The 57,671-nt window shown below is 41.8% G+C and carries 54 protein-coding genes (1 of these 54 only partly in view); 20 read left to right on the forward strand and 34 right to left on the reverse strand.

What is annotated here, in order from left to right; all coding sequences use genetic code 11:
* Positions 1 to 2,149: the 5' portion of an NACHT domain-containing protein gene (locus V7K98_RS03225; protein ID WP_335019386.1), read on the reverse strand. The gene continues 275 nt to the left of window position 1, outside the view; 2,149 of the gene's 2,424 nt are visible here — the first part of the coding sequence; the start codon lies at positions 2,147 to 2,149; its stop codon lies off the left edge, out of view.
* Between the two features lie 545 nt (positions 2,150 to 2,694).
* Between V7K98_RS03225 and V7K98_RS03230 the strand changes: the two genes are divergently transcribed.
* From V7K98_RS03230 to V7K98_RS03255, 6 genes are all read left to right on the forward strand, one after another.
* Positions 2,695 to 5,691, forward strand: a complete 2,997-nt coding sequence (locus V7K98_RS03230) for a TIR domain-containing protein (protein WP_335019387.1) — start codon at positions 2,695 to 2,697, stop codon at positions 5,689 to 5,691.
* 22 nt (positions 5,692 to 5,713) lie between these two features.
* On the forward strand, positions 5,714 to 6,223 hold the full coding sequence (locus V7K98_RS03235; protein ID WP_335019388.1) for a hypothetical protein: 510 nt from the start codon (positions 5,714 to 5,716) through the stop codon (positions 6,221 to 6,223).
* A gap of 2 nt (positions 6,224 to 6,225) precedes the next feature.
* Positions 6,226 to 6,678, forward strand: a complete 453-nt coding sequence (locus V7K98_RS03240) for a nucleoside 2-deoxyribosyltransferase domain-containing protein (RefSeq protein ID WP_335019389.1) — start codon at positions 6,226 to 6,228, stop codon at positions 6,676 to 6,678.
* Between the two features lie 109 nt (positions 6,679 to 6,787).
* Complete coding sequence (locus tag V7K98_RS03245; RefSeq protein WP_335019390.1) at positions 6,788 to 7,138, forward strand: DUF952 domain-containing protein; 351 nt, start codon at positions 6,788 to 6,790, stop codon at positions 7,136 to 7,138.
* 285 nt (positions 7,139 to 7,423) lie between these two features.
* The gene (locus tag V7K98_RS03250; RefSeq protein ID WP_335019391.1) at positions 7,424 to 8,083 is read left to right on the forward strand and encodes a Uma2 family endonuclease; all 660 of its coding nucleotides are present in this window, start codon (positions 7,424 to 7,426) and stop codon (positions 8,081 to 8,083) included.
* A gap of 198 nt (positions 8,084 to 8,281) precedes the next feature.
* The gene (locus tag V7K98_RS03255) at positions 8,282 to 9,199 is read left to right on the forward strand and encodes an RluA family pseudouridine synthase (RefSeq protein ID WP_335019470.1); all 918 of its coding nucleotides are present in this window, start codon (positions 8,282 to 8,284) and stop codon (positions 9,197 to 9,199) included.
* A 226-nt stretch (positions 9,200 to 9,425) separates the two neighbouring features.
* Here V7K98_RS03255 and V7K98_RS03260 read toward each other — a convergent pair whose 3' ends face one another.
* The 3 genes from V7K98_RS03260 to V7K98_RS03270 all read right to left on the reverse strand — a co-directional run bounded on the left by V7K98_RS03260 (position 9,426) and on the right by V7K98_RS03270 (position 11,798).
* Positions 9,426 to 10,193 (reverse strand): phycobilisome rod-core linker polypeptide, encoded by a 768-nt coding sequence (locus tag V7K98_RS03260; RefSeq protein WP_335019392.1) that lies wholly within the window; start codon positions 10,191 to 10,193, stop codon positions 9,426 to 9,428.
* Positions 10,194 to 10,659: 466 nt separating this feature from the next.
* A complete protein-coding gene (locus tag V7K98_RS03265) occupies positions 10,660 to 11,205 on the reverse strand; it encodes a hypothetical protein (RefSeq protein ID WP_335019393.1) in 546 nt (181 codons plus the stop codon).
* Entirely contained in the window at positions 11,202 to 11,798 is a 597-nt protein-coding gene (locus V7K98_RS03270; RefSeq protein WP_335019471.1) for a phycobiliprotein lyase, read from the reverse strand. The genes V7K98_RS03265 and V7K98_RS03270 overlap by 4 nt, the downstream gene beginning before the upstream one ends.
* Positions 11,799 to 12,098: 300 nt before the next feature.
* Between V7K98_RS03270 and V7K98_RS03275 the strand changes: the two genes are divergently transcribed.
* The 4 genes from V7K98_RS03275 to V7K98_RS03290 all read left to right on the forward strand — a co-directional run bounded on the left by V7K98_RS03275 (position 12,099) and on the right by V7K98_RS03290 (position 14,542).
* Positions 12,099 to 12,269 carry an NblA/ycf18 family protein gene (locus V7K98_RS03275; protein ID WP_012410163.1) on the forward strand — a complete coding sequence of 57 codons (171 nt, stop codon included), beginning with the start codon at positions 12,099 to 12,101 and terminating at the stop codon, positions 12,267 to 12,269.
* A gap of 364 nt (positions 12,270 to 12,633) precedes the next feature.
* A complete protein-coding gene (locus V7K98_RS03280) occupies positions 12,634 to 13,191 on the forward strand; it encodes a bleomycin hydrolase (RefSeq protein ID WP_335019394.1) in 558 nt (185 codons plus the stop codon).
* Positions 13,192 to 13,276: 85 nt separating this feature from the next.
* Positions 13,277 to 13,771, forward strand: coding sequence for a bleomycin hydrolase (locus V7K98_RS03285; RefSeq protein WP_094328270.1), 495 nt, complete (start codon positions 13,277 to 13,279; stop codon positions 13,769 to 13,771).
* Positions 13,772 to 13,936: 165 nt separating this feature from the next.
* A complete protein-coding gene (locus V7K98_RS03290; protein ID WP_335019395.1) occupies positions 13,937 to 14,542 on the forward strand; it encodes a HEAT repeat domain-containing protein in 606 nt (201 codons plus the stop codon).
* Positions 14,543 to 14,597: 55 nt separating this feature from the next.
* Here V7K98_RS03290 and V7K98_RS03295 read toward each other — a convergent pair whose 3' ends face one another.
* From V7K98_RS03295 to V7K98_RS03305, 3 genes are all read right to left on the reverse strand, one after another.
* Positions 14,598 to 14,996, reverse strand: a complete 399-nt coding sequence (locus tag V7K98_RS03295) for a helix-turn-helix domain-containing protein (RefSeq protein ID WP_335019396.1) — start codon at positions 14,994 to 14,996, stop codon at positions 14,598 to 14,600.
* Complete coding sequence (locus V7K98_RS03300; RefSeq protein ID WP_335019397.1) at positions 14,996 to 15,901, reverse strand: HEAT repeat domain-containing protein; 906 nt, start codon at positions 15,899 to 15,901, stop codon at positions 14,996 to 14,998. Before V7K98_RS03300 ends, V7K98_RS03295 begins: the two co-directional genes overlap by 1 nt.
* Positions 15,902 to 16,028: 127 nt before the next feature.
* Positions 16,029 to 16,268 (reverse strand): hypothetical protein, encoded by a 240-nt coding sequence (locus V7K98_RS03305; protein WP_335019398.1) that lies wholly within the window; start codon positions 16,266 to 16,268, stop codon positions 16,029 to 16,031.
* 348 nt (positions 16,269 to 16,616) lie between these two features.
* Here V7K98_RS03305 and V7K98_RS03310 point away from each other — a divergent pair, with 348 nt between their 5' ends.
* Entirely contained in the window at positions 16,617 to 16,739 is a 123-nt protein-coding gene (locus V7K98_RS03310; RefSeq protein WP_335019399.1) for a hypothetical protein, read from the forward strand.
* On the opposite strand, the gene V7K98_RS03315 is transcribed toward V7K98_RS03310, so the two are convergent.
* A complete protein-coding gene (locus V7K98_RS03315; protein WP_335019400.1) occupies positions 16,722 to 17,522 on the reverse strand; it encodes a DUF1838 family protein in 801 nt (266 codons plus the stop codon). The genes V7K98_RS03310 and V7K98_RS03315 overlap by 18 nt on opposite strands.
* 187 nt (positions 17,523 to 17,709) lie before the next feature.
* Here V7K98_RS03315 and V7K98_RS03320 point away from each other — a divergent pair, with 187 nt between their 5' ends.
* Entirely contained in the window at positions 17,710 to 18,981 is a 1,272-nt protein-coding gene (locus V7K98_RS03320; protein WP_335019401.1) for a HEAT repeat domain-containing protein, read from the forward strand.
* Positions 18,982 to 19,142: 161 nt separating this feature from the next.
* On the forward strand, positions 19,143 to 19,451 hold the full coding sequence (locus V7K98_RS03325; protein WP_335019402.1) for a hypothetical protein: 309 nt from the start codon (positions 19,143 to 19,145) through the stop codon (positions 19,449 to 19,451).
* Positions 19,452 to 19,698: 247 nt separating this feature from the next.
* Here the strand turns inward: V7K98_RS03325 and glgA are convergent, their stop codons facing one another.
* The 4 genes from glgA to V7K98_RS03345 all read right to left on the reverse strand — a co-directional run bounded on the left by glgA (position 19,699) and on the right by V7K98_RS03345 (position 25,467).
* Positions 19,699 to 21,138, reverse strand: coding sequence for a glycogen synthase GlgA (glgA, locus tag V7K98_RS03330; protein WP_335019403.1), 1,440 nt, complete (start codon positions 21,136 to 21,138; stop codon positions 19,699 to 19,701).
* Between the two features lie 128 nt (positions 21,139 to 21,266).
* Positions 21,267 to 22,259, reverse strand: a complete 993-nt coding sequence (gene hemC / locus V7K98_RS03335; RefSeq protein ID WP_335019404.1) for a hydroxymethylbilane synthase — start codon at positions 22,257 to 22,259, stop codon at positions 21,267 to 21,269.
* A 167-nt stretch (positions 22,260 to 22,426) separates the two neighbouring features.
* Positions 22,427 to 22,693, reverse strand: coding sequence for a hypothetical protein (locus tag V7K98_RS03340; protein ID WP_335019405.1), 267 nt, complete (start codon positions 22,691 to 22,693; stop codon positions 22,427 to 22,429).
* 143 nt (positions 22,694 to 22,836) lie between these two features.
* Positions 22,837 to 25,467 carry a PAS domain S-box protein gene (locus V7K98_RS03345; RefSeq protein ID WP_442940389.1) on the reverse strand — a complete coding sequence of 877 codons (2,631 nt, stop codon included), beginning with the start codon at positions 25,465 to 25,467 and terminating at the stop codon, positions 22,837 to 22,839.
* Positions 25,468 to 25,579: 112 nt separating this feature from the next.
* Between V7K98_RS03345 and V7K98_RS03350 the strand changes: the two genes are divergently transcribed.
* Positions 25,580 to 26,143 carry a Uma2 family endonuclease gene (locus V7K98_RS03350; protein WP_335019407.1) on the forward strand — a complete coding sequence of 188 codons (564 nt, stop codon included), beginning with the start codon at positions 25,580 to 25,582 and terminating at the stop codon, positions 26,141 to 26,143.
* A gap of 63 nt (positions 26,144 to 26,206) precedes the next feature.
* Here the strand turns inward: V7K98_RS03350 and V7K98_RS03355 are convergent, their stop codons facing one another.
* From V7K98_RS03355 to V7K98_RS03365, 3 genes are all read right to left on the reverse strand, one after another.
* On the reverse strand, positions 26,207 to 26,758 hold the full coding sequence (locus tag V7K98_RS03355) for a Uma2 family endonuclease (protein WP_335019408.1): 552 nt from the start codon (positions 26,756 to 26,758) through the stop codon (positions 26,207 to 26,209).
* Positions 26,759 to 27,527: 769 nt separating this feature from the next.
* On the reverse strand, positions 27,528 to 28,265 hold the full coding sequence (locus V7K98_RS03360) for a phycobilisome rod-core linker polypeptide (protein WP_335019409.1): 738 nt from the start codon (positions 28,263 to 28,265) through the stop codon (positions 27,528 to 27,530).
* Positions 28,266 to 28,367: 102 nt separating this feature from the next.
* On the reverse strand, positions 28,368 to 29,231 hold the full coding sequence (locus V7K98_RS03365) for a phycobilisome linker polypeptide (protein WP_335019410.1): 864 nt from the start codon (positions 29,229 to 29,231) through the stop codon (positions 28,368 to 28,370).
* A 232-nt stretch (positions 29,232 to 29,463) separates the two neighbouring features.
* On the opposite strand from V7K98_RS03365, the gene V7K98_RS03370 reads away from it, so the two are divergent.
* Positions 29,464 to 30,141, forward strand: coding sequence for a response regulator transcription factor (locus tag V7K98_RS03370; RefSeq protein ID WP_335019411.1), 678 nt, complete (start codon positions 29,464 to 29,466; stop codon positions 30,139 to 30,141).
* Between the two features lie 290 nt (positions 30,142 to 30,431).
* On the opposite strand, the gene V7K98_RS03375 is transcribed toward V7K98_RS03370, so the two are convergent.
* The 9 genes from V7K98_RS03375 to mutS form a co-directional block, all read right to left on the reverse strand.
* A complete protein-coding gene (locus V7K98_RS03375) occupies positions 30,432 to 30,761 on the reverse strand; it encodes a M48 metallopeptidase family protein (RefSeq protein WP_335019412.1) in 330 nt (109 codons plus the stop codon).
* Positions 30,758 to 33,856, reverse strand: a complete 3,099-nt coding sequence (locus V7K98_RS03380) for a type I restriction endonuclease subunit R (RefSeq protein WP_335019413.1) — start codon at positions 33,854 to 33,856, stop codon at positions 30,758 to 30,760. The genes V7K98_RS03375 and V7K98_RS03380 overlap by 4 nt, the downstream gene beginning before the upstream one ends.
* Positions 33,853 to 35,034 (reverse strand): restriction endonuclease subunit S, encoded by a 1,182-nt coding sequence (locus tag V7K98_RS03385; RefSeq protein WP_335019414.1) that lies wholly within the window; start codon positions 35,032 to 35,034, stop codon positions 33,853 to 33,855. Before V7K98_RS03385 ends, V7K98_RS03380 begins: the two co-directional genes overlap by 4 nt.
* Before the next feature lie 11 nt (positions 35,035 to 35,045).
* Complete coding sequence (locus V7K98_RS03390) at positions 35,046 to 35,468, reverse strand: type II toxin-antitoxin system VapC family toxin (RefSeq protein ID WP_335019415.1); 423 nt, start codon at positions 35,466 to 35,468, stop codon at positions 35,046 to 35,048.
* The gene (locus V7K98_RS03395; protein WP_335019416.1) at positions 35,465 to 35,722 is read right to left on the reverse strand and encodes a DUF2281 domain-containing protein; all 258 of its coding nucleotides are present in this window, start codon (positions 35,720 to 35,722) and stop codon (positions 35,465 to 35,467) included. The genes V7K98_RS03390 and V7K98_RS03395 overlap by 4 nt, the downstream gene beginning before the upstream one ends.
* A gap of 234 nt (positions 35,723 to 35,956) precedes the next feature.
* Positions 35,957 to 36,373 carry a hypothetical protein gene (locus V7K98_RS03400; protein WP_335019417.1) on the reverse strand — a complete coding sequence of 139 codons (417 nt, stop codon included), beginning with the start codon at positions 36,371 to 36,373 and terminating at the stop codon, positions 35,957 to 35,959.
* Entirely contained in the window at positions 36,363 to 36,668 is a 306-nt protein-coding gene (locus tag V7K98_RS03405) for a hypothetical protein (RefSeq protein WP_335019418.1), read from the reverse strand. Before V7K98_RS03405 ends, V7K98_RS03400 begins: the two co-directional genes overlap by 11 nt.
* 55 nt (positions 36,669 to 36,723) lie before the next feature.
* On the reverse strand, positions 36,724 to 38,370 hold the full coding sequence (locus V7K98_RS03410) for a type I restriction-modification system subunit M (protein ID WP_335019419.1): 1,647 nt from the start codon (positions 38,368 to 38,370) through the stop codon (positions 36,724 to 36,726).
* Between the two features lie 209 nt (positions 38,371 to 38,579).
* Positions 38,580 to 41,195, reverse strand: coding sequence for a DNA mismatch repair protein MutS (gene mutS / locus V7K98_RS03415; protein ID WP_335019420.1), 2,616 nt, complete (start codon positions 41,193 to 41,195; stop codon positions 38,580 to 38,582).
* A 12-nt stretch (positions 41,196 to 41,207) separates the two neighbouring features.
* On the opposite strand from mutS, the gene V7K98_RS03420 reads away from it, so the two are divergent.
* The 3 genes from V7K98_RS03420 (at position 41,208) to V7K98_RS03430 (ending at position 42,852) form a co-directional block, all read left to right on the forward strand.
* Entirely contained in the window at positions 41,208 to 41,444 is a 237-nt protein-coding gene (locus V7K98_RS03420) for a hypothetical protein (RefSeq protein ID WP_335019421.1), read from the forward strand.
* A gap of 65 nt (positions 41,445 to 41,509) precedes the next feature.
* On the forward strand, positions 41,510 to 42,163 hold the full coding sequence (locus V7K98_RS03425; protein ID WP_335019422.1) for a DUF2301 domain-containing membrane protein: 654 nt from the start codon (positions 41,510 to 41,512) through the stop codon (positions 42,161 to 42,163).
* On the forward strand, positions 42,163 to 42,852 hold the full coding sequence (locus tag V7K98_RS03430) for a YdcF family protein (protein ID WP_335019423.1): 690 nt from the start codon (positions 42,163 to 42,165) through the stop codon (positions 42,850 to 42,852). The genes V7K98_RS03425 and V7K98_RS03430 overlap by 1 nt, the downstream gene beginning before the upstream one ends.
* A 232-nt stretch (positions 42,853 to 43,084) precedes the next feature.
* Here V7K98_RS03430 and V7K98_RS03435 read toward each other — a convergent pair whose 3' ends face one another.
* Entirely contained in the window at positions 43,085 to 44,164 is a 1,080-nt protein-coding gene (locus tag V7K98_RS03435; protein WP_335019424.1) for an alpha/beta hydrolase, read from the reverse strand.
* Between the two features lie 213 nt (positions 44,165 to 44,377).
* Between V7K98_RS03435 and dprA the strand changes: the two genes are divergently transcribed.
* On the forward strand, positions 44,378 to 45,496 hold the full coding sequence (gene dprA, locus V7K98_RS03440; RefSeq protein ID WP_335019425.1) for a DNA-processing protein DprA: 1,119 nt from the start codon (positions 44,378 to 44,380) through the stop codon (positions 45,494 to 45,496).
* Positions 45,497 to 45,558: 62 nt separating this feature from the next.
* Here the strand turns inward: dprA and V7K98_RS03445 are convergent, their stop codons facing one another.
* From V7K98_RS03445 to V7K98_RS03480, 8 genes are all read right to left on the reverse strand, one after another.
* Entirely contained in the window at positions 45,559 to 47,112 is a 1,554-nt protein-coding gene (locus tag V7K98_RS03445; RefSeq protein ID WP_335019426.1) for a serine hydrolase, read from the reverse strand.
* 175 nt (positions 47,113 to 47,287) lie between these two features.
* Positions 47,288 to 48,028: an RNA methyltransferase gene (locus V7K98_RS03450; RefSeq protein WP_335019427.1), complete on the reverse strand. Its 741-nt coding sequence runs from the start codon at positions 48,026 to 48,028 to the stop codon at positions 47,288 to 47,290.
* Between the two features lie 404 nt (positions 48,029 to 48,432).
* Positions 48,433 to 48,873, reverse strand: a complete 441-nt coding sequence (locus V7K98_RS03455; protein ID WP_335019428.1) for a hypothetical protein — start codon at positions 48,871 to 48,873, stop codon at positions 48,433 to 48,435.
* A gap of 1,003 nt (positions 48,874 to 49,876) precedes the next feature.
* Complete coding sequence (locus V7K98_RS03460; protein ID WP_334863340.1) at positions 49,877 to 50,554, reverse strand: response regulator transcription factor; 678 nt, start codon at positions 50,552 to 50,554, stop codon at positions 49,877 to 49,879.
* Positions 50,555 to 50,633: 79 nt separating this feature from the next.
* On the reverse strand, positions 50,634 to 51,608 hold the full coding sequence (gene era / locus V7K98_RS03465) for a GTPase Era (protein WP_335019429.1): 975 nt from the start codon (positions 51,606 to 51,608) through the stop codon (positions 50,634 to 50,636).
* A 564-nt stretch (positions 51,609 to 52,172) separates the two neighbouring features.
* Positions 52,173 to 52,475: an urease subunit gamma gene (gene ureA / locus V7K98_RS03470; protein WP_335019430.1), complete on the reverse strand. Its 303-nt coding sequence runs from the start codon at positions 52,473 to 52,475 to the stop codon at positions 52,173 to 52,175.
* A gap of 57 nt (positions 52,476 to 52,532) precedes the next feature.
* Positions 52,533 to 53,372: an urease accessory protein UreD gene (locus tag V7K98_RS03475; protein ID WP_335019431.1), complete on the reverse strand. Its 840-nt coding sequence runs from the start codon at positions 53,370 to 53,372 to the stop codon at positions 52,533 to 52,535.
* Positions 53,373 to 53,763: 391 nt separating this feature from the next.
* Positions 53,764 to 56,031, reverse strand: coding sequence for a RelA/SpoT family protein (locus V7K98_RS03480; protein WP_335019472.1), 2,268 nt, complete (start codon positions 56,029 to 56,031; stop codon positions 53,764 to 53,766).
* A 296-nt stretch (positions 56,032 to 56,327) separates the two neighbouring features.
* Between V7K98_RS03480 and patD the strand changes: the two genes are divergently transcribed.
* Positions 56,328 to 56,681 (forward strand): heterocyst frequency control protein PatD, encoded by a 354-nt coding sequence (patD, locus tag V7K98_RS03485; RefSeq protein ID WP_335019432.1) that lies wholly within the window; start codon positions 56,328 to 56,330, stop codon positions 56,679 to 56,681.
* 297 nt (positions 56,682 to 56,978) lie between these two features.
* Here patD and V7K98_RS03490 read toward each other — a convergent pair whose 3' ends face one another.
* On the reverse strand, positions 56,979 to 57,566 hold the full coding sequence (locus tag V7K98_RS03490; RefSeq protein ID WP_335019433.1) for a TetR/AcrR family transcriptional regulator: 588 nt from the start codon (positions 57,564 to 57,566) through the stop codon (positions 56,979 to 56,981).
* Between the last annotated feature and the right edge of the window lie 105 nt (positions 57,567 to 57,671).

A 57,671-nucleotide genomic window follows, 5' to 3' on the forward strand; every position in this document is an offset into this window, starting at 1 on the left:
TAGCAGCATGACTTAGTGGATGACGATTTTGCAAATCAATCAATTCTCTAGCTAAATCAGTTAGATTTGATTCTTGGGCTTTTTGAATTGCAAAATCTAGCTTTTGATTAATATCAACCTCTGTATCATTACCAACTTGTAGCCGTTCAATGGTAAATTCATTTGAAGTCTTCAGGCTTACATATTGATTTTCATTAGGCATATCTCCATGAGAACGATCCACAGCCAAAGCATGAATGGCTGCTAATCGAGAAATTAGTAAAGCTCTTGGTTTAGAAGCAAGTAATTGCCTATGATCGTCGTTATATTTTCTAATCTCTGTCGCAAATTTTGCAAAGGTCGTCCGGTCAATTTCAATGTCACGACTAATGTAAAGGTCAACATCTAAATCAATTGCTAAGTAATAAGCTCTCCAAGAGCTAGAGCTAATCTGAGCTTTAGTTGTCATTCTATGTAGCCAATTCAACATATCTTGCAACCCCTGACTGTCTTTTACGATGTCATGGGTACACTTAAACATTAATTTGATAAATTCATCAGCATTACTCAGTCGCTCAGTAATTAAAATAAATACCTCTCGCCATTGACGCACTATTAAGTTTTGTTCAACAAACTTTTTTAAGAATTCTGGTTCACGATTTTCTACTATGTATTCCGCAGCAAAAAATTCCTGGAAAGTCAGATGAGAAAAAGAGTATATTGCCTTAGATTGTTGAATTAGTAAACCATAGTTGGCTTCAATAATTCTTAGCGCTTCTCGTGAATCTATTTCCGCGATAATATTCTGCAAAAATTGCACAATTTGCTTTTCCAATTCCCACTGGTACCATAGAAATTTAGGAGGGTTATCAGTGAAGCCATGATAAGCTATTTCACTGAACATATTAATTTTTCGTTGTCGTGACAGATAAAGATCGGGTTTACGTTCTATCCGACGGCTAGTATCCCATCTTCTCAACAGAGAATCTACTGCGTCTGCGTATAGTGCATAGCGATTTATAGAGAAATCATAGGTATCTTCAAATGTTAAACATAAAATTGTCAGCAGCAAAGGACTTGTGGCTAATTCCTTGACTGCTTGATTTTCTTCTAATTTGTCTAAAAAGCGATCGCTAATTTCTTCTTCTCCACGGATTTTAAACCACTGGTGAACAAACATCTTAATTTCTTGCTTTTCAAAATCGGCAATTTCTACCTCTGTAAAATCATCAAAAACATAATCACAGGCTGCATTACGACAGGTAATTATAAAACGATTGTCTGGGAATGAATTCGTAAATTCATCAATTTCTCGATAAATATTATTATTTTCGACTTTTACTTCATCTAATCCATCCAACAAAATTAAAGCCCGGCCACTTTCTAGTAAGTTACGCGCTTTTTTTTCGGAATCCGGGATATGTTTGGTAAATTCATAGATTACGGTTTCCGTTAAACTTTTATTAGATTGATTTTCGGATATATCTCGGAAACGAATAAAAATAGGTACAACTTTTTCCAGCGATTCTTCTAGGGAGAAGTGCAGAGCTAGATACTTTAAAAATGTCGTCTTACCTGCTCCTGGTTTGCCTAATATCATCAGCTTTTTGTACCGAATTGCAGCTTCTAATGCTGGCATTGAAACTTCATTACTAGAGAAAAATAACCGCCTAAAGTTTTGCTCGGTTGCAGCTTCTAATTCTAAACTATTTAGTAAATATTCTAGTGTTTGCTGTCTGCGTCCCTGAATATTCCTCAATATTTTAAATGTATTTACATAAATACTATCTATAGGTATTGGCTCATTCATATCTAGGACTCGCATTGTGCTGCACTTTCTTTCTAGGTGCTTCCAATAAGGTTCTAGCCAATCTCCTTCAACATCAGAGTCTATGTTGCTGATTTTTCTTAAAGCTTCTTGATAGCTGTTCTGGTCTAGAAGTACTCTACATAGATAATTGAGATTTTTCTCCTGCATTTTCGGTGGTGTGGCAGCATTAAAAAAAGACCGGATAGTTCTATCAGCTATTAAATTGTCATTTTTATCTTCTGACTGATAATAAATAGAATTTAATCTATTAATTAAAGAACTAGGTGAACCACCAAACTTCTCTGAATAGGCTTGCTTTAAGGATTGAAAAACCTTTAATTCGACTTGAATTGATGCCATTTTCTTGTCTCTGTGATTGGTTGATATTAAGAATAATGAAAATGTACCATTAAGATACAATAGGTTTTAGATTGTCCAGCCCTTGTCTACCAAAACTTTATCCGAAACTTTTATTCAAATCTGTATTCTCATACATAATATCTTCAGTTGAGTATCCCACCTTTCCATAAAAAAACGTTTTAATCAGGATTTTATTTCGCTAGGTTATAGATGGTCTGACATCTTATTCTACTCAAATAAATACATTTTTACAAATTGCCGTAAATTGCCGTTGTATGCCTTAACTTTCCTAATTATATGCCAAACAAATTTGATATATTGTCTTAAGAAGATGTCTAAAAAGCCACTGGCTCCTAATCATCCGAAATACTCCTAAATCCCTACTAGAAAGGTGGGCTTTAACTAAAGTATTCCACCCTGAGAAAGGGAATAAGCAAGAATCTAATATTTATCAGACATTCTGCCAAGCTAGAGAATAATAATTCTTACAGCCAACCAATGCTTGAATTGAGTACGTATATATTATCTGAAAATAAAACCGCTCTATGAAAAATCCTGTCAATCCCAGTGAAATCCCATTTGGTTGGCAACTGAAACATACACTTCGGGGGCACAATGGGTTAATTAGTCGAGTGGAATGGTCTCTAGATGGTACGATGCTGGCCTCGCCATCATTTGATAGCACAATCAAACTTTGGTCTGTAGATAGTGGCGAATGCATACGTACCCTTGAGGGTCATAAAGGACGGGTTTGGACAGTTGCTTGGTCGCCAGATGGCAAATCAATTGCTTCTGGATCTGCTGATAACACTATCCGCTTTTGGAAAACAGAGACTGGCGAACTCCTAAAGACAATTGATATGCATACTGGTGTCTGTCTGAGCATGGCATGGTCTCCAGATAGTCAGATACTTGCTGTCGGTGGGATGGGCGATGATTGGTCGATTATATTGGGGTATGTGAACACAGAACAATATAAAACCATCGAAGGACATTCAGGACAAGTGAATAGTTTGGCATGGTCGCCAGATGGGAAAATGTTGGCATCTGCTTCTCACGACAGCACAATCAAAGTTTGGGATAAAGAAACAACTAAACTGGTAAAAACTTTGGTAGGACATTCGGCGGATGTTTATAGTGTCGCATGGTCTCCAGATGGGCAAATGGTAGCATCAGCTTCTCGTGACAATACAATCCGTTTGTGGAATCCTCAAACTGGGCAAACATTATTTGTTTTAGAAGGACATACAGCATCAGTAAATTGTTTGGAATTCTCTAATGATGCTAAATTGCTAGCTTCTAAATCTTCTGATGGTACTGTTCGTCTGTGGCGCTGCGATACTTGGGAAACTTTGACAATTTTAGAGGAAGCAACTTTTAAATCGTTGCCTTTTGGGTTAGCTTTTCACACCACAAAACCCATTTTGGCAACTTTGGGTGAAGCAGACATCGCCATTCGCATTTGGCAAATCGACCCAGAAATTTTGCTGAATGCACCTCCGGTGAATCCCTCTGACTTATATAGAAACGCTAAAGTGGTGCTAGTGGGTGAAAGTGGTGTAGGCAAATCTGGATTGAGTTTGGTATTAACTAATAGAGAGTTTCGCGCCACAGAATCAACTCACGGTCGTCGTGTTTGGACTTTTGACAAAGAGGAGTTCAAGTTAAGCGACGATCGCCAAGAATTGCGGGAAATCCTTTTGTGGGACTTAGCAGGACAGCCAGGTTATCGGCTGATTCACCAGTTGTATTTAAATGAATTGGCAGTGGCCTTGATTGTATTTGATGCCCGGAGTGAAACCGAACCCTTTGCGGGAGTATATTATTGGAACCGGGCTTTAAAACAAGCACAAAACTTACCAGGTAATTCGGCGATCGCTTTGAAGAAATTTTTAGTATCCGCCCGTGTCGATCGGGGTAGCATTGGTGTGACAAAAGCACGCATCAATGCTTTAGTTAGCGAACTTGGTTTTGATGGTTACTTTGAGACTAGCGCTAAGGAAGGATTGGGAATCAAGGAACTAACTACAGCCATTCGCAAAGCTATTGATTGGGAGAATTTGCCAAAGGTAAGTTCTACAGAATTATTTCAGAAAATCAAAGGTTTCTTAATTCAAGAAAAAAAATCACGAAGGCTGTTATCTCTAGCAGATGATCTCTACCGTGCCTTCTTGCAAAGCAATAATACTCTTGCTGATTCTAAAGAAGTGCGAGACAAGTTTGAAACTTGCATTCGGCTAGTAGAGTCACGAGATTTGATCCGTAGACTCAGCTTTGGGGATCTAATTCTTTTGCAACCAGAACTATTGGATGCTTACGCCTCAGCAATTGTCAACGCCGCTAAAGATGAACCAGAGGGTATGGGTTGCATTGTCGAAGAAGATGTACTCGCGGGGCGGTTTCAGATGTCAAAAGATGAACGCATCGCCGATAAAGAACAGGAGAAATTACTTTTAATTGCCACGGTAGAAGAATTATTGACTCGTGAAATTGCTTTGCGAGTACAGACTGAGGCTGCACCATTCTTAGTTTTCCCCTCCCAGTTTACGAGAGAATGGCCAGAAGCTCCTGATCCCGAAGGCAAAGCGGTGATTTTTGAGTTTGAGGGGGCTGTATTAAATGTATATACGACCTTGGCTGTACGCTTATCTCGGAGCGAAATTTTTAAACGCAAAGAAATGTGGAAAAATGCTGCTATGTTCACAGCCAATGTTGGTGAATGTGGTATCTGGCTACGCCATACTGAAGAAGGAAAAGCGGAGTTAACTCTGTTCTTTAAGCCAAAAGCGAGTGAGGAGACAAGGCTGCACTTTGAAGAGTACGTGCATACCCACCTGAAGCGACGAGCTTTACCAGAAAGTATCCGTCGCCGCCGCATTTTTGTTTGTTCGGATTGCGAGACACCAGTTACCGAATTACAGGTGACACGTAGGCGAGAGCGCGATTTTAACTGGATTGATTGTAGCGTCTGCGGTACTCATATTTCTCTACTAGATGGTGAGGAACGCCTGAGAGTAGATCGGACTGTGATTATTCCGCAGATGGATAAAGCCGCAGATAAGCAGCGCGAGATTGACACCGCTACTTCGATCATTCAAGGCAAGGTTGCCACCAACGATTTTGATGTCTTTTTATCTCACAATAGTAAAGATAAACCTTTAATAGAAGCGATCGCTAACAAACTGCGACAGCGAGGTTTGAATCCTTGGCTGGATAAAAAGGAGATTGGTGCCGGAAAGAGCTTTCAATATGCTATCCAAGAAGGAATCCAGCAAGTCAAATCAGGTGCCATCTTTATTAGTCCTAATGGTTTAGGAAAATGGCAACTACAGGAATTGCGATCGCTTAACAATCGATTCGTCAGCGAAGATATGCCTTTGATTCCAGTTTTATTACCGGGTGTCACAGAGATCCCAAACGATCCAAAGTTACTGTTTCTCAAGGAATTAAATTGGGTAAGTTTTGTTAATAATGTTGATGAAAAGCAACCTTTAGAACAGCTAATAGCAGGAATTATAGGCATCAACCCACTCAATTGCTAACAATCAACCCAGGAATCTATCTATGCCTAAAATAAATCCAGCAAAATTAAAGAAAGTATCTGTTAACCTCCCGTTTGGTATTGGCGGGACAGAATGGGAACCCGACTCCACAGAACGGAAGGCGGCTTGGTCGCTGTATGTAGAACTTGTTACCCGCATTGCCATCCAGCCTCTAGATTCCGAACAAGACCAAGGCTTGTTACGAGAAGCACTTTCATCCTTACACAGCTTGTTTGGTACTACCCGACAAATTCTCAAAGATGCGGGGCCTGATATCGGTGGATCTCGTGAGTCAGTGGGAGGAATTGCGATCGCTGTTCTCAACCGAGGATTGCGTCCGGTTTTATCTAAATGGCATCCTTTACTACAAGCCTGGGAAGCACAACGTTCCTTGGATGTCAGTCCCAAGAAGCACGAACAAGATTGGGAAAAAGAAGCTCAATTTAGAAGTGAGTTAGAATTGCTCAGAGAAGATTTAGAACAATATGCTGTGGCACTTGCAGTTATTGCTGGCGTAGATTATTACTTGTGAATATGAATAAATACATTGAGGCTCCAGAGGAGTTTGACGGCAATCAAGCAATATTTTGTGCTGGCGGTATCAGTGATTGCCCTGATTGGCAAGCAGAAATGTTGCAGCTATTAAAACCTTCATCTTGGACAATTTTAAATCCCCGTCGGACTAATTTTCCAATTAATGACTCCAGTGCATCCAGAAAACAAATTGAGTGGGAACATAAACATTTGCGACTAGCCCAAGCTATTCTTTTCTGGTTTCCCCAAGAAAGTATTTGCCCTATCGTACTTTATGAACTGGGTGCATGGTCAATGACAAATAAACCTCTATTTCTCGGCATTCATCCCCATTACTCTAGAAGACAAGACGTAGAGATCCAAACATCTCTGGTACGTCCCGATATTAATATTGTCTATTCTCTAGAAGAATTAGCTAGCCAAGTGATATTATATACGGCAAATTTCTCATAATGTAAAAGTACCTCGACCTTTATTTTAACGCTTACGAGATATTGCTGTTTATGCTGCGGAATTGGTTGAAGTCGAGCTTAGATGATCTTTGTAAAATGATAGAAGCAACATGAATACTATCCTTCACATCACCAAAGTCCAACAATGGGAACAAGCAAAAGATTTGGGCAGCTATCGCGCTGATTCTCTCGATACTGAAGGCTTTATCCACTGTTCCAAGTCAACGCAAATACTCAAAGTTGCACAGAGGTTTTTTAATAACCAAAAAGAATTGCTAATACTGTTTATTGATTCTGAGAAAGTCCAAGCTGAAATTCGCTATGAACCTGCTGAAATTGGCGAATTATTTCCTCATATTTATGGTGAGTTAAATATTGATGCTGTGTATCAGGTGGTTGATTTTGATGCTGGGGAAAATGGGTTATTTGAGTTGCCGCAAGAAGTTATAAATTTAGAATAACGAACCGCAGAGGCGCAGAGAACGCGGAGAAAGAGATGAGAATTAAGAAGTAAAAAGTAAAAAGTAAAAAGATAATCCCCATAAATAAATTCAGGGGATTTGATAAGGACTTATTATTTCTTGCGCTATGCGTCTCGAAATAAATGTTTTTATTTCGTTCCATAAATAAATTTAGGGGCTTCAAACCACTGCTCTTTTTCTTTCTTTTGCCTTTTTACTTTTTACTTTTGCCTTGTTCGGTCAAGGGTTTGATTCATAATTAAATTATTTAACAACTGATATCAGATGGTTACTCTTAAACTCAGACAAATTCGAGTTCCTGCAGGGCAAAGAATAATCCTGGAAGATGTGAGTTGGCAAGTATTTGAAGCAATCCTCAATGAGTTAGGAGAACATCGCGCGAGTCGAGTAGCATACAGCGAACGAACACTAGAAATTATGGCTCCATTACCAGAACATGAACGAGCTAAGGTAATTATTGGAGACTTAGTGAAAGCCTTGCTAGATGAACTCGATCTAAATTGGGAATCTTTAGGTTCAACCACCTTTAAACGAAAAGATACAAGTGCAGGTATTGAACCGGATGATTGTTTTTATATTCAAAACTATCAGCTAATGATCGGGAAAGACAAGATTGACTTAACAATTGATCCTCCTCCTGATTTGGCGATTGAAATTGATGTCACCTCTAAAACTCAAATTAATGCATATCAGGCTTTGAGAGTGCCTGAAATTTGGCGATATGAAAACAAAAATTTAGAAATTAGCTTGCTGCAAGGTGAACAATATGTAAAGTCTCTCACAATCCCCACATTTCCTAATTTTCCTATCATTGAACTAATTCCCCGATTTGTGGAAATGGCGCGAACCACAGGAATGAGTTCAGCACTTAAAGGGTTTCGACAATGGGTAAGAGAACAGATACAAGATAGTCAGGGTGAATAAAATTCGTGGCTATATAAACAAGTCTAAGGAATTCCGCGCTTTACTTAAAGAATGCGGAATTAATAATCCAGAGCAATTGTGACCGAATTTAATTTACAAATCCAAGAAAATAGCGATCGCAGCACCAACGCCAAGGGCGAACGCTTCTCTTCTGATATAGAGGATGCAGCACTTAGCTTACTTCCCTCCAGTAATACGATACACTGCACCGACACTAAAGGCGATCGCATTGACCGTTTCCTTTCCCAAGAATTACCAGATTTATCCCGTTCGCGCATCCAACAGTTAATCGAACAGGGCAATGTCCAACTTAATGATAAAGTTTGCACATCTAAGAAGATCAATGTCAAGCTAGGCGATCGCATCACTCTAGAAATCCCAGAAGCACAACCCCTAGAACTGCTAGCAGAAGATATCCCTTTAGATATTCTCTACGAAGATGACCAATTACTCATTCTCAACAAACCCGCAGGTTTAGTTGTCCATCCCGCACCCGGTCATCCAGATGGCACACTGGTAAATGCTTTGTTGGCTCATTGTCCCAATTTACCAGGAATTGGCGGAGTCCAACGTCCGGGAATCGTCCATCGATTGGATAAGGATACAACGGGAGCGATCGCGATCGCAAAAACGGAAGTTGCCCATCATCATTTACAAGCCCAACTCAAAGCTAAAACCGCACGCAGAGAATACTTGGGCGTGGTTTACGGTGCGCCAAAAGGTGAAAATGGCAAAATCGACTTACCCATTGGTCGCCATCCCCAAGACCGCAAAAAAATGGCTATTATGCCTATTGAACAAGGTGGACGATCTGCCGTCACTCATTGGCAAGTACTAGAACGCCTCGGTAACTATACATTAATCCGCTTCCAACTAGAAACTGGACGCACCCATCAAATCCGCGTCCACAGCGCTAAAATGGGTCATCCCATCGTTGGCGACCCAGTTTATAGTTCTGGTCATTCAGTGGGCGTAAATTTGACCGGTCAAGCACTCCATGCTTGGCGACTAAGATTGCAGCATCCCATATCCGGCGAGATGATTGAGGTGACAGCTACTCCTCCCACCCAATTTACAAAACTTTTAGAGATGTTAAAAAGACGAACTACACTTTAGTCCATCCCACGCCTAAAAATAACGCTATTTTAAAGACATTGGGCATTAACAAAAAACCATGCCCAATGCCCAATGCCCAATGCCCATTAACAACTAGCGTGCATTAGACATGGGATAGAGTCTGTTTCACTAGTTATACCTAAATGAAACTCCTACATAACCCAAGACTTATGCACGCTATAAAATTATGAAAACGATGTACTAGCCAACCGCCGATCAAAAATTGTTACTTAATTCCAGCTAACTGGCGATAAGGTACAGACTTTTCGATATCGATGTTGAATGACGAGATTCTTTGTGGTGTATTGCCTGTTGCATTGACACTTTGTGCCATAGCCAAGAATAGAGCCGGATCGCCAGCCTTGGGCTTTTGCTCTTGGGGAAGGAATCTGCGTACTTCGACCTGCCAAATGATTTGGGGGAAACCCAGTTTGGCACGGTGGTAATCTTCGTATCGCGGAGATTTGATGTTAAATGGCAACTCACCCGCAGATTGAGATGGCAGTATCCGACGGCGCTGATAAGGCACTGTGGAATATCCAAAGTTGCTCAGGTACTCTTCAGTGTTGAGAACTTCATCAACAAAGCCGACAATACCTTTGGTAGCAACCACAATTGACCAAGCGATTTTTTCGCGCTCGTTGTATGGGTCACGTCCTAGAACGCGCTGAATTACTTGCTCAACAAAGCGATAATTATTGTTGAGGTCGTAGAAACTTTTCTTAAAGGTATTGGAAAGCACTAATCCACGAACAAAGTCCCGCACTGTAATTTGTCCATTACGGAGTTGAGACTCTAAATATATTTCGCGATCGGCTGCAAAAGCATAAAAGAAAAGTTGACGATATGCTGCTTCGATCAAATCGCCTAAATCTGATGGAGACAGGATATTGTCTGTAGTAAAAATCCTTGGCTGTTCATCACCAGGTACTTCATATCCAGCTACACGCTGGTTTTGACTTGAAGGTTCGTATTCTAACAGAGGAATTGCCATTCTAAAGCCTCCATGTTCTTAATTAAAGTTAACAACTTTAAATCACATATTAAAGGAGTAGTTGTATCAGAACCTCAGATTCTGATAAAATTTTACGAAACTTAACTAAGGGTGATTCTAAGTATTGGTAGGAAAAATAATTAGGTGCTGATTGCATTTAACCCCTAACTAATCAATAAAAGTAGTGCAATTTCCAGTTTAATAATTACTGTAAATGACTAGAAAACTTTGTTCACATTAGGACTTATGCAAAACTACAAGCGGTAGGGGTAATTCATGAATTACCCCTACCTGACAATAAGCGATTAGGCTATTTTTTGTGTAACTCCTGCACATATCTCAGATTAGAAGATTGAGTTTCACTTTTTTTCACTTAAGCAATAATTTTTAACACTTAGCAAAAGAAATTAATGGGCATTGGGAAGAAACTTGTTAAATAATTCCCCCTCATCTCCCTCATTCTCCTTCAATGACCTATCCAAAATTCCAGAGGATCTATGGTTGACTTACAGTAAGGCCAGCTACGCAAAGTTGCTTCCATTCCTTCCTGCCAGTAGGGTGGTTCTAATCCTAGCCCTAAACATAGATGAGATAGGATGCTAGCAAACTGTTGATTGTGACCAAAGTCTCCTAGATGGGCATGGGCGTATTCATGGACGACTACACCAAACCAGTCTTTAGGTGCAACTCGACCGACATCTACCAAAATAGTGATTGGATTTGTAAGAATATTACATAGCCCATCTATGCCAAAAGATTGAGCTATGGGGACTGCAAAAATTTGGATGTGGCGACGCTCTTGTGCGTGAAAACACTCATGACAAACTTCTAGGTAGGAGTTGATCTTAGCGTTAACGGTGTTAATATTTTCGCCAATCCAAGTGTAAATGGGGATGCGATCGCGCAGGTTATCGAACACATCTACCATCCCCGGCTCTAGGGCAAGCCCCTGCACTTGATGCAGATAATCTTGCCCACGAGTAAAAGCATCGCTCTGCTTAAGATAATTCACCAGCCCAAAACTGAATAAAACTGTCTTTTTTCCAGAACATCCTGTTTTGTGTTGGAAACCTCAACAGAAGCTTCGATACGACTTTCAGTACAAAACGATGCCGTGCTGAAACCACCAAAGCGTTTGACTGTACTGGTTCGCAGTCGCATATTTGGGCTGGCAAACCAGAATCTCTCAATGGAACTCATTGTTTCATATTCGGTTGTCAACACTAGTCCGTCTTCATCATCCATGTGAAAAAGACCAACTACAGGCACAATTTCGGCGTAACCCCTTTCGCGTAATAATTTACCAGCCCTGGGGTTATCGCCATCAGGCACGATCGCAAATATGGTTTTGCCCTGATGGTTATCTTCACCTTCTCTATCCCAAGCCATTGTCCCTAACCAACGCACACGCGATCCACCTACTGACAAGCTGGGGTCAATTTCGTGATACTGGCACAGTTCAATGATTTCTGGATGATTGGCTTCCAGAGTTTCTACTTGTATATCCGATTCTCCCGTCTCTGAGCGCTTGAACGCCAGGTGATGAGTTGCCCGTTGCGATCGCCACTTACCAGCACTTAGCTGAAAAAATTCCATTGCGTCTATCAATCTTCTGACTCCTAGTTATGACTCCTGCGGATGATGTTATACGTGTTTTTTCTTTTTACAGTTATTGGTATATAAACATTCTAAACATTACAGCCATTAGCGATCAGCTTCAACAAACTCCCTGCAAAGGGCAAATGACAGGTGTTGTTAGGTAATTGTAAACTTTTATAAGTACAATTCTTTATAGCTTGACAATATAGACAAATTAATATCCCAAGTGCTACACTAGTTGAAAGCGATCGTCTTCACATTACCAGTAATAATAAATACCTTCGATTCAGTCAATCAGAGGAGTGAATGATGGATTTTCCAGTCGAACTAACCTTAGAACAACAGTTTCGCTTACAAAACTTGAAAGACCAGGTAAAGAGTTTAAGTCAACAAGAAGCTCAGGAGTTTTTATTAGAAGTTTTACGGCAGATGATGGTAAAAGATAATTTGGTTAAGCATCTGCTAAAACAAGCCTGAATCAAATAAAAAAAGAATATCCCTTCCTTAAGACTTACGCAGTGGCAAAGTTCCATTAAAATGCGTAAGTCTTATTAGTTTTTTGGGCATTGTGAAGAGGCAGGAGATGAGCGAGATGAGCGAGATGAGCGAGAATTATTTAACAAGTTTCTTCCCCCATACCCAATGCCCAATGCCCCATGCCCAATGCCCAATGCCCCATGCCCAATTCCCAAGCTAAATATTACAGATTATTACTTTGTCTCTCATAGTAAAGACTAGGGTACTATTGATCCCCTATGTTTTTGTTTGGCTACTCACAGTTAATCTGATCGAGAACAGGCCAGAAATAATATCCGCCATTTGTCAATATTAAGGAGAACTCATGGTTCTTGATGCTTTTTCTAGAGCTGTAATTGCGGCTGATGCCAAAACCGCTCCTATCGGTGGTGCTGACTTAGCAGCCCTTAAGTCTTTCATTGCTGAAGGCAACAAGCGCCTTGATGCTGTGAATGCGATCGCCAGCAACGCTAGCTGTGCAGTTTCTGATGCCATTGCTGGTATTGCTTGCGAAAACACAGGTTTGCTTCAAGCTGGTGGTAACTTATACCCCACTCGTCGGATGGCTGCTTGCCTACGTGATGCTGAAATCGTTCTGCGCTACGTAACCTATGCACTGTTGGCTGGTGATTCTTCCGTATTGGACGATCGTGCTTTGAACGGTTTGAAAGAAACCTACACAGCTTTGGGCGTACCAACTGGATCTTCTGTACGCGCTTTCCAAATTCTGAAGGCTATCAGCGTCGCTCACATCACCAACACCAACACTGAAGCTAACGCTGGTAAAAAGTTCCGTAAACTGGAAACTCCTCAAGGCGACTGCTCTGCTCTAGCTGCTGAAGCTGCTAGCTACTTCGATCGCGTTATTTCTGCTCTGAGCTAATTGCTAATTCCTAACGGCTAAAGCCTATTAGTCAAGCCACCTGAAATTAAAACTCGATCACATCAAATCTGGAGTATAAAAAGCAATGAAATCAGTTATCACTACAGTTATCGGATCTGCTGATGCAGCAGGTCGTTTTCCAACCACCTCTGATTTAGAATCAGTTCAAGGTAGCATTCAACGTGCTACTGCTCGTCTAGAAGCTGCTGAAAAGTTAGCTACTGGTATCGATAATGTAGCTAAGGAAGCTTATGATGCTGCCTTCAAAAAATATCCTTACCTCACCCAAGAAGGCGAAGCTGGCGCTACCCAAGTCAAGAAAGACAAGTGCCTTCGTGATATCAAGCACTACCTACGCTTGATCAACTACAGCTTAGTTGTGGGCGGTACTGGCCCTCTAGACGAATGGGGTATTGCTGGCGCTCGTGAAGTTTATCGCTCTTTGGGTCTGCCTACTGCTCCTTACGTTACCGCGTTGACTTACACTCGCGATCGCGCTTGCTCTCCTCGTGACTTGTCTCCTCAAGCATTAGTTGAATTCCGCGCTCTTCTCGACTACGTAATCAATTCCCTTTCATAGTAATAGGATTGACTAGACGTAGACGAGCGATCGTCATCCTCTAAAACTCAGGGACTCTCAATCTGTTGCTTTGCCTGTATCTGGTTGAGTAATTGATCAAGAGTCCCTCAGTTGTTACTAATTCGTAATTTCAGTTGGGGGATTTCAACCAAGAAATTTTCTTTTATGACAATAGATTCTCTATTTGAACAGTTGAAACACCCCAACCCCAATCTACGGGAACGAGCCATGTGGGAACTGGCTGAGGTTCGGGATGAAAATACCATTCCTCGCTTGATGGGTATTTTGGATGAGGAAGATGTAACTTATCGTCGAGCGGCAGTAAAGGCACTGGGTGCTATTGGTGTAGATGCTGTACCATCACTGGTAGAGTCATTAATAAATAGCGAGAATGCAACCATTCGGGGTAGTTGTGCTAAGGCTTTGGCACAGGTTGCTGCTAACCATCCAGATGTTCCTTTCCCAGATGAGGGCTTAGAGGGGTTAAAAACTGCGCTCAACGATCAAAATGCCGTTGTTTATATCGCATCAGTAATGGCGCTAGGTGAAATTGGTTCACCTGCCTTTGAGATTTTAGCTGAAGCTTTAAAAACAATAGATAATGTTGCGCTGGCTGTGGCGATCGTCAATGCATTCGGTTCGATGGGTGATATCCGAGGTGTCGAAGTGTTGACAGCATTAACTAATGATGAATCTGTTGATCCATACATTCGTGAATCAGCAGTGAGTGCTTTGCCCCGATTAGATCAGGTGATTAAATATAAAAGATAAAAGAGCGATCGCTCTTAATGCGACTATCTTGATTAATCTCAGTACGACGGATACATTAGATGAACAGACTGGGTGTTACCTTGAAGTAATCTCCGAGTGACTTAGCTTGTGACTTACTAATCGACCGCTTACCATTCACAATCTCTGATACCACACCACTTGACCCGATGATGTTCACCAAGTCAGTTTGACGGGTGTTACTAACTTCCATAATGTGTTGGAGAATTTCATGTGGTGCTGATTCATCCATTAGATAGAACTCTTTCTCATACGCTTCAATCAGCATTACTATCAGCTTATGCAGAGCTTTTTCTTCTGGAGTCCGATTCTTGCAAAACGTTAGACGCTCTGCCACAGCTAGGGCGCGATCGTATTCCTCTTCCGTCTCAATTACCTTGGGAGCAACTTCAGCTAGCAGACTACTATAAGCAACTTGGTCAAAAGTAAGGGTCATTACCAAGCATCTTCTTGTAACTGTCTCTCAATTTGAGAAATCGCCAACTCGATCACCACTCGAACTCCTGCTTCTTCTTCTTCAGTTAATGCGGCTTGCAGGGGTTCTAAAGAAGTGCGATCGCCAATTTTCATTAATGCCAGAGCCGCCGCTTTTCGAGTTTCCCAGTCGGGATGTTGCAGTAACTCTACCAAGCTAGGAATCGCTGGTTGATAAGCTAGGCTGCCCAAAGCAGATGCCGCTTCACACCGCACCATTAAGGATGAGTCTGTGAGGGCGTTTATCAGGATGTGAAATGCTCCTTCTTCACTGCCTTCTTCAGCCATTTTAGCGATCGCACCCACCACCGCAGCCCGAACATCAGCTGAGTCTGAGTTAATTTCTCGATATAAATGCTCTTTCGCCTCTGCTCCAATAAATCCCAGCGCCCATATTGCATGTCCTTTAGCACTTTCTGGATACTCAGTTGACGCTAAGATTTGCAGCAATGCTGGTACAGCTGCCTCACCAATTTTGGCAAGCCCTCCCACAGCAGAGGTTTTAACCACCATATCTTCATCATTTAAGAGGGCATTAACCAAAGTGGGAACTGCGATCGGATCGGCAATCAGTGTCAGGGTTTTGGCGCTGGCTCTGCGAACAACTGGGTTTGGATGATTTGCTACAGCTTCCATTAATAAAGGGGTAGCTGGTTTACCGACTTTACCCAACGCCTCTGCAAAACTCAACCGAACCATCCCCCGTGAGTCTCCCATACTCTCAATCATCTGCTTGAGTAGCTGTTCATTACCAGGGTTGAAGGAGTTTAACCCTAATTGCTCATTGACTGCTGCTAGTATTGCATCAGTTTCTGCCTGGGAAAGATTTAACGAATCCTCCCCGGATTGAGTTTTGGAGTTGAGCATGTGACTTTTAGCTAAATTATCAAGATTATTACTAGTGGTCTGTCAAACCCATTTTGACGGTTGGAAAGACGCGATAAATCGCCGTCTCTACAGAAGATTTATTCGTCAATTATTTCTTGACAGACTACTAATTGCTTACGCTCAGGGCAGCTTGCTGATTACGGAGTTCCTGAAGGGCAGAATCAATCCTGGAAAGCTCAGGCTCCAGTTTTGCCATAACATTTACTCTCATCAACTTCGCCCGTTTTGCTGTTTCTGTAGTTTCTTGGATTAGGCGTTCCCGATATAGCTCAAGTTCTGCAATCACTTCAGCGACATCTTGAGGGGTTATGTTATCGGTTGTTGTGAGTTCTGAGGTTTCATCCATAAGTTTTGTTTCCTAAATGCGTGTTTATATATTCGACTATCGTTTGTATTTGGTTACTCGCTAAAGATCGGCACTTAGCTAATACATAAAATTGAACAATTGGCAAGAGGCAACTAATTAATCGCTGACACATCTTGAACAATTGGCAAGAGGCAACTAATTAATCGCTGACACATCCATATAGAAATCTGATTTGATTCCTGAATCACTCGTAGAGAGAGGGAATAGGGAACAGGGAATGGGGAAGAGGAAAGAAGGAATAAAGTTGTACTGAGTTCTGTTCAGAAATCAAGTAGGAGTCCTATATATTCCGATCTTCTCAGATCGCGTTACCACTGGTAAAGCTTTTTGATAGAAATCTTAAAAATTAGTTCCCAATTCCCAATTCCCAATTCCCAATTCCCAATTCCCAATTCCCAATTCCCAATTCCCAATTCCCAATTCCCAATTATTTTAAGATGTTTCCTCTAGCGGAAAAATATCTCCTCGCAAGTAAGAATCAAAGTTTTTCTTAAAGTATTGAATGCTCGTTACATTCGGCTCATCACTTTCTGTTGGCGTGAACTCATAAATTGGTACTTTTTCCCTCACCAGTTTGACCAAGCTAGGATGAAGCTGCTCAAAAGAATCTACTCTAAATATTGTTGTTTCAAATCTTAATTTAGCTGGATGAGCATAACCTAACTTCATCCAAGGCATCCAAGGACAGTCTCTCGCCCACTTAGCAGGAGGGACATCAGTCGCATCGGGGCGGCAAGTATTTGATATAAAGTACTCAACTCCCTTAAACTTTTCTCCAGGGCAATAATCTGAATATTTACTATCTCCTGCTAACGGATGTGGGTATTCTAAAGGAATTTCCATAACTGAGGTAATATATCCCTGGCCTTTGGGTATAACAAATTTCTTTGGTTTGACTGAGCCTTGGACAATGCGGTTAGCAATGTGAACTACCGGTACTGGTTGACTTGCTGTTGGTGACTGCCAAAAGTGCAGAATTTCTTGTGTATCAGGATCGCAAAATAAACCCAACTCTCTATTAATGCGATATCCGACTTCGCCGTGTTCGGGATCGGGTTTAAGAAATACTTTGGTAGCATTCATTCCAATAATAGAGAACAATTTTTCTTTTTGCTTATCTGGTGTTTCTTCCCACGAAATTTCCCCAGACCAGTTGTAATAAAGCTGTAACCCATGATTTTTTCTGTAAAAATCGAGGTTATTAAATTCGTAGTCTTCTAAATAATTATTCATACTCTTTTTTTATCATCCTCAAATGGCTGCGTAAACATAAAGCGGATCGTTGCAACTCTTACTTAGTAAGCAGTAAACTTCGACTTAACTATTTTGATTGTCCAATGCTCAATGCCCAATGCCCAATCCCTAGTACGATAGTAAACATGACCTCTGAGCAATTATCCAAGAGCCATTTTATAGATCAATGGATAAACGTTTTTTTAAAATGTTTGGGCTAACAGAAGATCAAGCGATCGCAATTATCGATACACCTTTAGAACAACTCGAAGACGCTTCTGATAAGTATATTGCTGTTTCCCATTTAATTAACTATCCCACTGAGAAATCGATCGCGGCTTTGGTACGGGCGATTGAAACCAGTAACCCTGATGACTTAGATCATCGCATTGTCCGACGCAAGGCTGTGGAAAGTTTAGGGCGATTGCAAGCTGAATCAGCTTTACCTGTAATTCGGCAATGTCTTAAAGATGATGATATTTATACTGTTGAAAATACCGTGTGGGCAATTGGAGAAATCGGGACTAAAGATCCAGAAATTCTTGAAGAAGTGGCGCAACTACTGGATAAACCAGGTCAAATCTATCGAGTCATTATTCAAACTTTAGCTAATGCTGGCTATCAGCCGTCCTTGGAACGTGTAAATAAATTTACTCAAGCTGAAGATGAACCTACACGTAGTGCAGCGATCGCTACAGTTTGTCGTTTCACCGGTGATTACTCCCAAATTAGTGAAGTGATGGCGCTGCTGCAAAGTTCCAGCGTCAATGCCCGGCGCGGTTGTATTCAAGATTTGATTGATGCACGCTACTACAAAGCCATCCCAGAAATTGCCCGTTGTCCTGTATCTCTGGTGTTTCGCTTGCGAGGATTGCGGATGCTTTTGGATGCAGGCGTTCCCAGTGGTGAAATCACCTTTACAGAAATTCAACCTTACTTAGAACAAGTACTTTACGATCGCCCCAACGATCTAGATTTAGTACATGAGTATGACGCAACCCCTGAATTAGATTTTGTGATTAACGAACTCTACGAAACCGATTTTGGACGCTGCTATTTAGCGACAAAAACCTTACTAGATATTTATCCAGAAGAAGCACCTCAAGCACTTCTAACAACTTATGGGGATAAGGCATATAACGATTATGGCGCTCATTATCATGTCATGAAACTTTTCGGATGGCTGAAATATGCTCCCGCCTACGATTTATTGATAGAAAACTTGCACAACCGCGAACCTCAGTTTCAGAAATCTCGCGCAGCGTGTGCGATCGCTCTTGGTGAATTGGGTGATTCACGAGCAATTCCTGAAATCAAAATTTGCCTCAATACCCCAATTTGGGATTTCAAATATGCTTGCTTATTAGCGCTAGAACGCTTAGGAGACTCATCTGGACGGGAAATCTGCGCTAATGATGCTGATTGGTTAATTAGGGCGAAAGCAACAAGTACTAAATAGACATCTCCAGAAATCAATTAAGACCCCTCTCCAAACCTCTCCCCGAAGCGGAGAGAGGCTTAATTTCCGTGATATTTTTATGTACATTTAAGGTAAGTAAATCTTTTCTGGAGATGTCTAATAGTTAGGAGTTTTATCAAGTCTAAATATTTATCGATGCAATGGCATTGTTAGTCGATGCTATGGCATTGTTAGTCGATGCGATGGCATCGCTAGTCGCTGCAATGGCATTGCTAGTCGCTGCGATCGCATTGTTAGTCGGTGCGATCGCATTGTTAGTCGGTGCGATGGCATTGTTAGTCGGTGCGATGGCATTGTTAGTCGATGCAATGGCATTGTTAGTCGATGCGATGGCATTGCTAGTCGATGCAATGCCATTGCAAATCAAGAGGCTTTTGTGTACGCCGTCGCTTTGCAAGCTCTTAGAGGTTGTTGGAAAAGTATTTTGCTGTGACTTTAGACACTTTTAAATTCCCCCTAACCCCCCTTAAAAAGCTACCTATATATACACAAGTCAAGTTACCCCCCTTAATCCCCCCTTATAAAGGGGGGAAACCGGAAAACCTAGTTCCCTCCCCTTTATAAGGGGAGGGTTAGGGTGGGGTAAAACATTGATTAATCAGCTATTTCAGACTTGTGTGTACACCGTAGCCTTAAAAAGGGGGGAACCTGAATCAAAGTCGCCCAATTTATCGGGAGATTTAGAGGGATTGCAGCTCAGGACTTGCTATTCTTAACTGTTTTGTTTAACACTAACTCTGGTTCTGGTGTTTCCTCTTCTTCTGGCAAACCGTAGATTGACTTGTACAATTTCACATACTCTTTAGCAGATTGATGCCAACTAAAATCTTCACTCATACCGCGTTTTTGGAGTTCTTGCCATTGCGGTTTGAAACGGAAGCCTTCCCAAGCCCGGATCATACAAGTGAAAAGGTCTAGCGGTTCATAGCGGTCAAAGCAATAACCAGTGCCTGCGGCATTTTCAGGGTCGTAATGGCTTACGGTGTCAACTAATCCACCTGTACGGCGCACAATAGGGACAGAACCGTAGCGTAAAGACATCATTTGACTTATACCGCATGGTTCAAAACGGCTAGGCATTAAGAAGGCATCAGTACCAGCGTAAATGCGGCGAGACAGGGCATCGTTATACAGCAAGTAAGTTGCCATGCGTCCGGGAAAACGGGATGCTAATTGCCACATCTGAGTTTCATAGTAGCGATCGCCTGTCCCCAGTAAAACTATCTGTGCATCTGTATAAGAGAGGAAGCGATCGAGGATTTGCAACATCAAATCAATGCCTTTTTGTTCTACTAATCGGGTAACGATCCCAATTAAAAAGGCTTTGGAGTTAACTTCTAATCCTACTTCTTGTTGCAAAGCAATTTTGTTGGCTTTGCGTTTATCTAAAGTCTCAGGAGTAAAGGTTTGCTCAATGTATTTATCATTTTCAGGATTATAAACTTCAGTATCAATACCGTTAATAATCCCAGATAATTTACCGCTAATAAAGGACAGCAAACCTTCTAATGTTTCACCGTAAGTTGCTGTCTTGATTTGTTCGGCATAAGTAGGCGAAACTGTATTTACTTTATTAGCAAATTGTACAGCCGCCGCCATTACGTTGTGTCCTTGCATATACCAGGGACACCAAGTGATTTTCTCTAAATACCAACGCCACGGCCCTTGATAAGCCAGGTTATGAATGGTAAAGACTGTGGTGATATCAGGATCTTGATGCATCCACACAGGAATCATCCCTGTATGCCAGTCGTGGCAGTGAATAATTTCCGGTTTCCAGTAATTCCAGGCAAACTCGGCTGCACCATTGGAAAATAATGTGAACCGCCAGTCTTCACCTTCTCCAGAATAAATATGGCGGGGTAGGAAGGCGGGATGTCCAAATAAGTACAAGGGAACATCAGTGCCAGGCAGAACGCTTTCATAAACAGCAAATTCCTGGAACATGGCAGATCCCCGCCAGACGGGTTCTTTGGGAATTTCCATTTTGTCTGGCAGGAAGCCATAGTAAGGCAAGAATATCCGCACATCATGCCCCATTTCTCTCAGAAATTTGGGTAATGCCCCAACAACATCACCCATTCCTCCTACTTTCGCAATGGGTGCTGCTTCTGCTGCAACAAATAGAATCCGCATGGTAATTTTTGCTTCCCTGAGTCTATAGTTGTCAAATTAACTTTGCGATCGCTACCAACGCAATTTTTCGCGTCTTTTGGTAGAACAGCGATCAATTCTTATCTAATCACATCGGCTTGCCCAATTGCTTAGGAACCGCGCTGAATTACCGCAAAAATTTCTGATAAAATTTCTGTAGCTCCCTGTTGCCGTAATAATTCGGCTAGTTCTTTGCCTAGCGCTTCGGCATTTTTGGCAATTCCAGTGACGGTATCTTTGACGATTTTTTGACCATCTACACTGGCAACTATACCTGTTAAGGTCAAATTCTCACCAGATATTTCTGTATTTACACCGATGGGTACTTGACATCCGCCTTCTAAAGAGCGTAGAAAAGATCGTTCAGCGAGACAGCGATCGCGTGTTGCAGGATGTTCGATGGCTTTGAGTAGAGTTAGCAATTCACTATCATCAGCACGGCATTCTATCCCTAAAGCACCTTGTCCGACGGCGTGGAGGGAGATTTCATTAGGGATAATTTGGTGAATGCGTAGGTGCAACCCGGCGCAGCCATCGCTCATTCCCAATCTTTCTAATCCTGCGGCTGCCAAAATTAGGGCATCGTATTCGCCTGCATCTAGTTTTGCTAACCGTGTAATTAAGTTTCCCCGGACATCTTTAAATGTAAAGTGGGGGAAGTGGTGGCGTAACTGTGCTAACCGCCGCAGCGAAGATGTACCAATTACCGCACCTTCTGGTAATGTATCGATTTGTTTATCTTTGTGCTTTTCATGCACAACTAATGCATCGGCTGGGTTTTCCCGTTCCGTAATTGCTGCGAGTATTAACCCTTCTGGTAAGTTAGTTGGTAGATCCTTGAGGGAATGAACCGCAAAGTCAATCTCTTGATTGAGCATTCCCACTTCAAGTTCTTTAGTAAAAAGTCCTTTATCGCCAATCTTAGCTAATGCTACATCAAGGATTTTATCGCCTTGGGTAGACATGGTGTGGACTTCAAAAGTGATATCAGGAAAGCTTTTCTGGAGTTGCGCTTGTACCCAATAGGTTTGAACTAGAGCAAGTTGGCTTTTGCGCGAACCGATCCGAATAGTGCGTGGAGGACTAGAAACAACTGAAGTCATAAAACAATATAATATCGCAGGCGATAAATTCACTTTGATCTAGACTACCGTAGTCAGGGACTCATACTAATTTTGGGGTTTGAATTTTAGATTTTGGATTACAATTCTTTACCAAAAGCTGCTTTGAGGAATCTCGAACAATACTACTGAGTACAGCATTTGATCAATTAATAGCGAATTAAATTTGGTAATACCGCGTGCAATGCCAATGCATCGGGTAACAATGCCAATGCATCGGGTAACAATGCCAATGCATCGGGTAACAATGCCAATGCGTCGGGTAACAATGCCAATGCGTCGGGTAACAATGCCAATGCGTCGGGTAACAATGCCAATGCGTCGGGTAACAATGCCAATGCATCGGGTAACAATGCCAATGCGTCGGGTAACAATGCTAATGCGTCGGGTAACAATGCCAATGCATCCCTTTGCATTAAGATCAGAGACTTATTGTCTAAGTCCTACTTAGGGACTTCCAAGAAATAAATTATCTAAATAAACGAACCACAGAGGCACAGAGAACACAGAGGAATGAGGAGAAGAGAGTTTTTTGGGTATTTTTTTATTTGGAAGTCTTTTATAATAATGGGAGAGCGATCGCGCAAGTTGTACCAATTCCTACTTCTGTGGTGATGTTAATACAACCTTGGTGTAAATCCACACACTTTTTCACTACTACTAATCCTAAGCCTGTACCAGGAATGCTTCTAACATTCTTGCCCCGATGAAACGGCTCAAACAGTTGTTTTTGATCTGCTAGCGGAATCCCAATACCTTGATCCTGAACTTGAAGAATCACCGTATCTGTTTTAAACTCCAGTTCTAGATGAACATTCCCCCCTTGAGGAGAATATTTAATTGCATTGAGCAGTAAATTAGACAGAATAGAACGCAATAACCTTTCATCCACCCAGCCTGGAACGGCTTTTCCTTGGCAAACAAAGCTAAGTGTATGCCTCTCATCTGTACTTAGGCGCATTTCTTCTACAAAATCACCGCAGAATTCTTCTAAATCTAGAAGTTTAGGATTAAATTCTAGTTTTCCGGTTTCGGCTCGATTGATGGTTAAAATATCGTCTAGCATTTGAACCATATTTTTAACAGAGAGTTGAATTCTCTGCAAATTCCTCAGTCGCTTAGAAGAGTTATCCCATTCATCCTGACAGTTCTCTAGCAATTGGGCAGCTGCTAAGGCAGTACTTAGAGGTGTGCGAAACTCATGAGATGCCATTGAAAAAAAACGTGTTTTCAAGACGCTGAGTTCTCTCTCTCGCTCTAGTGCCATCCGAATTTCATCTACCCGCTTGCGTTCTGTAATATCGCGGCAGTTAACCATAATTTTAGTATCTGCTGTATTATCTAGAAATTTCTGGCTAATCGCTTCTAACATCCGCCACGAGCCATCTTTGTGGCGACAACGAAACTCCATTGGGGTAGTAACTTCTGAACTTTCGATAGCATGAATAAAACTATGGTAGATATTAACAAAATCATCTTGGTGAATGTAATCTAATAAGTTTTTACCAATTAGTTCTGCTGGTGGATAACCCAATACTTTTTCGACAGAAGGACTTTCGTAACGAATAGAACCATCTACATCCAGAATTTTGACAATATCTAAAGCATTTTCAATTAATGAGCGGAAGCGTTCTTCGCTTTGACATAATGCCTGTTCAGCTTGCTTGCGCCCAGTAATGTCACGTTGTACTGATATCCAGTGAGTATACCAGCCGCTTTTATCAGCTACGGGGACGATGCTAAATTCATTCCAGAATTCCGAGCCATCTTTGCGATAGTTAATTACCTGAACGGTGACTGGTTCCCAACAAGAAAGGGCAGTCCAAACTTTATCCAGTTCAGCGCGACTTGTTTTTGCTCCTTGCAGGATACGGGGCGTTTTGCCTAAAACTTCTTCCAGGCTGTAACCTGTGATTCGGGTAAATGCTTCATTAACATAGATGATATTTGGCCCAGGTTCGCCAACGGGTTGGGCTTCAGTGATAACTACAGCATCATTGGTATTTACAACCACAGATTGCAACAATCTAACTTGTTCTTCCTGCTGCCTTTGGTGGGTGATATCAGCAATCACTGCTACCATGCCGTTGATACTATCGTCACTATCATGTAAGGGCGCGGCGGAGAAAACTATATCGATCGCAGTGCCATCTTTTTTAAAACGGCGCAATTCCACCCTAGTATAAGTTGTTCCTTGGAATATACTTTGTTGTAGAGTGTTATATTCCTCTAATTTGTCATCTAAAAAAATTGGGTTAGGACGATCGATTACCTCCACTTCTGTCCAGCCAAACATCCGTTCAGCAGCAGGATTCCAGATTTTTACATTCCCTTCTAAATCAAGTGTAAAAATGGCGCGAGGAGAGGCAGTAATTAGAGCTTGTAGAGCGGATTGCGTGCGTTGACGTTCAGCAATTTCGGCTCGGAGGGAAACATTGGCTTTAGCTAACTCTTGAGTCCGTTGTTGAACGCGGTGTTCTAATTCAGCGTTGAGTGTTTGTAGCTGTTTGTAAAGTTCTGATTGTTGAATAGCGATCGCCACTTGGGTTGCAAGTTGCTTCATCAACTCAATTTCCCAAGATTCCCATACGCGGGTGCGATCGCACTGATGGGCAATCAATAAGCCCCAAAGATAAGGGGTAGAAGCAGGTGTTTTGCTATCTCGTTGTTTATCAGCTTGCCGATTTTCTTGTAAAATTGGCACTACCAACTTAGCTTTGACACCGAACTGTTTCACGAAGTCTGCTAGACATGATTCGACATCTGCTTGTTCAATATTAGCGATCGCGCGGGTTTTCCCCAATGAATAAGCTTGATGATATTCTCTCGGAAACACTTCTTCTGGAAATGTTTCTCCTAAAATTTTTGTATATTCAGGCAAAACTGTTTCAGTTATTGCGCTACCAGTGCCATCTTCCCAAAGTCGATAAATTAACACCCGATCTGCTTTAAGAAACTCTCGCACTTCTGCAACAGTGGTAGTCAAAACCTCCTCTAACTCCAAAGATTCACGGATGTGTTGAGCAATCTGATTTACTAACCGTTCCCGCTCAGTTTGTTGCCGTAGAATCACCTCTGCCCTTTGCCGTCTACTTACTTCCAGATTGAGAAAATAGTAAATTACCCCCAAAGCAACAATGCTAAAGCCAATAGAAATTGGAGCAAGATTGATAATACTAAAATCTGGCATGAGCATAAAAAAGAAAGATTAAAAGCATCTGGCTTAGTTTACTGTTTTCTGCTCATCCATTAGTTCCGAACGTTGATAAACTAAATATAGGACTTTCAAAGTGGCAGAAGTCATGAGTGTTACAAAATCTGCATCCCTAACCCTGGAAGAGTTTCTCAAGTTGCCAGAAACAAAACCTGCAAGTATTTATATTGATGGAGAGATTATCCAGAAACCAATGCCGAAAATGCGCCACTCTCGACTTCAGGCTAAGTTTGTTAATGGGATTAATGAAGTCACAGAGCAAAAGCAAATCGCTTATGCTTTTCCAGAGTTACGTTGTACTTTTGGCGGTCGGTCAATTGTTCTTGATGTGGCGGTTATTCGTTGGTCACAAATTGAATTTGATGAGAACGGAGAACCTGTAGATGATGTGCTAATTGCTCCTAATTGGACAATTGAAATTCTCTCTCCAGATCAGAGTTCTAATCGAGTTACAAGCAATATTTTGCACTGCCTGAAATATGGTTGTCAGCTAGGATGGTTGATTGATCCTGACGATCGATCAGTTCTCGTATTTAAACCACATCAACAACCAGAATTTTGTCATAGAGAAGATCGCTTGCGTGTTTTAGATGGTATTGATTTAGAGTTGACAGCAGAACAGGTATTTGGCTGGTTAAAGATGAATGCATAGTGAGCAAGCCATATTAAAATAATCTGTAAATAATAGTGTGAATTACTTTTTTAGTTTCTACTGCTAAATACTCACGATCGAACTTACTGATATAGCCAAATCTGGAAATGCTTGTGGGTAAATAGTGCCTCCAGTTAATGTGATTTTTGAAGAATATTCTCCATTTTGAGGATCTCGAAATACTATAAGTTGTCGCTTTTGAAGATTAACTATCCAATATTCAGTAACTTCTACTTCAGCATATATTTTAGTTTTTATTTGTAAATCTTTATCTAAGCTGGAATCTGAATATTCGATTAACCAGAAGATATTTTTAGGGTAGGGATGATGTTCTAAATATTCACGTCCCAATCTTTGTACAACAGCAATGTCAGGCTCAGGTTCAGAGTTGTTAGGAAGGGTAATCGGTTTACTAGGGCGAACCGTGGCACGATTGCCTAAAAGTTGAATCAGATACTCTCCAGCTTCACTGCTGAAGTAGGCATGAGGTTCTCCTTCTGGTGACATTTCTACTATTTCTCCCTTTAGTAGTTCCACATGCCGATCGTCTAGGATACCTCCCGCGATCATCCTGTGATATTCATCTATTGCCCACTTCGCTGTAGTTACAATCATAGAAATACTTTTTTATCGCCTCTCACCTCAAATCGTAACGCAATCATAGAAGTTATTAAACTTGAAGAAGAATTCAGAAGTCAGAATGGGCTAAACGCCCCGCTATCGCTAACAGGAGTCAGAATCAATCAGTCGGGGATTCAGACCTGCCACTGTCTTGTTGACCACCAAATTTAAAATTTGGTGGGGGTCTTAAACCCAGTTATTCATCCGCCACTCGTACAGAATTCATTCTGAATTCTGACTCCTGACTCCTGAATTCTGTTTGATAAAAATTTTTAACAATTTTTATCAAATCTAGTGTATAAACCACCATACTTAAACCAGTATTGCCGTAACTGATGACAAGGTGTAAACAAACTGGCTTTAACACGATAAAGAAGAACCTGTCGATGGTCGCCCATCCAAATTTTATCAACCGGCTCAACAGAAATTAATGTACCTCCTAAAGCTGCTATACAGTTAGTAAATCTATCAACGCAAGAATAGTCTATAGTTTCAAATATAAAAAAATGACCTGAACATATTAAATGACGGCTTCTTATCCAACATTGGAGCTTTTTATACGCTTGTGGCGGCAACATTGTTTTGCTTCAAATATTTTGATATAAATGCAGTGGTTAAATCGATTTTTAAATGAATGAACTTATTGGATAAATAGTTTTTTGTTTTATGCAGAGGCGCTTCTGGTGCAAATTGCCTATTCTACATTTTTGAAAAGTAGAGTGCGATCGCCTAATATAGCGATCGCACTTTGTTCAATTCTCAGCTAGTATCCGCCGAATTTTGGCAAGTAACCAAATGCGGTTAGGCAAGTAAACAAGACAATCAGCCCCAGCAACGAAGCTAATAGCCACAACACCACGTCTTTGTCAGAACTGCGTAAAAAGGTTTTTAAAGTAAAAGGCTCAAGCTGCTTTCTAGTTAAAGGAAGCGGTAATTTGTCACGATAATCTTCACCATAACGAGCCATCCTTGCAAAAGGTAATTCACCTTGAGAACGCCCTTGCAAAATCCGTCGCCGTTGATAGGGAACTGTACTGTAACCAAAGTTACTAATGTATTCCTCACTATCCACTAAAGCATCGATAAAACCTTGGATTCCTTTGGTAGCTAGCACAATCGACCAGGCTAGTTTTTCGCGTTCATTGTAAACCTCACGACCAAGGAAACGCTGTACGCATATCTGCACGAAGCGGTAGTTATTGTTACTTTCGTAATTGAGTCGCCGAAATGTATCAGATATTGCTAACCCTCGAATAAAATCCCTAACTGTAATTTGACCATTTCTCAGTTGGGATTCTAAAAAGGTTTGGCGGTTACTATCTAGCATCTGTTGTTCATGGAAAATCTGACGATAGGCTGCCATAATTAAGACATCCATTTCTAGTGACGATGGCAGATTTTCGACTGTATAAATTCTAGGTTGCTCGTCGCCAAGAATCTCGTATCCAGATACACGATGGTTTCGAGATGAAGGGGAGTAATTTAACAGAGGAATAGGCATAATTTGATTGGGGATTGGGGATTGGGCAAAAGAGTCTGAGTAAAAAGGTGGGATTTCCTACTCCTAACTCAGCACTCCTAACTCAGCACTCCTAACTCAGCACTAGTTAACAAGGGTGATACTCGCAATCACGCCACCTTGCTGATGAATGCGTTGATATTCTTGTGAGAGTTTATTGAAAGGTATGAGATAGACTTGGTTGCTGCGGCGAAATGGAGAAATCTGGTTTAGTGCCTTTGCCCGATAACCAGTTACTTCCAATCGATAAACCTTACCTTCATCACTAGCTGCTACACCATGACGAGTTCTAGAACCTAGTGGTGGATTGCGGAATGTCGCACCATTGCTAGCTGGTGAAACCACAGGGGTAGGGGTACTTTTAATTACCAAACTATTTAACCGAGGTTGCTTACCTGCCAAGTTGCCTTTGAGACTGCTACTAGAGGCTCCTCGGACTAATTGGAATATATGGGTAAACTGCACGATGTTTTGAAAGGCTTCGGTTTTGTAGCCTCGAATATAAGGCACAATGTTTTCCCCGAAGGTATCCTGGTACTCGTTGCTGTCGAGATAGGAATCAATATCTGCCTCAAAGCCTTGTTCATCCAAAATAGTACTGTGCGATCGCATTTCTTCCAAGTCAATAGGAGCGCGACCAAGCAAATGCCTAAAGTTCAACTCAATCGCCCGATAACGAGGACAATTACTGAAAAATCGAGAACGATACAACTCAGACTTCGCTACCAAACGCACAAATTCGCGGACGCTGACTTCACCCCGCTTCAACTGCGACTCAGGAACAGTCAGCCGCTCACTTTCCATCACATAGGCGTTTCCTAACACCTGTCTGTAGATAACTGTGATGAGAGCTTCAAGTTCTTCTGCTGAATAACCGGGTACTCTCTCAGTTGAGTGAGTGTCTTCAAACAGGCTGATACCTAGACGTGAACTTGCTCCAAAAGCCATTTTCTGAAAATCTCCTGGCTAAACATCAAGTTCTTTTGGAACTTCTTAAGGAGGTTCTTAGAAACCTACATCCAATCAAGAATTGCATACCAAAAGTAAGGAAATCGCTCAGGAAATGGTAAAGAAATCGGAAAGAAGTTATAAAAACTAGAAATTGTTACTTTTTGCAATATTTTCTGAAGGAGAGTTCACAGATTGTTTTAAACATAACTAGTATGTTTAAAAAAAATTTATGCGAATTCTCTTAGTTGAAGATGATGTACGCCTTGCCGAAACTTTAGCAGAAGCCCTTACAGACCAACGTTATATGGTTGATGTAGTAACAGATGGTGAGGCTGGATGGAATCAAGCCAAAATGCTGGATTATGATTTACTGCTGCTGGATGTGATGTTACCAGAGCTAGATGGAATTAGTTTATGCCATCGACTGCGATCGCACAGCTATACTATGCCTGTTCTCATGCTGACTGCCCGTGACACCGTTAGCGATAAAATCACCGGACTCGATGCGGGAGCAGATGATTATGTCGTTAAACCAGTGGATTTGCAAGAACTATTTGCCCGAATTCGCGCTTTACTTCGGCGGGGTAACGTTTCATCACCGCCAATTCTGGAATGGGGCAATTTGCACCTCAACCCCAGCACTTATGAAGTGAGTTATGGCGAAAATATGCTCCATTTAACTCCAAAAGAGTACGGAATATTAGAGTTATTGCTGCGAAATGGTCGTCGTGTTCTGAGTCGCAGTGTGATAATTGAACATATTTGGTCGCTAGAGTCTCCTCCAGAAGAACATGCTGTGAAAGTTCATCTCAGAAGCTTGCGTCAAAAGCTCAAAGCAGCCGGAGCTTTTGATGATTTTATTGAGACAGTTCATGGTGTAGGCTACCGTCTTAAACAACTGCTTTAATAAACCTACTCAAACTTAGTACAACATTTCATTAATTCGTAACAACCTCTACAACTTGGGCAAGCTCCGTAGATGTTAAAAAATGTCTCGTCTCGAAAAGTTCGCAAATGGACTTCAAATATATTTTTTACGCTTCTTGTCCGTATCAAAATCATAATGATAAGCTGTCGTGCATTTAATTTGCACAGCTAGGGCGGGCAAGATGCCCACCCCACAAGAGATTTATTTTTTTGAGGATGCAAATATAAAGTATTTTCAGCTTATAAGACCTTTAAAGGCAGTTTCTCGCATCATCCCACAAAGCGCTGCAATCGCTTCTCTTTCTCTTCCCAATCAGGCAAATAAGCAAACATAAAGCACTTAAACACTTTACCGTGGTTGGGAACGAGTAAATGTACAAGTTCGTGAACGATCGCAAACTCACCCAATTCTTTTGGTAAATCTAGCAGTTCAGTATTCAGCGTTAAGCGTCCGGTAGTAGAAATAGATGCCCATTTGCGCTTCATTGGACGCAGTTGGATTTGTTTAACTTGGACTTTAATGCGATCGCTCCATTCTCCCACAGCGTCCTTAAGTGCTTGTGCATCTTGCCATTTTGGATTGTCGCAGGTAGCGATCATGATTCGACTCGTTGGAGTTTCAGCAGGTTGTTGGTGACTTCTATTGTTTGCTCAACTGAGCTTGTAATAGGATAAATATTAGCGTAAAGTTCGGTTCTTAAATCAATTTCTTGACGCGCATCCCACCAATAATCAGGGAAGTTGCTATATATGGCGTTGATGCCTTCGGCTTGGTTGATATCAAGGCGATCGCCTGCGTGCTTGATCACAGTGTAAATCGCAAAGGTGTTTTCATCAACCTTGAGCCGTTGCCGTTCTGCTTCTGCTTCTACGCATTCATTGGCAATTTCATCTAGTTGGGCTAAAGCTTGTTGTGCGTCTATTTGGCGCTTTTCAAAGCTGGCGCGGACAGTTTCGGCACGTTCGCCAATATTTAGCAAAAAAGGCGATCGCTGACTTTGCTCGTGTACATCTCTAAAAAGTGCCTTACTCAAGTTTAAAACTTTTACTGTATCCGTCGTGCTACTTTGGCGGAATTGTTCTAATTGTTGGGCATTGAGTTCGTGGATAGTTCCGGGCATTTCTAACTCGCCAATTGTGACGTTGCGGCGGATCAATTCTTTGGTTTTGGCGGTGAGTTGAATATCAATGTAGGGGCTGGTATTATAAGCAGCGCGGATGGTTCCGTAAAGCCTGACGACGTTTTGATAATTTTCCATGAAGGGACGCAGGTCAGGGTCAGGAGAGAGGATTTCGTAAATTGATTGGAGTTGGCGGACAAATTTAAAGAATTTCTCGCGCAAATCTTTGTCTGCAAAGTGCGCCGCCGCCCGTTCTTTTGCTTTGTCGTCCCATCCCTTAGTTAGCGGTAAATACTCAGGTGCAGTATTTTCCATCATCGTTTGCAGGAGGTTTTTGATGACATCAACATTTTGGATGATGTCGTTAATTTCTCCCGACTCAAAGGCAAGGGCTTGCTCTAGTTTGTCGCCAAAGATACCGATAAAATCTAGAACAAAGCCGTAGGGCTTGACTAATCCTTGTGCATCTTCGTAGGGGCGATTCACACGGGCGATTCCCTGCAAGAGAACGTGGTCGCGCATGGGTTTGTCGAGATACATACAGTAAAGTATCGGCGCATCAAACCCCGTCAGTAGTTTCTCGGTGACGATGAGAATTTTGGGTAAGGCTTTGCGATAGTCTTCGTACAGTTGGCGAATTTTTGTCACAGCATCAGCATCGCCACCGCAAAGGGTTTCTAAATTTTGGGCATCTTCAGCAGAACAATAACCTGTAAAAGTTAGGGTTTTGGTGGTGTCGTAGTTAAAATCTTTCGGGCGAGATTCGATAAAGTCGATGACTGCATCCGGTAAGGATATTCTGGCAGAAACGACGGATTTTTTAATAAAGGCTTTGCGGACTTCTTTCTCTTCGGCATCAGTCAGGTTATACTCCCGCAGTCCTTCGGCTGTAGTTCGGGAATAAACGACGGTTGAGTATTCGCTAGGGAGATATTTGTCTAAGGCTTGTTTGTAAAGTCTACAAGCTTCCCGGTCTACACCAACCATAAAGGCTTTAAAGCCCATTGGTTCAACATAATCGCGGAAGTGTTCGGCGACAAATTTGGCTACTTTATCTACTCTATCTGTACTTTTGAGAAACTCTTTTAATTTAACCGCGCGATCGAGAATGCCATCAAGTTCTTCTATATCGTTGATGTCTTCTGCGGCTTGGAGTTGGAGAAATTCTTTTTCTAAAATTTCTTTGGGAACGCGAAACTCTGATTTAGCAAGGGCATAATTTAGCTTTAGGGTTGTGCCATCTCGTACCGAGTCGGCGGTTGAATAGGAATCTAGGCTGTAGTTGTCGTCACTAGGTTCGCCGAAGGTTTGGAAAGTGCTTTTTCCTTTAGCTGCTTTACTGACAGGTGTACCTGTGAAACCGATAAATGTGGCGTTGGGGAGGGCAGCCATCAAATATATACCGAAATTACCGCCTGTGCTACGGTGTGCCTCATCGACTAAGACGGTAATGGTAGAACGCTGATTTTCTACTCTCATCTTGTCGAATTTGTGAATCATGGCGACGATTAAGCCGCGATAATCGTCTTGGATGAGTTTTTCTAAGTCTGCTTTACTGGTTGCAACTTCATAGCTTTTGATGCCATAAGCTTTGAGGTTTTTGTCTAGTTGGTTTTCTAGTTCGTTGCGGTCAACAATCATGATTACAGTATTATCGCCGCTAATATTGCGGAGTTGGGCGGCAACTGTAATCATAGTGAGGGTTTTACCACTGCCTTGGGTATGCCAAATTAGTCCGCGTTTTTTATTCGGATCTTGGATGCGTTGCAGGACTTTTTTAACTGCACGGGTCTGGTGTTGGCGTAAGACGACTTTCGTTAAGCCGTCATCGCGTTCTAGGAAAACAATGTAATATCTGAGAATATCTAAAAAGCGTTGATGGTCGAAGAAGGTTTTGATTTTCTCTTCGTAGTCGCCTTCTTCAATGGTGTCGGTTTTCAGTTTCCATTCAAACAGGTTTTTGCGGTTGGTATTCCAGGTTAAGCCATACCAGAAATTCCACAGTTCTGTGACTTCAAAAATTTGGGGAAAGGCGAGTAATTCGGGGGTTTGGTTGTGGTAGCGGCGAATTTGGTCAATGCCTAGTGCTAAACCATCTGTTTTCTGTTCTCCTTTGGTTTCCGCGATCGCAACAGGAAGACCATTTATTATAAAAATAACATCAGCGCGGTTGGGAAATTTTACGCCTTTTTGCTCCCATTCATCAGTGACTTGGAAGATGTTATTTTCTGGATTGTTAAAGTCGATGAGGGTAATGTTTCTGTCGCGGTTTTCTTGGGCGACAAAAATAGATTGTTTGCCTTGCAACCAGTTTAAGGCTTCGCGGTTGCCTTCGATGGTGTTGTCAATGTTTCGCAAACGGCGGAGAATTTCATCTATATTGTTAGAGGTGACAACACCAGGATTTAGTTTAATTAGTTGAGTGCGAAGAACATCAGCAAAGCACCTTTCTTTGAGCTTTTCCTCTCCTTTCCCTTCCCGCCGTTGCAATGCTTCTTTTCGAGTGAGATATTCCCAGCCAATTTGATAGGCATATTTCAGCATCGGTTTTTGAACGGCGGAGGTTTCACTCATACGTAAGTCTCGGTTAAGGGTTGGGTGGAAATTTTACCCGTCATCAGTTGTTCTAGCATGGCGTGGAAGAGTTCGTCAGTAAGGGCGATTTCTTTTTCTAGGGCTTGAATTTTGCGATCGCACGCTTTGAGAATCGCAGCAATTTCTTGCTGTTCTTCCTTTTTTGGATAAGCAATCGTCATAGCATGAACTGTATTTCTATTTAGAGTTGGGTTACTAGCACCAGAATCAAAACGTTTTAAATTGAGAAAATATAAAAAGTAAGCAATAAAGAGAGGATTATTTTCGTTAAATTGTTTTACCCAAAGTGTGGTGTCATGAGGCCAATAATCACAATCAACATAATGAACACTTCCAAGTGTTCCTTTTCTGCCAATAATAACTCCTGGCCCTTTAACCTTAGCAAAGTTGTGATAACTACTGATTCCACCTGATGAAATTACAGGAAATTTGCCAGGATTCTGTTCTTTTTTGGTAATGTCAAATCCACGTTGAAGGACACACAAGCTATCAAAACGTGAGACTATCCAACTTTTAGGAATTCCGCCTATTTCCTTATCCTTGCGTGGTTCGTTGCGAGTGCCATGAGTAAAAAGATACTGCATTAGTGCAGCTTTGCGTTCCCGTTCTAGTTCTAACTCTCGCTGATGGGTTTCTTTGGCTTTCTGGATGGTTCGCAGAGTGTGTGCGATCGTTTTTTGTTCAGGAAGGGTGGGAAGATAAACCTCTATTGATTTTATCAAAGCAGAATTTAGATTTTTTTGATTTGCTCCATGTCCTAAATTACGGATTTTCTCATAACTGTAATAAAGGGAGTAAAATAAAAAATCAGTTAAAGTATTACCATTATTAATATAAATTGCAGCACACGCTTGATTGATTGCGGCATCAATTCCTAAAATAGCCACACGCCCTCGTGTTACACCTTGCCCATACATTGCCATTAATAATGTATTAGCAGGAATAATTTTAGTTGAGGAATTATTTAGCCCATCATAAGTTATTTTTTCTTCCGTGCTAGTAATAATTCCATAATTAATTTCACCAGTTTTTACCCAAGGAATATCACCGTTCCAATATTCCAGCTTATTTCTGCTAGGAGTTCCCCCAGAGGTAATATGAGCTATCTCACCTAATTTTGCACTTTTCCAATGAGAAGGTAACTGTATTTCATCCATCCCCACCCCTTTCATACTCCATCAGCAATAATCAAATCAATCATCTCATTCTTATTCTTCCGATAAACCCGAAAATCACTATCCAACGTCAACAAACAACTCCCTAAAATCAACTCACTCATTCTTACCAAACACGCATCAGCTAAAGACATCGGCACATTTTGATAACGTTTCAGCAACTCTCTAACCATTTTTATCTCATCACTGAGACAAAAAGGGATTTGAATTAAGCCAGCATCTAATAAAGACATAACCGTGTCCTCTCCACCATAAAAATCTCGCAATAGAAAACACGCCTCACTAATTACTACTTCGCAAGTTAAAAAGGGCGGTTCAACCTTTTTCCATTCATTAACCGCCCAATCATGCGAATTTTCCCGATTATTGATAAATGCAACTAAGGGGCCTGTATCTAGAAGTACCTTTTTCCTCATTTCCAACCGAAGCCTTCTAAATACTTCTTATTGGTAGCTAAATCACCAGGGCCTCCATCAATACAGCCAATATACTCTTTGGCTGCTTCATAGGCGGAAATAGGTTCTTTCCCTTCTTTATGTTCTAAATCCTGCTTTTTCTTCTCCTGATATTGCAAAAATTGAATAAAATTAATTACCTCCTCCAGCTTATCAGGAGGTAACTTTTTAACTTCATCAATGATTATTTGTTCCTTATCAATTGCTTGAGTCATTGCTGTATCCTGGATGAAAATAAAAATGAGAAAATGCTTGTAGCTGATTTAATTTTACTAAAAAAGGGCGGTTAGAAACCAATACGCTTGGGTTAAGGATAATTGTAGCAAGATCCCCGTAAGGGTAAGTAATGTGGATAAAATTAAATATAAAACCTCACCCTGCCTCCGGCTTCCCTCTCCTTACTAAGGAGAGGGATTGAGGGTGAGGTTTGATCTGATATTTAATTACGCCTACCTACCACTCATTGTAGATAAATTTAAATACTCAAGAATCAGCAAGCGTAAATAGTCTAACATCTCAAGATAAGCCTTCATCCCCTGATATTCTCCATTACTACCAAAGTAAAATTGAGCAACAGCAGGAATATCAAAAACTGCCAGATGAGTTAAGTTTTCAACTGCTTGCTGTTGATTTTCTATCTCACCCTTCACTTGAATTTGACTAGCATATCCTCTGATATTAACTGTTAACAGTTCAAGCTCTTCTAAAACCGAAAACTCATCATCAGAAGCCGGGAATTTGGCGGTGATTTCCTGGCGTTCTGATTTTGTTGTTTGATAATCACTGGTTAACTGTTCTAAAATATGAATAATTTGATTTTTCGTTCTATTAGATTTTTGATTTACCACATCTAACCTACTCATCATTGACCCCATAAGTTACAATTTTTTCAATACCAAACGAATCCGATCGAACAATTAGATACTCATTTGCTTTTCGATAAACTGCTGCACCATCTCCACGATATCCAGCTTTAGGGACTCGCACTGCTCCCTTTTTACTAAAGTTGTGAGCTTTTCTTAAATATTTCAAAGCATCAATATTTTTCCTTAAAGCACGATCTACAACACTATGAGCCACACTAGTATAAGTAGATGCATCCCACTTTGTTAAATACTGCTCAATCTCAGCAATTTCTGCCTCACTGTATTTTGCACACAACCTTACCCAAAACGGTCAACAGGCGACTCATCAGGCATTAAATTTACACTCCCTCCTAGATGCTTAAATTTAACTTTGCTAACACCTCAGCTAAATCTTTATCAGCCCATTCTCTCTCTTGTCTGGCTACTGCCAAATCTGCCAAAATATCTGTAATCTCACGATGAATAAACTTCTCGCTAACATCCACAAACTGCGACGGACTAAGATTATAATCCGCTTCCCTCAATTCCTCTATCTTAATAACCTTACTCAGCTTCTCCCGCGTTTCCCAATTGCGATAAACCTCAGCAACCGCCTTAATTCCTTCCTTTGTAAAAATATTCTTCGGATCGCCTTTCACAAAATAATCAGCAGCATTAATCAGCAAAAACTCGCCCTTACGATTCAGAGGTTTTAGGCGATTTAACAAAATTATTACCCCTGGTGCAGTCGTATTATAAAACAGGTTTTCCGGCAGCAAAATCACCCCTTCAACTCTGTCCCTTTCTACAAACACCTTGCGGATGTCCCTTTCTTGATTTTTGTTCTGACTCCCCGAACCGCGAGACACCGCCCCTGTATCCAAAACAACCGCCGCCCGTCCGTTATCTTTCAGCGATGCCCATATATGCTGCACCCATCCCCAATCTGCTGAAGATTTGGATGCAATTCCGTCTTTAAACCGTTCAAAAGAATCTTCTTCATAAGCATCTGCGCCGTAGTTATCCTGATTCCACATCGGATTAGCAACCACATAATCAAAGCGCATCACCTTCTTGTCAACCGTAAATTTAGGTTGCCGGAATGTATCGCCAATTTCTATTTGTGTATCAGTAAAATCTTGCAAGAACATATTCATTTTAGCGATCGCGAAAGTTGTCCAATTCAACTCTTGCCCAAATAACCGAGGGGCTTTACTCTCTTCCCCTGGATGTTTGCGGTTGAACACCAGACGCGGCTTAGTTAACAACCTCCCCGATCCACACGTGGGATCATAAATCTTCGTGTAGGGTTCAGGATCAATAATTTCTGCAATCAACCAACCCACCTCTGATGGTGTCAGAAACTCCCCCGCACTTTGCCCTTGTCCTTCGGCAAACTTCCGCAGTAGATACTCATAGGCTTCCCCCAAAACATCTGCATTGGTATTCTTTAACCCCAACCGATGCCGGCTGATGACTTCAATCAAGTCCTTTAAACGATCATCATCCAAAACGCGCTGATTGCTTTGCTTTTCGTTATAATCCTTCAGCGTCAGGGTTCCCGATAACCCAGGATTGCGCTTTGCTACTTCCCGCATCGCCGTTGTGATAAATTCTCCTAAGCCATCTTTGGGATGAAAACGAATCGTATCCCAACGGTATTCGTGGGGAACATAGTAACGGACAATCGGCTGACGGTTATTTTTAATTGCATCTTTGTGATCCGCTTCAATGAAAGCACGGGCTAAGTCTCCACCCCCAAACTTCTCGGCGCACTTTTCATACTCATCATCAAAGACATCAGACAGCCGTTTGTAGAAAATTAGCGGCAGAATAAAATCTTTGAACTTTGGCGCATCCGTTGCACCACGGATTTTACAAGCAGCATCCCACAGCCATTGTTCCATTGCGGGGATATCCAAGCGATCGCCAGCTTGCGCTAATTCTAAAAGTGGTAATTCTCCAGAACCGTTTTCCTCTGCTTGCTTTTTACTGTTTTTCCTGATTCCACGCGGCACTATACTTAACTCCTGCGATGCTTTTAAGCTGTCGCGTATTTAATTTTCACAACCAGGGCGGGCAAGATGCCCACCCCACAAGAGATTCTTTTTTTTTGAGGATGCAAATTAAAATATTTTTAGCTTATCTTATTTCGAGAATCCGTTTTTTCAGTTAGGACTGCGATTTATCGCGTCTTTGGGATCTATTAAACTGACTACGAACTTGCTTATCCATCAAGATTTTGCAGCCCCATCGCAATCTTACTGTGTTTCTCAATTTGCCCCATCACTTGTTTCGCCCGTTGAATAACTACGGCTGGTAAACCTGCCAATCTTCCCGCTTCAATTCCATAAGATTTATCAGCGCCTCCCGGTTGAACTTGGTGCAAAAAGATAATTTGGTCGGGTAATTCTTTTACCGTCACTTGATAATTAGCCACATTTGGCAAAATGCTAGCTAATTCATTCAATTCATGGTAATGAGTAGCAAAAATTGTTCGTGACCGAATATCCACTGCAATATATTCTGCCACCGCCCAAGCTATGGAAAGACCATCAAATGTTGCTGTTCCCCGACCAATTTCATCTAATAAAACTAGCGACCTAGATGTGGCATGGTTGAGAATATTCGCCGTTTCATTCATTTCTACCATGAAGGTAGATTGACCAGTTGCAAGATCGTCTACTGCCCCTACACGGGTAAAAATGCGATCGCATATTCCCAATCTAGCAAACCTAGCTGGTACAAAACTACCAATCTGCGCCATTAACTGAATCAATCCCACCTGACGCAAATAACAACTTTTGCCACTGGCATTTGGCCCGGTAAGAATTATCAAATCGGGATTGTCATTTGTCATTTGTTCTTGGTCATCTGCTAATGACACATGACTAATGACTAATGACTCTTCACCCAATTGCGTCGAATTCGGCACGAAGAAACCCGCAGGTAAAGACTGTTCCACCACCGGATGACGGCCATCAAGAATATTTATCTCTCTTCCTGGTAACATTTCTGGACGACAATAACCTTGATGCACTGCCAACTCAGCTAAACCACACAATACATCTGCCGCCGCCACTGCACGAGATAAATTACGAATTACTTCCGCCTCTTGCGCGACTTCTTCCCGCAATGCTGTAAAAATCTCATACTCCAACTGATTTAAATCATCCCGCGCCGTGAGAATTCGGGCTTCTCGTTCCTTCAAATCTGGGGTGATGTAACGTTCCTCATTGGTCAGAGTTTGCTTGCGGATATAATTAGTCGGTACTTGGTCAGCTTTGGTGCGAGAAATACTGATATAGTAACCAAAAGTTTTATTAAATCCTACCTTCAGCGTCGAAATTCCCGTCTTAGCCCTCTCATCAACTTCTAAGTTGGCAATCCATTGCTGGTCTGCTTCTACAGTTGCTTTCCTCTCATCCAACAGGGGATTTACACTAGGGCGAATCAATCCACCTTCTTTAATTAATATAGGTGGTGACTCCATAAGATGGGCGTGTAACTTTTGTGCCAATTCTTCCAACACACTTGGGACTTTTTGTAAAGCTTTGAGAAATGGCGATCGCGCTTCAGTTACCAAGTGGGATAATTCAGGTAAACGTGAGAGGGAATCTGCTAAAGCTACTAAATCTCTAGCATTAGCTGTACCAGAACCCGCCCTTCCGGTGAGGCGTTCTAGGTCATAAATTTGGCGTAACAATTGCCGCAAATCTTGACGCAGAGGCGTATTTTCCATCAATTCTTGGATGGTATCAAGACGTGCCCCAATACCTTTAATATCAAGTAATGGTTGCAATAACCACCGCCGCAAAGCCCGCCCACCCATCGCTGTACTAGTTCTATCTAATGACCAAAGTAGAGAACCGTGAAAAGTTCCATCTCGGACGGTTTGAGTAATTTCCAGATTACGGCGGGTTTGACTATCAACAATTAAGTAGTCAGTGACAGTATAGGTGCGGAGTTTTTGCAGAGGAACTTGGTTTTCTTTTTGAGTATCTTCCAGGTATTCTATAAGACCACCAGCCGCACGGACAGCGAGGGGAAGATTATCGCAACCCAGTCCTTCGAGCGATCGCACCTTAAATTTCTGCAATAATCTAGGTCTAGCTTCGCCTTGGGAAAATGGAACTTGCGATCGCAAACTATAGCAAAATGATGGTGGCAAACACTCCGGTAAATGGGGCGAAGTTTCTCCGGGACGCAGCAAGCTACCCAAATCAGGCGCATTTGTCGGAACTAACACCTCTGAAGGTTGTAAGCGCATTAATTCTTGCGTCAAATGTTCTAAATCACTACCTTGAGTTGTGAGAAATTCCCCGGTGGAGATATCTGCATAAGCTAAACCCCAATGATTTGCGGCAATTACTACTGCTGCAAGATAATTATTGCGACTTGATTTGAGCATTCCCTCTTCTAGCAAAGTACCAGGGGTAAGAATGCGCGTTACTTCCCGCCGCACCAATCTACCAGCAGCTTCAGAAGCATCTTCTACTTGGTCACAAATTACTACTGCATAGCCTTTTTCTACTAGCATTGTAGTGTAGCGTTCCCAAGCATGATGCGGAACACCAGACATCGCCACTCGTCCCTGTTCCCCAGCTTGCTTACTAGTGAGAACTAATTCTAATTCTTGCGCTAGTTTGACAGCATCTTGAAAATAGCATTCAAAGAAATCTCCCACCCGATACAGCAACACCGCATGAGGATATTTATCCTTCGTCTCGACATAATGCAAGTACATTTGACTTAGCTTACTGCGATCGACCTGTTGATGGTCAGAAATAAAAGTACTTGGGTCGGGTTTGGTAGATGGAGTTTCAGAGTGAGAAGCAGTCATAGATGCTGTTGAGTGACACGTGGAAATTCCACAATATCTGATGATAGCTTGATTTTAGAGGTGAATTGCGATCGCTTAAAAAGATTTTACGGACTTAGTACAGTCCATTGGCAGTTTCGCTCTCGAAAAAAAAAGTGGTCAAATGGTAGAGATAATTCGTCAGCTACTGCGTCTGGAAAGTCAACTAATACTACAAAAATAGCTTCAGAGTTTAGTGATTGTGACACAAGTTCGTCTCGTTGTCGATAATAAAAGTAAGCCTTCAGGAATTTCCCGTTGTACTCTATTAGTAAATCGTAACGATATTTTTAACTATGACTACGCAAACACTACTTCCAGCAGAAGTTTATCAAGGTCAGTTTGGGGAATTTACAATTACTCAGAGCGATCGCACTGGCGTAATTATCTACCGCACTGGGTTAATGGTAGCAGCACTGAGCTTTGCTATAGGCAGCGCTTTGGTTTTGTTCTACAATAACCCGATTGTAACTGCACTTACACCTTTATATACTTGTTTTATTCTCGCTCTTGGTGTAAGTTTATTTACCATTCATATCTACATGGCATTACTGCACCGAATGTTGCAAGTTTTTTGGGCGATCGGTACTATAGCATCAGTGATTCTGGCAATTTCTAGTACTGAACCTTTAGCTTTGACTGTTTACAATCAGCCTCTGACCTTATTTGGAGTTGGTTTTATCTTCGTTGCTTTGACAGGAATTTATTTTAAAGAGGCTGTTTGTTTCAATCGCTTAGAAACCAAAGTATTAACCCCAATAGTACCAGTACTCTTGTTAGGACATTTGGTGGGAATTTTGCCAACTCAGGGCGAAAGTGTTTTATTAGGAATTTGGGCAACGTTGTTTTTAGTGTTTGCTCTACGAAAAACAGTACAAGAAATTCCTGCTGATATTGGAGATAAATCTGTATTTACTTACTTGAAAGAACAACGTTTAGCTAAGGTCTAATGCGGGTAAAAAATCGTCGGTGTCAAAAATTTCCAAAAATCAAACTAATAAAACGCCAAGAAATGTGGACACTTACGGTTCAGGGGTGGGCGATTGCCATCGCTTTGATTGCTTATTTAATATTTTTCACTATTACTCATGTACACTCATTTCTTGCCGTGACTTCCCCGATCAAATCAGCAGAAGCATTGGTTGTTGAAGGATGGTTACCAGATTATGCCATACAACAAGCTCTGATTGAATTTAAAACTGGCTCTTATCGTCTATTAATTACCACGGGAGGCTCAATAGAAAAAGGAAATTTTCTTAGCGAATATAAGAACTTTGCAGAAGTTTCAGCTGCTACCTTCAAGAAGCTCGGTTTAGAATCAGAGAAGGTAGTAGCCGTTCCAACACCTACGGTAATTAAGGATCGTAGTTATGCATCTGCTGCTGAATTTAATCGCTGGCTATCTAATTCAAATTTAAAGCTACAATCAATTAATCTTTTTTCTTTGGATGTTCACACCCGAAGGAGTTGGTTTTTGTTCAAAAAACTACTTACACCTAACGTCCAAGTTGGTGCAATCGCTGCCAAAACACAAGATTATGATCCAAACAAATGGTGGAATTATAGCCAAGGTGTACGGACAATTCTTGATGAAGGCATAGCTTATATTTATGCGCGGTTTTTCAATTGGAAATCCTAAAAGTAATAAGTAATGAGTAATAAGTAATAAGTAATAAGTAATAAGTAATAAGTAAATACCCATTTTCATCCACTCCTTACTCCTTACTTTAAAGCCCATGCTCAAAGCACGGGGCTTTAGACCCAATTCTTTGGTAAAGGGATTGGGTGCAAAATGGAAAAATTATAGTGCGGGCTTTTACCTATTACCAAATTTTAAACAACTTTTTCCTAGTATCTAGAAGGGCTATTTATTACTTTTGCAGAATTTGTAATAATGCTTGTCGATAAATTTTTAGCCCTTCTGCGTTCAGATGATCGCCATCGCTCGACAAATTATCTTTAAGAACATTATTCTCATACAATGGTGCTACTCCTGTTGCTGCAAGTGCCACTTTTTCTATTTCAGCAACTTTATTAATCAAAGCGTTAATTTGTTCAACTCTAGAATTTGGGGCTGATATAGTTGGATCTGAGCTTCCTGCAACTGTTGAATAAAAAGCTGGAATCAGAAAAATCTCTTTATTCCCCATTGTTCTGATCAGTGCGATCGCTTCTTGGAGATTTTTGGTAAACAACTCGTCACTAATTCCATACCAAGCATCATTTCCACCTATGGCAATAATCGCTTTTTCACATTTAACCTTCGTAGGAATTAAAATTTTAAGTTGTTCTAGTAATGAGATTGCACTCAGACCATTTAACCCAAAATTAAAAGTACCACTCCCAAGGGTATTACCAAGTTCAGCCGAAATAGAATCACCAAATAAGCAACCGGAAAACTGTTTATCTTGGGCGGCTAATTTTTGATATTGCAGTGCAATTTTCCCTAAAGGTGAAGAACTTACATCATCCTTTGGAGGTGCATCAGCAGGACTAGAAGAGGAATTTGCTAGTCCGACTAGCCGAGAAATTTTTGACACATCAATAACTAGTTGATTACTGGGATATGCTTGGAGAAAGCTAACTAGTCCTAGACCTTCTGGTGATTTTGCTCCAATGATAATGGCAGATCGTAGGGCTTGGATACTGGCTTGATCGCGACGAGCGATCGCAAGGGAAGCAAAAGATAAAATTTGCTTGCCCATATCTGTATTTATCAGCTTATCTAAAGCCACAATATCAAGAGACATTTTTACCTGAAGCGTCTCTTTAAACTTCTGTTTATCCAGGGCGCTGAGGTAATCTAAGAAAGGTTTTAGATCGCTAGAAGCCTTTTGTGTCTCGCTATAGCTGCGGATATCTGCTACCGGGATTGATTGCTCAAACAACCCGTATCTGAAAGTAACTTTCTCAGCAGCCAAACTCGGCAATAAACCAAGTCCACTATGCACTAGTAAAAATATTAAGCACCCAGAGAGGCATATTAAAAGACGATAGAAATATTTCATCACAGTAAATAATCACAATAGTTAATAGTCAATGGTTAAGGGTCAAGAGTCAAGGGGCTAAATATTGCGTATTGGATATTTCTCCCGACTCCTTTCTATATCAACAGCCAGCACTAATTTGGGAATACTCAATCCAGTAGGTGTGAGGATGCAAACGTGGTTGAAGAAGGCGCATATTGGTTAGCTTGGGCGCAAATTTCGGGAATTGGCCCGGTATTACTGCGACGGCTGCAACAGCATTTTGGCACGCTAGCAACTGCTTGGAATGCTACCAAGGTACAGTTAGCAGAAGTAGAGGGTTTTGGTTTGCAAACATTAGAAAAAGTAGTACAACAGCGATCGCGCCTACACCCAGAACAACTATTCACTAAGCACCAGCAGGAAAACTCCCATTTCTGGACACCAGCAGATGCAGATTATCCCCGCTTACTATTAGAAACTCCCAGTCCACCGCCGATTTTGTACTATCGCGGTGAAGTCGAACTTCAAGAAAATCTCGGACAAAAACCGATGGTTGGCATTGTCGGCACACGCCAACCCTCAGAATATGGCATCCGTTGGACTCGCCAAATTAGTACAGCTTTGGCTAAAAATGGCTTTACTGTTGTTTCTGGGATGGCAGAGGGAATTGACACAGAAAGCCACATCGCCGCCATGAAAGCAGGTGGACGCACGATCGCAGTTTTGGGAACTGGCGTAGATGTTATCTATCCCCATAAAAATCGTGATTTATACAAACAAATTTTGACGGCTGGCTTAGTTGTGAGTGAGTACCCCACAAAAACCCCACCCGATCGCACTCACTTTCCCCGTCGCAACCGGATTATTGCAGGTTTAAGCCGCGCCATCCTGGTAATGGAAGCGCCGATCAAATCTGGTGCTTTAATTACAGCTACCTACGCAAATGAATTTGGTAGAGATGTCTATGCATTACCTGGAAGAGTGGACGATCATCCATCCCAAGGGTGTTTAAAGTTGCTGAGTCAGGGGGCTTCTTTCATTCTCAAGGAAGTAGATGAACTGTTAACAATGCTGGGAGCAATACCACAAATTGATGGAGTCGAGACTTCTACAACATCAGAGCAGTTAAGCTTACCAAGTTTATCGCCAGAATTGCAAACAGTAATGGATGCACTCACAAGTGAAGCTTTACCTTTCGATTTTATTGTTCAACAAACCGGCATGGCCGCTGGTTCAGTTTCCAGTGCTTTGTTACAATTGGAACTTATGGGTTTAGTTTCGCAACTACCAGGAATGAGATATCAAAAAAGTTAAGAGTTCAAAGACAACAGCATTGTTTAGCTTAGGAATAAAACCATTTTTAAATAAATTAATAATTATCTTGGGGGATAATATTGCGGATTCATAACTGGAGATTGATAACCATTTGGCACAGGATTCACAACAGGGGGTTGATAACCACTCATGGGTACAGTGCCTGTTGTACCGTTGGGTAAAGCCGGATTCGCTACTTGGGGCTGATAACCATTTGTGGGTATAGTAGTGGTACTGTTGGGCGTAACAGCATTTTGGCTAAACTCTTCGTAGGCAGCGCGAGAAATTGAGCTAATCAGTTTTTCGGCGCGAGGGTCGTTTTCTGGACGTTGTACCATGACACTAGCTATATAGCGCTTGCCAGTTGGAACAACAATTAAACCTGTGTCTGCCAACATTGTACCGATATCGCCCGTTTTGTGGAATGCTCTTGCGCCTGTTCCCAAACCCGATGGTAGCAGTGTATCTCTTTGGGTACGACGCAAGATATCGAGCATGAGATCGCGTGATGGCATACTGACTAAATTTCCCTGACTCACAATCGCCATCAAATTTGCCAATTCTTTGGGAGTAGTAGTATTTGTCCCTTGCAAATCTGGGAGTTGATTACGAATTGTGGTGGTTGTCAATCCCCAGGTGCGAAAACGCTGGTTTAACGCTTCCATCCCTCCTAGTCGGGCAATCAGCATATTTGTCGCCGTGTTGTCGCTGATTGTAATCATTTTAGTGACAACTTCCAAAGCAGCGTACTTGGTTCCGGCTGGTTTGTATTGCAGATTTCCAGAACCACCAGCTATCATTTCCTGTTGCATAGTCAGCATTTCATCCAGGCGGATTTTCCCCGCGTCCACATCCTGGAAAAAGGCTAGTAAAATTGGCACTTTAATTGTGCTAGCTGCCGCAAAACTCGCAGAGGCGTTGACATCTACATAATTACCAGTATCTAAATCTACCAAGAAAATGCCTGGTGTAAGACTTGGGTTGGCCGTCGCCAAATTTTGCACGGCATTTTTTAAGGAAATAATTTCCTGGGATAAGTATAAGCTCGAAGTGGCACTTGGGGGAGCTTGAGTAGCTTGTGGCTGCGATCGCGCCACATTACCCACATTACTATTAGATTGGGGCGCAGGAGTTGTACTGATGCGATTAGCCGGGTCTAATACTGACAACACCGTGCCCACAATTGCACCCATCCCAACACCCACAATCAACAACCGCACAACATACAACATGGTTTTAGCCATTGGCTTTAATCGCGTTTTGTGCGATGTTCGTCTGCCGACTTTTGGCTTTTCCATCCGCACTGTTTTCACCATCACAGCCCCTGGTCGAAAGGGAGGAATTCTCCCTTTCACAGTCGGTATGGGTTTTACTGCCGTTGGCATGACTAAACCCGATTTTACCCTGCTGCTGCGCGTAGCATTAGGGCTTGGGGGAGGACTAATACGATTTTTGGGGCGTGCTAGCACCGCTTTTTGTCCATTGACAGCTTGCTGCTGGCTGTTGTTAGCTTTAACTTTCTTTTGCGCCACTTTTTGAACTTTTTGTGGACGTTGGCGGCGATTTAAGGGTTGTCGCCGCGAGAAAGCTGTTAGTTCGTCACCTGACTCTGACACAGTTACTCCTTGTGACCTACTTGACTGTTTTCTTGCAGACTCCTGACCCAAAATTTAATCTTTAAGCAATATTTGGTACTCAAATTCCACTTTGCCACTAAGTAGCACTTTTGTGTTTAGTTTAAGCTATGTTAAATATTTTGGGGGCATGATTGCGTATATATTAAACGAATAATTACAAGTTTTCACTATCCCTCTGTTTTTTTAGCGCCCATTCTACCTGTTGCAAAATTCCCCGGAGCATGGCTACTTCGCCAGTTTTCAGGTGAGCGCGATTATACAATTGGCGAAATTTTCCCATCCGACTAGCTGCCGTATGCGGATATACATAACCAATTTTCAGTAGTACTGATTCTAATTGCTGGTAGTATCCTTCCACAACATCTAAGGGAGCGAGTTCAGGTTGGGTTATAGTCTGAGTATTAGGTTGCTGGGCGGATTGTGACAATTCATAACAGCAGATTGCTACGGCGGTTGCCAAATTTAGGGCTACATAATCTGGACTTGTGGGAATAGCAACAAATCTCTGTGCATAATTTAATTCTTCATTGCTCAATCCCCGGTCTTCCCTGCCAAAAATCAGGGCTGCGGGTTCTTCTGGTTCCTCTAGTAACCAGGGTAGTGCAGTGCGGGGATTTTCTAAGGGTGTTTCTAAACTGCGAACGCGACCGGTGGTAGCGATCGCTCGTACACATCCATGCAATGCTTCTGGTAAGGTCGGCACTAATACCGCAGATTCGATAATTTCCTGACCATGAACAGACATCATCAAAGCTTCCGTCGATAGCGGATCGCATTGGGGGTTCACTAATACTAAATTATATAGCCCGAAATTTTTCATGACTCTGGCGATCGCCCCGATATTGATCGGCCCAGCTGGTTCTACCAACACAATTCTTAATCCAGCCAAACCCATTTTTTGCCTCCTGCGATCGTACCAATAAGATATTTTTAGGCTAATTTTCAGCGTTGTGGTTCTGCTGAAGAGTTTCCTTAAAATTATTTTACCTGTGTCAGGTCTGAACAGTTCAGCGCAATCTCCGCCGTTCAGTTAGTCGTTCGTCGCTATTTATTAAGATAAGTTCAGTAAGTCGGTGAGAATAAATCAAACTATGTTTTCTAATATAAAGCTAGATAAATTTAGCTCTTAGTAAGGGCTTTAGCCCTTTTCTTAGGACTAAAGTCCTTACTACAAACAATGATATATCGTTAAATTTTTTATCATCCTGGCGATCGCGTCCATTGCAGTAGCGATCGCACTAAGATTTCTGAAGTCTGGGGGATCTTTGCTACAGCATGAAATTTGACACGCTTCAGCTTTTATGAGCCGACAGTGACTGGGTAAGACAACACAAAGGGCTTGAAATTACCTCCAGATTTAGAAGTACCGCTTAACTCCAAATCATAAGCTCCTACTTTGGGAAATACGATGTCGGCTCCGGGAATGCTTTTATATTGCTTGGTTGATACACTATGTAAACTTGGCTTCAGCAATGGGGTATCAGTTTTGGTGTGAGGTTGAGGATAGACAGCCAACTGACAGTTACATTGTGTCAGGGGGATTAGTTGCCCGCCTTTACGGGTGAGGACAATCCAAGCATGAGCGGTTTTGCCAGCTTGGGGATTGTCATGGGGTTCAATATGCAGCATCCCGCCCACATTTCCAGAAACCTTTTCAGTGTGGGCATTAACTGGTGTGGCAATCAAAACCGAAATTAATAATAACCATCCCAAATTCTTCTCTAGGGTAAAGTGGAACATAGAGTTTCTTAGAGTAAGTGAAGTAAACCAGGCGGACTGGGGAAAGACAATTAAATAAAAATTCAAAAAGATTTTTGATGCTATTTTCCACCAGTACTTAAGAACAATAATTTTAAAAGAATAGTTGCGTCAAAAGACAACCTGTCAAACTTGACCGGAAAATTCCTTACTAACTACTAAGACTCAATCTCAACTAAAAACTCGTTGACTCCTAATCTTTTACCTAAATATCTAACTTAAAGCTATATCAGCTTATTACTTATGATAGTTACTCAAACTCACTTGGATGAGTGAAAGTAGTCAGAGTGATGAGTAGAGAGTAAATATACTTAGTAGCTGAGGGTGAAAGCATGGACACGACAGGTAAGGTTCAAATTGTGGACTCGTCCTGGTGCGTTCCACTGCCGTTTAAAGAGTATGCAATGAGCCGAGTAACTGTCTATTTTTATAGTGATAGATGGGTTCCAATTAAATTTTGTTATTTGGAAAAGGCAATTTTGCTTCACCATAAGGCTAACTTAGAAGGCAAGGAAATTTTATTATTTCCTGCTAATCTAGACCCTAATCAATTCTCAAACTCTTTTAACTAAAATGCATTGAGATAAACCATTTAAAAAAATTGGTAATAAATAAATCAGGTATAAAGTCGTATATCTATTATATATAAATGTACGACTTTTCTTGTAAATTGGATTAAAAATTCGTGCGGATTAGAAAGCTCAATATAGCAGATTGCAACAGGCGTGAGGTACAGATCATCTTAGGGGCACAACATGTTGTGCCCCTACTTCATTTACCCGCAATACGCTGTATATACAGCGATCCCTCTACAAGAAAAGAGACTCAAACCGCCTTGACGGTTGCTATATTTACAACTGTTTTGAAAGTTATAAATACCACCAGAAGATTGAAATTTAGTATTTTTAAAGTTGCATATCCAGTAGGGAGCGCAACGCCCAGCGATCCAGAGATTCAGTAGTAAAAATTTGAATTTATTCTGACATCAAACCAAACCTGAACGGAGTGCCACAACTGCTGCTTGCACGCGATCGTCCACTGCTAATTTATTCATAATCCCTCGGACATGAGTTTTAATAGTGTTAGGACTAAGATAAAGTTTCTGGGCAATCTCTGGGTTACTTAAGCCGTCTACCATGAGTTTCAAAACTTCTAATTCGCGCCCAGATAAATTAGCGTTGTTGCTGGTGGGTGCAGGCGGTTTGAGATTATCAATTACTCGTCGCGCGATTTGGGGATCGAGATAGGCTGCACCATCAACTGCGGCTGCGATCGCACTTAACAATCGTTCCACACTTGCACCTTTAATACAATACGCATCTGCACCGCTAGATAGGGCGGCAATAATTTCTGTCTCCGTTTGATGAGATGTCAGCATTACCACATGAGTTGCTGGCAACGCCGCCTTAATTTGCTGTGTCGCTGCAATGCCATCCAATCGCGGCAATCCTATATCCATAACCACCAAATCGGGTTTTAGTTGCAGTGCAGCTTGAACTCCCAAATAACCATCTTCGGCTTGTCCAACAATTTCCAACTGAGGATGAGCCATTAATGATTGCTCTAATCCCAATTGCATCATCGGATCGTCTTCGACAATTAACACCCGCAATGGCGGAGCATTCACAGGTAAATTTAAGGGATAGCGAATATCTAAAGACATTTTTATTAATTAAGAGTCATTTCTTATTTGTCATTAGTCATTAGTCATTTGTTAATAACTAATGCCCAATGCCCAATTTTTATTCTTCGACGCGATAGCCTAACTCTGCTAAACTAATCCGCGACTGTCGCCATTTTGGTTGGACTTTGACAAATAATTCTAAGTAAACTTTGCCAGCGATTAACTTTTGGATTTGTTCGCGGGCTTCACTACCAATTGCTTTGAGCATTGCTCCGCCTTTGCCAATGAGTATGCCTTTTTGGGAATCACGCTCAACGTTGATGGTAGCAAGTATACGGGTAATGCTGGGAGCTTCTTCTACTAGATCAATTGCGATCGCTACTGAATGGGGTACTTCTTCACGAGTCAATAATAAAATTTGTTCTCGGATTAATTCACCCATAATAAAGCGCTCTGGCTGGTCAGTTACCAAATCTGGTGGGTAGTATAACGGCCCAATTTCTAAATGTCCAATTAATAATTCTTGAAGTTGTGGTAATCCTGCACTCGTCTTGGCAGAAAATTTCACAATTTCCCATTCATGAGACTCGGCCATCTGGGCGTAACTATCATCTAGAAACTGAGAATCGGGCGGTTGTTGATCGGTTTTGTTCATGCCCAGAATCACCGGTGTTTTGCTACGACTGAGCAATTCGGCAATATAGCGATCGCCCGATCCACAAGCCACGGCTCCATCTACCACAAACAGTATTACATCTACCGATTCAATGGCAATTTTGGCATTTTGCACCAACACCTCGCCCAGTTGGTGATGGGGCTTATGAATTCCTGGCGTATCTACAAATATTAACTGCGCTTCTGGTGTAGTTAATATGCCGCGCAAACGGTTACGTGTAGTTTGTGCTACAGGGGAAGTTATGGCAATTTTTTGTCCTACCAATTGATTCATTAAAGTAGATTTACCGACATTTGGACGACCAACAATGCCGATAAAACCTGATTTAAAGTCAGGAGGAGCCTGTGGGATTGCCACTTCTCCTGAAAAAGAGAAGTTGTAATTATCAATACTAGTCACCTTTGGCTCCACCCTCATATTTTATAGCTGGGATAACTTGGTTTTTTCTTAGACACAAAACAGGCATAAAATTACCCTGGCATTTTTAGGGATTGGTTTTGCCGAGGTTTAATCTACTACTGACTCTAAACCTATATTTTACAGCTGAGATAACTTTGTTTTCTTTTTAGGTACAAAAGAAACATAAATAGGACTTACGCAAGAGTCACGGAATAACGAACCGCAGAGGCGCAGAGGACACGGAGAAATGAGAGTTTGAGAGATATTTTGCGTAAGTCCTAATAAAATTACTTTGGCATTTACAAGGAGCGCATTTGCTTAGGTTTAACTAAATTTGGGGGTTTAAGTCCCCTTCACTTATAAACCTCGTCCATTTTTAAACCTGGAGTGCGGACATCTTGCCCGCTACTAGATGGGAGCAAGATGCTCCCACTACTTTTAAAAAGTATGGTTCTCAAAATGGATGTGGTTTAACTGTGGTTTAACTATGTAAGTTTTGAGATTCTCAACTCAGCACTGCTGAGTCTTTTTGTCTTTTGTTAGTCTAAATAGTAATTAAAAGCAACGCAGCATGAAACAAATTTAACGAATTGGATTATGTACTGTCACTAACTTTGTACCATCAGGAAAAGTAGCTTCAACTTGCACATCATGCACCATTTCAGATATCCCTTCCATGACATCTTCGCGTGTTAATAGTGTTGTACCATAACTCATTAATTCTGCTACAGTTTGCCCATCTCTCGCCCCTTCTAAAATAGCAGCAGAAATATAAGCAACAGCTTCGGGATAATTCAGTTTTAAACCCCTTCCTTTGCGTCTTTCTGCTACTAAAGCAGCAGTAAAAATCAATAGCTTATCTTTTTCCTGCGGCGTAAGTTGCATTCCTCTCTCCTCTCTCCTCTCTCCTCTCTCTGTGTTCTCTGCGCCTCTGCGGTTCGTTTAAACCTGCCACACTCTTGGTATACAATTACCCCGATTCAAAAAAGAAACTCGCAGCATCTGCCAAACATCAATAAACCAGTTTCTCACCTCAGATGTAGAAGAACCGCGATATCGACACAATAATCCATGTTGTAATCGGCTAACACCCGCCTCTCCTTCCCCACCCCACAGATTCCGTGTTTTTTCAACAATTTCTACCGAAACTGCACCACCAACCCAAACCAGACTACCTAATATTGGTTTTCCAGCCAAGCCGTGGGGACTATGGAAAATATCTTCGCTACCCCGTAACAATTGTCGATCGATCCATAATGGAACGCCTTGCTGCCAAATTTCGGTATGCGATCGCCATTCTCCTTGTAAAAATTTTTCTCCCCTAGCACTGCGACCAAATCGGGTAATTTCCCAACCTAACCAACTGCTCCCAGTTGCTAATTCTACCCGTAAATCTTGCCGATAAATTGCCTCGTTAAATAAAATTGTCTCTTGGGGCAACCATTCTAAACAAGCACCACTGTCAACTTGCATTTGGATGCTTTGTCTAGCTTGTAAGCCATTGCTGCGGTATATCTTGCTTGCAGCAGCCGTAGTGATTAAAGCTTGGGCTTGGGGTTGGAGGTGGATGTTAGAAGATAAGCGATCGCCTCCTACCATTCCCCCAGCCGTGTGTAAAATGACGCTATGACAAACTTTTTGCCCTTCTGGGTAAAATGGGCGTTGTACTTTCAGAGGGGCTTGGTGGCGATCGTAAATTAACTGGGTTGCACCTTGGCGATCGGCATAGACTAAATTAAGTTTGCCATGCCACCCTTCTGCTATTTGTGAGTGAGAGGTCATTTATAAATTTAAGATTAAAGTTCAGATAACTTATATTTATCAAACAGAATTCAGGAGTCAGGAGTCAGAATTCAGAATGAATTCTGTACGAGTGGCGAATGAATAACTGGGTTTAAGACCCCCACCAAATTTAAAATTTGGTGGTCAACAAGACAGTGGCGGGTCTGAATCCCCGACTGATTGATTCTGACTCCTGAATTCTGACTTCTGAATTCTTCTTCAATTAATGCATTATTTGCTGCTTTATCTGCAATTTATCAAACAGAATTCAGGAGTCAGAATGGGCTAAACGCCCCGCTATCGCTAACAGAATGAATGCTGTACGAGTGGCGGATGAATAAACGATCGCAAACTGGTGCGTCAAACTCCGTTAACGCACCCCAAAAATCACCTACTCGTCAATTTGACCAACGCGGCGGATATTCAAAATGTCGCTCATTTTTTTAATTTGCACAAAGACTTGCTCTAATTGAGAGCGATCGCGTATATCTATTCCTAAATCCATCAATGCAGGTTGGCCAATAGCCGTTTTCACCTGAGCATGGCGGACATTGATTCCTTGGTCACTCAGCCGTGAGAGAATATCCTTTAGCACCCCTACACGGTCAAGGGCTTCAATTTGAACATCTACAGGGTAAGTGTGCGGACGACCGCTATTTTCTGCGCCTGGGTTCCACCTAACTGGTACTAAGCGCTCATACTCCACAGTTTCTAGATTATGGCAGCCTTGGCGATGAATTGAAATCCCCCTACCTCGCGTCACCACACCAATAATCGGTTCGCCAGGAATCGGGGTACAACACCCAGCTAAATAATATACTAGCCCCTCCACACCAACAATAGGCGAATCACTGGCGCGAGAAGTAGTTGGAGGTGCATCTCGCAAAGCCTTTGATGTTGGTTCTTTGGGAATAAAAGGCGATACTGTGGAAACTGGCTGTTGTCCCTTCGCCACTTCTCGCCAGCGATTTAGCACTAGGTTCAACGTAATTTCTCCGTAACCCAAACCAGCGAGTAAATCTTCTACGCTGTGGTAGTTACACTTTTCGCCAACAATCTGCATTGCGTCGGATTTTAGCAGACTATCAAAACCAGTTTTACCGAGTTCCTTTTCTAACAATTCCCGTCCACGGGCAACATTTTCTTCCCGGCGCGATCGCTTGTACCATTGTTTTATTCGATATTTTGCCGCCGAACTTCTCACAAAGTTCAACCAATCTAAACTCGGATGGCAGTTCTTTTGGGTGAGAACTTCTACAATATCGCCATTTTGTAGCCGTGTTGATAGAGATACCATTCGCCCATTCACCCGTGCCCCTGAACAGTGGTTTCCCACTTCCGTATGAATGCGATAAGCAAAATCTACAGTGGTAGAACCAGGGCTTAAAGGAACAACATCCCCCTTAGGGGTGAAGACATAGACATCATCTTCAAATAGATTATCTTTGATGCTATCAAGATATTCTTGAGCATCCTTGAGATCAGTTTGCCATTCCAGCAGCAGCCGCAGCCAAGCAAACTTGTCATCTGTGGCTGTCAAATGGCTAATACTAGAACCCCCTGTTTCTTTATACTTCCAATGGGCGGCAATCCCATACTCGGCGATATGATGCATTTCGATTGTCCGAATTTGCACCTCCAAAGGACGGCCGGTTAATCCAATCACCCCAGTATGCAACGACTGATAACGGTTAGGCTTTGGCAGTCCAATGTAGTCTTTAAATCTCCCAGGAATTGGGCGAAAAGCATCATGAACTACCGCCAACGCCCGATAGCATTCCTCATTGGTTTGAACAATAATCCGCAGCGCTGCCAAATCGTAAATTTCATGAAATTCCTTTTGCTGGCGGTGCATTTTTTGATAAATGCTATAAAGATGCTTGGGACGACCGCTAATATCCTGAAAGACGATTCCGGTTTGCTGCAAACGTTCTCGCAAAATATCTGTAGCTTTAGCCAGTTTCTCTTCTCGCGCCGTCCGTTTTTCGGAAACAAGTTCTTGCATTTGGCGGAAAGCTTCTGGTTCCAAATACTTAAAAGCCAAATCTTCCAGTTCCCATTTAATTCGCCAAATTCCCAAGCGATTGGCCAAAGGCGCGAATATATCTCGCGTTTCCTGGGCACTGCGGCGGCGGCTGGCCTCTGACATATATTGTAAAGTTCGCATATTATGCAAACGATCTGCCAATTTCACCACAATCACCCGAATATCTTGCGCCATTGCCAAAAACATCCGCCGGAAGTTTTCGGCTTGACTTTCGGTTTTGCTGGTGAAATTTATTTTAGAAAGCTTGGTGACACCTTCAACCAATTGCCGTACTTCTGGGCCAAAGCGTTCTTCTATTTCTTCACTTGTAACTTCTGTATCTTCAACAACATCATGGAGAAATCCAGCTGCTATCATAGCAGCACTGCCTCCCAAGTCACGCAGCAAGTCGGCTACAGCGATAGGATGAGCAATGTATGCTTCTCCCGATTTTCGGTATTGACCTTGATGCAGTTGGTAAGCAAATTCAAATGCACGACCAATTAAGACTGTATCATTATGCCTTCGGTCATCTTCCGCCTCGCCGTTACTTGTGCATGACTCCTTCAAACATTTTTTTAACCATTCCGGAATGGCTAGATCAATTGGTGAATTTATAGCTAGACTGCTCATACAATTGGGTTTGGATAGGATCGGTAGATTAAGTGAATGATAAATAAAACTGCCAGCATCAACTGAAGAAGATGCTGTCGCCCAGAGACGGGTAGAAAAAACAGTGTCAGGATGATTTTCCAATTGCAGATGGTAGTCATCCAGTTTGAGTTTCAAGGATCGTGAACTTGAAAATCCATTGATGGCAAACAAAGCCTCAAACCATAATTTGAGGCTTTTAGTGCTGATAAGTGTTTAAGAAAGTTTATTGTAGAAGAAAAATTACTTGACATTAATACTATCTTAACTAGCACTGGATGTCTTTAAACCCTGAGAAATATTTAGCACTCGTAACCTTGCTAGAGCAATTACGCACGGATGCCACAACTACCGAAATCGCTGCCCTCGAACTGCGACAGCGTGTAGCCTCGTTGCAGCAATTTTTCGGACAGGAGATTGTGCCTTTGGCTGATGAAAACTGGCGAGTCCAGTCTTATCAAACGGAAATGAGTAAACAATTGCGTTTGTTGGCAATAGATGTGATGTTTTTGCAAGGAGCGCGGCAAGCATCTACTGCACAAACGAGACTTCAAACGATTAGCGATCGCTTGACAACCCTCATTCAGTACTGTAATGCTATTCTGCAACCGGAAGCGGAACGAGAAAAATAACAATTGTTCACCTTTTCTCTAATTTCTCCATCATCTCATTTATGACCTATAATGGAAAGTTATTTTGGCAACAAAGTTGGGAATTGGGAATGGGGCATTGGGCATGGGGCATTGGGGAAAGACTTTCCTGTTTCCTTGTCTCCAATAGACATCTCCAGAAATTAATGATGTTTTATCCATAAACCTTGTAGAAACGCGAAATTATACTTCGTCGCGCTACGCCAACGTGCCTCTACATTCTTTTTGAGAGGTGCCCCATGCCCCATGCCCAATGCCCCATGCCCAATGCCCAATCCCCTATCCAATACCTTTGAGAAGAAGATTCATTGTGCGGCGCATATATGCTTCCACTGGCTCGGTTATGGGTTTAAAAATAAGTGCATAGTAGAGTGACCCACTTAAAAGGTCGATAACTAGCTCAATGTCCGCATCCTTGTGAATTTCACTTCTAGACTTTGCACGCTTAAGTACTTTAGACAAGGCTTCACGTCGAAGTTTGGTATATTTTGTCCAGTAAACTTCGGCAAATTGAGGATTGCTAGATGCTGTACTAATTATGAGGGCAATCGTCTGACGACCAAGGGGACTATCTATTTTTTGGGCAGCATGACTGATGAGGATATCCATGTCTCCCCAAAAGCTGCCGGTATTGGGGATCGCTAAATCATCTCTCAAACTTTCTATCGCGTCTGCAACTAGTTCTTCTTTGGAAGTGTAACGCCGATAGATGGTGGTTTTACCAACTCCAGCGCGGGAAGCGATCGCTTCTATACTCATACTCTGATATCCAACCTCTGCAAGCAAGTCTAAGGTCGCTTGCAAAATAGCTTGGTCGGCGTGGATGCTGCGTGGTCGTCCTGAAGGACTGTTGATTTGGTTACTCATAAAAATATCATCCCCAAGCAATATCTTCTTGGCAATCTGCTTCTAACTTTGGGTACAGCAGAAGCATCTGGGAAATAAATAAACTCTACAACCCAGTTTTCATGC

The sequence above is a fragment of the Nostoc sp. genome, assembly GCF_036917435.1.
In the GTDB taxonomy this organism is placed as follows: Bacteria; Cyanobacteriota; Cyanobacteriia; order Cyanobacteriales; family Nostocaceae; genus Nostoc.

Coding starts and splice junctions, on each gene's coding strand:
- V7K98_RS03315 (WP_335019400.1), bottom strand. CDS start 17,522: ATGAATAATTATTTAGAAGACTACGAATTTAATAACCTCGATTTTTAC.
- V7K98_RS03380 (WP_335019413.1), bottom strand. CDS start 33,856: ATGAGTGAAACCTCCGCCGTTCAAAAACCGATGCTGAAATATGCCTAT.
- V7K98_RS03320 (WP_335019401.1), top strand. CDS start 17,710: ATGGATAAACGTTTTTTTAAAATGTTTGGGCTAACAGAAGATCAAGCG.
- V7K98_RS03400 (WP_335019417.1), bottom strand. CDS start 36,373: ATGATGAGTAGGTTAGATGTGGTAAATCAAAAATCTAATAGAACGAAA.
- ureA (WP_335019430.1), bottom strand. CDS start 52,475: ATGCAACTTACGCCGCAGGAAAAAGATAAGCTATTGATTTTTACTGCT.
- V7K98_RS03295 (WP_335019396.1), bottom strand. CDS start 14,996: ATGACCCTTACTTTTGACCAAGTTGCTTATAGTAGTCTGCTAGCTGAA.
- V7K98_RS03460 (WP_334863340.1), bottom strand. CDS start 50,554: ATGTCTTTAGATATTCGCTATCCCTTAAATTTACCTGTGAATGCTCCG.
- V7K98_RS03375 (WP_335019412.1), bottom strand. CDS start 30,761: ATGATCGCTACCTGCGACAATCCAAAATGGCAAGATGCACAAGCACTT.
- mutS (WP_335019420.1), bottom strand. CDS start 41,195: ATGACTGCTTCTCACTCTGAAACTCCATCTACCAAACCCGACCCAAGT.
- V7K98_RS03350 (WP_335019407.1), top strand. CDS start 25,580: ATGAGTGTTACAAAATCTGCATCCCTAACCCTGGAAGAGTTTCTCAAG.
- glgA (WP_335019403.1), bottom strand. CDS start 21,138: ATGCGGATTCTATTTGTTGCAGCAGAAGCAGCACCCATTGCGAAAGTA.
- V7K98_RS03480 (WP_335019472.1), bottom strand. CDS start 56,031: ATGAGCAGTCTAGCTATAAATTCACCAATTGATCTAGCCATTCCGGAA.
- V7K98_RS03250 (WP_335019391.1), top strand. CDS start 7,424: ATGGTTACTCTTAAACTCAGACAAATTCGAGTTCCTGCAGGGCAAAGA.
- V7K98_RS03260 (WP_335019392.1), bottom strand. CDS start 10,193: ATGGCAATTCCTCTGTTAGAATACGAACCTTCAAGTCAAAACCAGCGT.
- V7K98_RS03475 (WP_335019431.1), bottom strand. CDS start 53,372: ATGACCTCTCACTCACAAATAGCAGAAGGGTGGCATGGCAAACTTAAT.
- V7K98_RS03345 (WP_442940389.1), bottom strand. CDS start 25,467: ATGCCAGATTTTAGTATTATCAATCTTGCTCCAATTTCTATTGGCTTT.
- V7K98_RS03340 (WP_335019405.1), bottom strand. CDS start 22,693: ATGCAAAGGGATGCATTGGCATTGTTACCCGACGCATTAGCATTGTTA.
- era (WP_335019429.1), bottom strand. CDS start 51,608: ATGAGGGTGGAGCCAAAGGTGACTAGTATTGATAATTACAACTTCTCT.
- V7K98_RS03285 (WP_094328270.1), top strand. CDS start 13,277: ATGAAATCAGTTATCACTACAGTTATCGGATCTGCTGATGCAGCAGGT.
- V7K98_RS03280 (WP_335019394.1), top strand. CDS start 12,634: ATGGTTCTTGATGCTTTTTCTAGAGCTGTAATTGCGGCTGATGCCAAA.
- V7K98_RS03390 (WP_335019415.1), bottom strand. CDS start 35,468: ATGAGGAAAAAGGTACTTCTAGATACAGGCCCCTTAGTTGCATTTATC.
- V7K98_RS03455 (WP_335019428.1), bottom strand. CDS start 48,873: ATGTTCCACTTTACCCTAGAGAAGAATTTGGGATGGTTATTATTAATT.
- V7K98_RS03235 (WP_335019388.1), top strand. CDS start 5,714: ATGCCTAAAATAAATCCAGCAAAATTAAAGAAAGTATCTGTTAACCTC.
- V7K98_RS03365 (WP_335019410.1), bottom strand. CDS start 29,231: ATGGCTTTTGGAGCAAGTTCACGTCTAGGTATCAGCCTGTTTGAAGAC.
- patD (WP_335019432.1), top strand. CDS start 56,328: ATGTCTTTAAACCCTGAGAAATATTTAGCACTCGTAACCTTGCTAGAG.
- V7K98_RS03300 (WP_335019397.1), bottom strand. CDS start 15,901: ATGCTCAACTCCAAAACTCAATCCGGGGAGGATTCGTTAAATCTTTCC.
- V7K98_RS03425 (WP_335019422.1), top strand. CDS start 41,510: ATGACTACGCAAACACTACTTCCAGCAGAAGTTTATCAAGGTCAGTTT.
- V7K98_RS03245 (WP_335019390.1), top strand. CDS start 6,788: ATGAATACTATCCTTCACATCACCAAAGTCCAACAATGGGAACAAGCA.
- hemC (WP_335019404.1), bottom strand. CDS start 22,259: ATGACTTCAGTTGTTTCTAGTCCTCCACGCACTATTCGGATCGGTTCG.
- V7K98_RS03230 (WP_335019387.1), top strand. CDS start 2,695: ATGAAAAATCCTGTCAATCCCAGTGAAATCCCATTTGGTTGGCAACTG.
- V7K98_RS03290 (WP_335019395.1), top strand. CDS start 13,937: ATGACAATAGATTCTCTATTTGAACAGTTGAAACACCCCAACCCCAAT.
- V7K98_RS03450 (WP_335019427.1), bottom strand. CDS start 48,028: ATGGGTTTGGCTGGATTAAGAATTGTGTTGGTAGAACCAGCTGGGCCG.
- V7K98_RS03360 (WP_335019409.1), bottom strand. CDS start 28,265: ATGCCTATTCCTCTGTTAAATTACTCCCCTTCATCTCGAAACCATCGT.
- V7K98_RS03325 (WP_335019402.1), top strand. CDS start 19,143: ATGGCATTGTTAGTCGATGCTATGGCATTGTTAGTCGATGCGATGGCA.
- V7K98_RS03370 (WP_335019411.1), top strand. CDS start 29,464: ATGCGAATTCTCTTAGTTGAAGATGATGTACGCCTTGCCGAAACTTTA.
- V7K98_RS03275 (WP_012410163.1), top strand. CDS start 12,099: ATGATGGATTTTCCAGTCGAACTAACCTTAGAACAACAGTTTCGCTTA.
- V7K98_RS03395 (WP_335019416.1), bottom strand. CDS start 35,722: ATGACTCAAGCAATTGATAAGGAACAAATAATCATTGATGAAGTTAAA.
- V7K98_RS03490 (WP_335019433.1), bottom strand. CDS start 57,566: ATGAGTAACCAAATCAACAGTCCTTCAGGACGACCACGCAGCATCCAC.
- V7K98_RS03305 (WP_335019398.1), bottom strand. CDS start 16,268: ATGGATGAAACCTCAGAACTCACAACAACCGATAACATAACCCCTCAA.
- V7K98_RS03385 (WP_335019414.1), bottom strand. CDS start 35,034: ATGGATGAAATACAGTTACCTTCTCATTGGAAAAGTGCAAAATTAGGT.
- V7K98_RS03430 (WP_335019423.1), top strand. CDS start 42,163: ATGCGGGTAAAAAATCGTCGGTGTCAAAAATTTCCAAAAATCAAACTA.
- V7K98_RS03240 (WP_335019389.1), top strand. CDS start 6,226: ATGAATAAATACATTGAGGCTCCAGAGGAGTTTGACGGCAATCAAGCA.
- V7K98_RS03355 (WP_335019408.1), bottom strand. CDS start 26,758: ATGATTGTAACTACAGCGAAGTGGGCAATAGATGAATATCACAGGATG.